Below are 56,519 nucleotides of genomic sequence, written 5' to 3'. Positions count from 1 at the left end.
ACGCTGACTTTGATGGTGACCAAATGGCTGTTCACGTACCGTTATCAGCAGAAGCACAGGCAGAAGCTCGTATTCTAATGCTTGCTGCTCAAAACATTTTGAACCCGAAAGATGGAAAACCGGTTGTAACACCTTCACAGGATATGGTATTAGGAAACTACTACCTAACGCTGGAGCGTGAAGATGCAATCGGAGAAGGAAGCATTTTTAAAGATGCGAGCGAAGCGTATATTGCATATCAAAACGGCTATGTTCATTTGCACACACGTGTAGGTGTAGATGCATCTAGTCTTCATAACAAGACTTTCACTGAAGAGCAAAACAGCCAAATAATGCTAACGACAGTTGGTAAGTTAATTTTTAATGAAATCTTACCAGAGTCATTCCCGTATATTAATGAGCCGTCCAAAGTAAATCTTGAGGAAAAAACCCCAGAGCATTACTTCGTGGAACGAGGAGTTAATATTAAAGAGGAAATTAAAAAGCGTGAGCTAGTTAAGCCGTTTAAGAAAGGCTTCTTAGGGGACATTATCGCTGAAGTATTTAAACGGTATAAAATTACAGAGACTTCAAAAATGCTTGACCGGATGAAGGATCTTGGATTCAGTTATTCCACAAAGGCTGGTATGACAGTTGGTATCTCAGATATCGTTGTATTAGCTGAAAAAGAGGAAATCTTAGACGAAGCACAAATTAGAGTAGATAAAGTACTAAAACAATTCCGTCGTGGTTTAATCACAGAGGAAGAACGCTATGATCGTGTAATCTCGATTTGGTCTAAAGCGAAAGATGTCATTCAAGATAAATTGATGGGATCATTAAGTAACCGAAACCCAATCTTTATGATGAGTGATTCTGGAGCGAGGGGTAACGCTTCTAACTTTACACAGCTTGCAGGTATGCGCGGACTTATGGCCGATCCGGGTGGAAGAATCATCGAGATCCCGATTAAATCAAGTTTCCGTGAAGGCTTAACAGTACTTGAGTACTTTATTTCAACTCACGGTGCTCGTAAAGGACTTGCGGATACGGCATTAAAAACTGCGGACTCTGGTTACTTAACAAGACGACTTGTTGACGTAGCACAGGATGTTATTATCCGTGAAGCAGACTGCGGAACTGATCGTGGCTTAAATGTTTCTGCGTTAGTCGATGGATCAGAAGTTATTGAACCGCTAATTGACCGATTAATTGGTCGGACCGCTTTCATGAATGTAAAACATCCGGAAACAGGAGAGCTGATTGTTGGAAAGAATGAACTGATTACAGAAGATCAAGCGAAAACTATTATTGAAGCAGATATTGAAGAGGTAACGATTCGAACTGCCTTTACATGTAATACGAAACATGGCGTTTGCCAAAAATGTTATGGCCGCAACCTGGCAACAGGTGCTAATGTGGAAGTGGGAGAAGCTGTAGGTATTATTGCTGCTCAATCAATTGGTGAGCCTGGTACACAGCTAACAATGCGTACATTCCATACCGGTGGGGTTGCAGGAGACGATATTACACAAGGTTTACCGCGTATTCAGGAGCTATTCGAAGCGCGTAATCCAAAAGGTCAAGCCGTTATTACGGAAATCGATGGTACTGTTCAAGAATTTAAAGAAGTTAAAGATAAACAAGAGGTTGTTATCCAAGGTGCTGTTGAGCAACGCTCGTATGCAGTTCCGTACAATGCTCGTATGAAGGTTACAATCGGAGATACGGTTGTAGCTGGGCAAGAGCTTACAGAAGGTTCGGTTGATCCAAAAGAACTCCTTCGCGTAAAAGGTGTAGATGGCGTTCAAGATTACTTGCTTCGCGAAGTACAGCGCGTTTACCGTATGCAAGGGGTAGAAATTGGTGACAAACACGTAGAAGTAATGGTTCGTCAAATGCTTCGCAAAGTCCGTGTTAATTCTGCGGGTGATACAGATGTGTTACCAGGATCCTTACTTGAATTACATCAATTCAAGGATGCCAACCACACTGTTCTTAACGATGGCGGAGAGCCTGCTACAGGCCGTCCGGTATTATTAGGTATAACGAAAGCATCTCTTGAGACAGATTCATTCCTTTCTGCCGCATCGTTCCAAGAAACAACTCGTGTTCTTACAGATGCAGCAATTAAAGGAAAACGCGATGAGCTGCTTGGCTTAAAAGAAAATGTTATTATCGGTAAACTTGTTCCAGCAGGTACTGGAATGCAACAATACCGCAGCATTAGAGCAGATATGGATCGTCCAGAAGAAGCGGAAGTTCAGGAAGAAACAGAAACTGTTCAATAATCGTAACTGTTAACGTGATGACTTTATTCCGATTTGAATAAGAGATTCGGAGTAAGCTGAAACAAGTAAAAAATCGGGAACACCAAAAAATATAACCATTTTTATATTGACATTAAAAAACGAGAATGGTACTATATTCAAGGTGCTCCCGTTATACTTGTTACTTTGGAGGATGACAAAATGTCTTATGAAAAAGTGACAAAGCTTAAGTCACGTATAATCGTTGGGAAAAAGCAGACACTGAAAGCCATAAAAAATGGCGAAGTAAGTGAAGTGTATATTGCTGAAGATGCTGACAAGCAATTAACACAAGAAGTAGTCAGTTTAGCAATTGAACAAGGTATACCATATCAGCATGTGGATTCCATGAAAAAACTTGGTGCCGCTTGTGGCATTAAAGTAGGCGCAGCAGCTGTGGCGCTTAGAAAATAACTATTTTAGTGTGTCAAATCACTAAAATCTTATTTTTTACCTAAATATGAACCACCTGGATGTGTGGTATTACAATCGGTGTTCAGGAAGATCTGATTGCTGATTTTAATTAAATAATTTATTTTGGAAGGGAGGACATCAATAATGCCTACTATTAACCAATTAGTCCGCAAAGGACGTGTAAGTAAAGTAAAGAAATCCGATTCACCAGCACTTAACAAAGGGTACAACAGTTTCAAAAAGAGACTTACGGACCAAAGCTCTCCACAAAAACGTGGTGTTTGTACACGTGTTGGTACACTAACTCCAAAGAAACCGAACTCTGCACTTCGTAAATATGCGCGTGTTCGTTTATCAAATAACATGGAAGTAACTGCATATATCCCAGGTATCGGACACAACCTACAAGAGCATAGTGTTGTATTAATTCGTGGTGGTCGTGTAAAAGACTTACCAGGGGTACGTTACCACATTGTTCGTGGTGCGCTAGATACTGCAGGAGTAGAAGGACGTATGCAAGGACGTTCTAAATACGGTACTAAAAAACCAAAAGAGAAAAAATAAGCTTTTAAAATATTATAGCTAGGAAAGGAGGATACTAGTATGCCTCGTAAAGGACCAGTGCCAAAACGTGATGTATTGCCAGATCCGCTTTATAATTCAAAATTAGTAACTCGTTTAATCAATCAAATTATGATTGATGGTAAACGAGGGAAAGCACAAAAAATTCTTTACAATGCGTTTGAACTAGTTTCTGAAAGAAGCGGTCAAAACGCAATGGAAGTTTTTGAGCAAGCTATGAAAAACGTAATGCCTGTACTTGAAGTTCGTGCCCGCCGTGTAGGTGGTTCTAACTACCAAGTACCAGTTGAGGTTCGCCCTGAACGTCGTCAAGCATTAGGATTGCGTTACATTGTTAACTACTCACGCCTTCGCGGTGAGAAAACGATGGAAGAACGTCTTGCGAATGAAATCTTGGATGCTTCTAACAATACAGGAGCTGCTGTTAAGAGACGTGAAGAAATGCATAAAATGGCAGAAGCGAACAAAGCATTCGCTCACTACCGTTGGTAATACAAATCTAACAAAAGCTTTTAAGAGGAAGGAGAAGAATACATGGCTAGAGAGTTCTCCTTGGAAAAGACGCGTAATATTGGGATTATGGCGCATATCGATGCAGGTAAAACCACTACTACTGAGCGTATTCTTTTCTATACAGGACGTATTCACAAGATTGGTGAAACACATGAAGGTGCCTCGCAGATGGACTGGATGGAACAAGAGCAGGAGCGTGGAATTACAATTACTTCCGCGGCTACAACTGCTTCTTGGAAAGAACACCGCATTAACATCATTGATACACCTGGACACGTAGACTTCACAGTAGAAGTTGAGCGTTCATTGCGTGTACTTGATGGAGCTGTTACAGTTCTTGATGCACAATCAGGTGTAGAACCACAAACTGAAACGGTATGGCGCCAAGCTACAACGTACGGTGTACCACGTATCGTTTTCATTAACAAAATGGATAAAACAGGTGCAGACTTCTTGTATTCTACTGGAACATTAAGAGAGCGCTTGGGTGCTAATGCACATCCGGTTCAGATGCCGATTGGCGCTGAAGATCAATTTAATGGAATTATTGACTTAATCAACATGGAAGCTCACTTCTATAAAGATGATTTGGGTACAGTTGATGAATCAAGTGAAATTCCAGCAGAATTACTAGAGCAAGCTGAAGAATTACGTGGTAACTTAATTGAAGCTGTTGCTGAAACAGATGAAGAGCTAATGATGAAATACCTTGAAGGAGAAGAAATCTCTAAAGAGGAATTAAAAGCTGCTATTCGTCAAGCAACATTGAGTGTTGAGTTTTACCCAGTATTCTGCGGTTCAGCATTTAAAAACAAAGGTGTTCAGTTAATGCTTGATGGTGTAATTGACTATCTTCCAGCTCCAACAGACGTACCTCCGATTGAAGGTATTATACCTGGAACTGAAGAAGAGGTAACTCGCCCATCATCTGATGACGCACCATTCTCAGCTTTAGCGTTTAAAGTTATGACAGATCCATTCGTTGGTAAGTTGACTTTCTTCCGCGTATACTCTGGAACATTAGATTCAGGCTCTTACGTGAAAAACTCTGTAAAGGATAAACGTGAACGTGTAGGACGTATTCTGCAAATGCACGCGAACTCCCGTGAAGAGATCTCTACTGCATATGCGGGTGAAATTGCTGCAGCAGTTGGGTTGAAAGATACATCTACTGGAGATACACTTTGTGATGAAAAAGATCTAGTTATTCTAGAATCTATGGAATTCCCAGAACCAGTTATCTCTGTCGCTATTGAACCTAAAACAAAAGCTGACCAAGATAAAATGGGTACTGCATTAGCTAAATTAGCTGAAGAGGATCCAACATTCAGAACTGAAACGAACCCAGAAACTGGTCAAACAATTATCTCTGGTATGGGTGAGCTTCACCTGGATATTATTGTAGACCGCTTGAAGCGTGAGTTTAAAGTAGAAGCAAACGTTGGTGCGCCACAGGTTGCATACCGTGAAACGTTCCGTACAGCTGCTGAAGTTGAAGGTAAATTCGTACGTCAGTCTGGTGGACGCGGTCAGTTCGGTCACGTTTGGATCAAATTCGAGCCAAATGAAACAGGCGCTGGATTTGAATTTGAAAACAAAATTGTCGGTGGGGTTGTACCACGTGAATACATTCCTGCAGTTGAGCAAGGTGTATCAGAAGCTATGGATAATGGTGTCCTAGCTGGATATCCACTAATCGACGTGAAAGCAACACTATTTGATGGAAGCTATCATGATGTTGACTCAAACGAGATGGCATTTAAAGTAGCTGCATCAATGGCATTAAAAGCTGCGAAAAACAAATGTAACCCAGTACTTCTTGAACCAATGATGCGTGTAGAAATCGTAATTCCAGAAGAATACATGGGAGACATTATGGGTGATGTTACATCACGTCGCGGACGTATTGAAGGTATGGAAGCACGCGGAAACGCACAGCTTGTTAAAGGTTTCGTACCATTAGCAGAAATGTTCGGTTACGCAACTGCCCTACGTTCAAACACTCAAGGTCGCGGAACATATACAATGACATTCGACCATTATGAAGAAGTGCCGAAAAGCATTTCTGAGGAAATTATCGAGAAAAACACAGGCAAATAATTGATTTTTTTCTCAATCTAACGTATAACAATTAGTATAAAGGCTAAGGGATAACTTGAAGTTATTACTTCTTAGTTGATTATATAAACTTAAAAAAACTTTTATTTATTTAAAGGAGGAACTATAAATGGCTAAAGAAAAATTCGATCGCTCCAAAAGTCACGTTAACGTTGGTACATTAGGACACGTTGACCATGGTAAAACTACATTAACAGCTGCTATCACAACTGTACTTGCAAAACACGGTGGTGGAGAAGCACGTGGTTATGACCAAATTGATGGTGCACCAGAAGAAAGAGAACGTGGTATCACAATCTCAACTTCTCACGTAGAATATGAAACTGAAACTCGTCACTATGCACACGTTGACTGCCCAGGTCACGCTGACTATGTTAAAAACATGATCACTGGTGCTGCACAAATGGACGGAGCTATCCTAGTAGTATCTGCTGCTGATGGTCCAATGCCACAAACTCGTGAGCATATCCTTCTATCTCGTAACGTTGGGGTACCTGCTTTCGTAGTATTCCTTAACAAAACAGATATGGTAGATGATGAAGAGCTTCTTGAATTAGTAGAAATGGAAGTTCGCGATCTATTAACTGAGTACGATTTCCCTGGTGATGATGTACCAGTAATCAAAGGTTCTGCACTTAAAGCCCTTGAAGGCGATGCAAGCTATGAAGAAAAAATTCTTGAGTTAATGGCTGCTGTTGATGAGTATATCCCAACTCCAGAACGTGACAAAGAAAAACCTTTCATGATGCCTGTTGAGGATGTATTCTCAATCACTGGTCGTGGAACAGTTGCAACTGGTCGTGTTGAGCGTGGAGAAGTTAAAGTTGGAGATGAAGTTGAAATCATCGGTCTTGCTGAAGAAGCAAGCAAAACAACTGTAACTGGTGTTGAAATGTTCCGTAAGCTTCTTGACTACGCTGAAGCTGGTGACAACATTGGTGCACTACTACGTGGTGTAGCTCGTGATGACATCAACCGTGGTCAAGTACTAGCAAAGCCTGGTACAATTACACCACACACAAACTTCAAAGCTGAAGTTTATGTATTGTCAAAAGAAGAAGGTGGACGTCATACTCCATTCTTCTCAAACTATCGCCCACAGTTCTACTTCCGTACAACTGACGTAACTGGAGTTATCGAACTTCCAGAGGGCGTTGAAATGGTAATGCCTGGTGATAACATTGAAATGACAGTTGAACTTATCTCACCAATCGCTATTGAAGACGGTACTCGTTTCTCAATTCGTGAAGGTGGACGTACTGTAGGTTCAGGTGTTGTATCATCTATCCAAAAATAATAAGTGTTTCTATAAAACAGGTAACGTGACGACGTTACCTGTTTTTTTGCATTTAACACGTTTGTTTACCATGCTATCGGAACATTATACGCAAATACATAGACTTCGAACTAATGTACATTGAGAGATTGTGCGTATACACCCTTCGGAAACACACTACGCGCACCTTAGGGTGACCCGGCGTTTCTTGAATTATCGTTCTGCTAAGTCTCACTCTGGCCACGTTTCCCACAGGAGTCTTCGTGTGTTTCCTCCGCTAGTAATGGTTCACTGGCTAATACTAACATGGTTTATCAAAATAATATGTCGTTCTAGCCAGTCCGGGTGAGTGAAGGGCGATCGTTACTCAGATTAAACAAATAATCATTAGTTCCGATTTCCTTTCAAATACCAATCAAGTTTATCCAAGTATTCATTCTCTTAGTATGCTATCTGTCAATGAAACGCTAAAAAACTTCTGTATATCTAAAAAAAATTCTAGAATAACTTGCAATCATTAGGGCACGTATGTATAATAAATAAATGCGCAAAGCACTATATAAAATTAGTGGTTGCAAAGACTAGACATTTTTAGTATACTAATAATGTTGGTCACAAGGCGATGATGTGAAAGGTTGTTGGCACACCCGGCCCCTTTGCCATGGCGGGATGCTAAGAAATTTTCACGGAGAATGTCTATAATAATATGGGCGAAAAGGAGGGAAAATAATGGCAAAAGAGAAAATCAGAATTCGTTTAAAAGCATATGATCACCGTATTTTAGATCAATCTGCTGAAAAAATCGTAGATACTGCGAAACGTTCAGGTGCCAAAGTATCTGGTCCGATTCCATTACCTACAGAGAAATCAATTTATACAGTATTACGTGCGGTGCACAAGTATAAAGATTCTCGTGAACAATTCGAAATGCGTACTCATAAACGCTTGATCGATATTGTTGAGCCAACACCAAAAACAGTTGATGCATTAATGCGTCTTGACTTGCCATCTGGTGTGGACATTGAAATTAAATTATAAAAATGTGTTTAATATAGGAGGTGTAACGGATGACGAAAGGAATCTTAGGTCGTAAAATCGGCATGACTCAGCTTTTTTCTGAAAACGGAGAACTAGTTCCAGTAACAGTAATACAGGCTGAGCCCAATGTAGTTTTGCAAAAAAGAACATTAGAAAATGATGGTTATGAAGCAATACAAATCGGTTTTGCTGATAAAAAGGAATCACGTACGAATAAAGCGGAAAAAGGTCATGCTGAAAAAGCAAGCACAGCCCCTAAGCGCTACGTTCGTGAAATCCGTAACGCAAATCTTGACGAATATGAAATTGGTCAAGAAATCAGTGTAGAAGCTTTCCAAGCTGGAGACAAAATTGATGTAACTGGAACTTCCAAAGGTAAAGGATTCCAAGGTTCAATCAAACGTCACGGACAAAGTCGCGGACCAATGGGCCACGGATCTCATTTCCATAGATCTTCAGGTTCAATGGGTGCAGCAGCTTATCCAGCTCGAGTATTTAAAGGTAAAAAATTACCAGGACAAATGGGTTCTGAGCAAATCACAATCCAAAACCTTGAAGTAGTAAGTGTAGATACAGAACGTAATCTACTATTAATTAAAGGTAACGTACCTGGTGCGAAAAAATCATATGTGAAAATCACAAGTGCATTAAAAGGTAACTAATCACACATACGAAGGGAGGATATGTCATGCCTAAAGTAGCACTTTTAAAACAAGATGGAAGTAATGCTGGAGAAATCGAATTAAACGATTCCGTTTTCGGTATTGAGCCAAACACACATGTATTACATGAAGCAGTAGTAATGCAGCGCGCATCTATGCGTCAAGGTACTCACGCGGTAAAAAACCGTTCTGAAGTACGCGGCGGAGGTCGTAAACCATGGCGTCAAAAAGGAACTGGTCGTGCTCGTCAAGGATCTATTCGCTCACCACAATGGGTTGGCGGTGGAACTGTATTCGGACCAACTCCACGCAGCTACAGCTATAAATTACCAAAGAAAGTACGTCGTTTAGCACTTAAATCTGCATTGTCTTCTAAAGTAAAAGAAGATAGCTTAGTTGTTTTGGATAGCATTGCTATTGATGCACCAAAAACAAAAGAAGTTATTAAAATGTTAGATGCGCTAAGCGTTAATGCAAAAGCATTGATCGTGACTGCTGAAAGAGACGAAACAGTAATTCGTTCTGCTAACAACCTTCAAACTGTAAAGGTATTGACTGTTGATGAAATCAATGTACTCGACTTGCTTGCGCATGACAAGCTGATCATTACTAAGGATGCAGCTGAAAAAGCAGGGGAGGTGCTTGCATAATGAAAGACGTACGCGATATAATTAAACGCCCTGTCATTACAGAGAATTCCGCTGATTTAATGGCAGAGAAAAAATATACGTTTGAAGTATCCCCGAAAGCAAACAAAACTGAAATCAAAGATGCTGTTGAAGTTATCTTTGGTGTAAAGGTAGAAAAAGTTAACACAATGAATGTTAAAGGTAAGTTCAAGCGAATGGGTCGTTACGGTGGGTACCGCTCAGATCGCAAGAAAGCTATCGTTCAGCTTACAGAAGACAGCAAAGAACTGGACTTCTTTGAAGCATAATCTAAAAATATCGTGAAGGAGGGAAAAAGATGGCGATTAAAAAATTCAGACCAACCTCAAATGGTAGACGTAATATGTCAGTGCTAGATTTCGCAGAGATTACTACGGATACTCCGGAAAAATCCTTGTTAGCACCGCTAAGCAAACGTGGTGGTCGTAACAATCAAGGTAAATTAACTGTTCGTCATCAAGGTGGCGGTCATAAGCGTCAATACCGTATTATCGATTTTAAACGCGACAAAGATGGTATACCAGGACGCGTTGCTACAATCGAATATGATCCAAACCGTACAGCTAATATTGCTCTTATCCATTACGCAGATGGAGAAAAGCGTTATATCTTAGCTCCAAAAGGACTTAAAGTAGATCAAGTAATTGAATCAGGTGCAGATGCAGATATCAAAGTTGGTAATGCACTTCCACTTGTAAACATCCCAGTAGGTACAATCATTCACAACATTGAGTTGAAGCCAGGACGCGGTGGACAAATCGCTCGTTCAGCTGGAGCAGAAGCTCAGATTCTTGGACGTGAAGAAAAATATACACTTGTACGTTTAGCTTCAGGCGAAGTTCGTTTAATCCTTTCTACTTGCCGTGCATCGATTGGTCAAGTTGGAAATATTGAACATGAACTAGTTCGTGTTGGTAAAGCAGGTCGTTCACGCTGGAAAGGCGTTCGCCCAACTGTTCGTGGATCTGTAATGAACCCTAACGATCACCCACACGGTGGTGGTGAAGGACGCGCACCTATCGGACGTAAATCACCAATGTCACCATGGGGCAAACCGACACTTGGTTACAAAACGCGTAAACGTAACAAACCATCTGATAAGTATATTGTTCGTAAACGTAAAAAATAAACGTAAAGTAAGGACGGGAGCTAAAGCCCGTCTGCAACTCTGGAAGGAGGTTTATTCATGGGTCGTAGCTTGAAAAAAGGACCTTTTGCAGATGACCATCTAATGAAGAAGATTGATAGCCTAAACGAAGGTGACAAGAAACAGGTTGTAAAGACTTGGTCTCGTCGTTCTACAATTTTCCCTACATTCATTGGTCACACAATTGCTGTTTATGACGGACGTAAACATGTACCAGTTTATATTACAGAAGATATGGTCGGACATAAATTAGGTGAATTCGCGCCAACTCGTACGTATAGAGGACACGCTGCCGACGATAAGAAAACAAGACGCTAATAAGAGAGGAGGTACTAAGGCATGCAAGCTAAAGCCGTTGCGAAATCAGTTCGTATTGCTCCTCGTAAGGTTCGTTTAGTAGTAGATCTAATTCGAGGAAAAAATGTTGGCGAAGCAATTGCGATTCTACGCCACACACAACGCGGTGCTTCTCCAGTAGTAGAGAAAGTTCTAAAGTCTGCTGTAGCAAACGCAGAACATAACTATGAAATGGATGCAGATAATCTAGTGATTTCTGAAGCATTCGTAAATGAAGGTGCTACATTGAAACGTTTCCGTCCACGTGCACAAGGACGCGCAAGTAAAATTAACAAACGCACAAGCCACATTACAGTAGTGGTAACTGAAAAGAAGGAGGGATAGTCAGTGGGTCAAAAAGTAAATCCAACAGGTCTTCGCGTAGGTATCATTAAAGACTGGGAGTCAAAATGGTATGCTGGTAAAGACTATGCAGACTTACTACATGAAGATATTAAAATCAGAGAATATCTTGAAAACCGTTTAAGCACAGCTGCTGTTTCTTCTATCGAAATCGAACGTGCAGCAAACCGTGTTAACATTACAATTCATACTGGTAAACCAGGAATGGTAATTGGTAAAGGCGGTTCAGAAGTTGAAGCTCTACGTAAATCATTAAACAGCTTGACTGGTAAAAGAGTTCATATCAATATCGTTGAAATCAAGAAAGTGGATCTTAACGCTAAATTGGTAGCTGACAACATTGCTCGTCAATTAGAAAACCGTATTTCATTCCGTCGTGCTCAAAAACAAGCAATTCAACGTGCAATGCGCGGAGGAGCTAAAGGAATTAAAACACAAGTTTCCGGACGTCTTGGCGGAGCAGATATCGCTCGTGCGGAACATTACAATGAAGGAACAGTACCACTACACACTTTGCGTGCTGATATTGATTATGGTACAGCAGAAGCTGATACTACTTATGGTAAATTAGGTGTTAAAGTGTGGATTTATCGTGGAGAAGTCCTTCCAACTAAAAACAAATAAATAAGGGAGGGTGCTCATTACTATGTTAATGCCTAAACGTGTTAAATATCGTAGACAACATCGTGGTAAAATGAGAGGCCAAGCAAAAGGCGGTACAACAGTCGCTTTTGGTGAGTTTGGTTTACAAGCAACAGAGGCTTCTTGGATTACAAGCCGTCAAATCGAGGCAGCTCGTATTGCAATGACTCGTTACATGAAACGTGGTGGTAAAGTTTGGATTAAAATTTTCCCAGACAAACCATACACTGCAAAACCGCTTGAAGTTCGAATGGGTTCCGGTAAAGGTGCTCCTGAAGGATGGGTAGCAGTAGTTAAGCCAGGAAAAATTATGTTTGAAATCGCAGGTGTGTCAGAAGAGGTTGCTCGTGAAGCACTTAGACTTGCTTCTCATAAACTGCCGATTAAAACTAAATTTGTAAAACGTGAAGAAATTGGTGGTGAAAGCAATGAAGGCTAATGAAATAAGAGATCTAACCACTGCCGAAATTGAACAAAAAGTTAAATCATTAAAAGAAGAACTATTTAATTTGCGTTTCCAACTTGCTACAGGTCAGTTGGAAAACACTGCACGTATCCGTGAAGTGCGTAAAGCAATTGCACGTATGAAAACTGTAGTACGTCAACGTGAATTAAGCGTAAATAACTGATTCTACAGAGAGGAGGTTAGCCTCAATGACTGAGCGTAATAATCGTAAAGTTTACACAGGACGTGTTGTTTCCGACAAAATGGATAAAACAATCACTGTTCTAGTTGAAACATACAAATTCCATAAATTATATGGGAAACGTGTTAAGTATTCAAAGAAATTTAAGGCACATGATGAAAACAACCTTGCAAAAACAGGGGATGTAGTTCGAATCATGGAGACTCGTCCACTATCAGCTACGAAACGTTTTCGTCTAGTTGAAGTAACAGAGGAAGCCGTTATTATATAATTAGAGGTCGCGTATAAAGATCCGAAGGGAGGTCACAGTGTTATGATTCAACAAGAAACTCGTTTAAAAGTTGCAGATAACTCTGGTGCTCGTGAAGTATTAACCATCAAAGTATTGGGTGGATCAGGACGTAAAACTGCTAATATTGGTGATGTAATTGTTTGTTCTGTAAAACAAGCAACACCAGGCGGCGTTGTCAAAAAAGGCGAGGTTGTAAAAGCAGTTGTTGTACGTAGTAAATCTGGTGCACGTCGTAAAGATGGATCTTATATCCGTTTTGATGAAAATGCTGCCGTAATTATCCGTGATGATAAAAGTCCAAGAGGAACTCGTATTTTTGGACCAGTTGCACGTGAATTGCGTGATGCTAAATTCATGAAAATCGTATCTCTAGCTCCAGAAGTTTTATAATTGTTGTTTATGTGAAGGAAAAAGACCGCGAAGTTCGAAGCAGATAAGCTCTATTGACTGGATGACAGGCATAAGAAAGTTCGTTGCCGAATTGATCTTAAAAGAAACTCGATTTCTTCTGAAATAGTAAAGCATATTGCCAGAATTTCGATGTGTCATTTTTACAGAACGGTATACAACATCGATAAGTAAGAATTACCTTGTCAAGGAGGTGCGTTAAAGCATGCATGTAAAAAAAGGTGATAAAGTAAAAGTATTATCCGGTAAAGACCGCGGTAAAACAGGTACTATCTTAGAAGCATTTCCGAAGAAAGAGCGTGTGCTTGTAGAAGGTGTTAATATGATTCAAAAACACGCAAAACCTTCTCAAGACAATCCGCAAGGCGGAATTCTTAACATAGAAGCTCCTATTCATGTTTCTAATGTAATGCCGATTGATCCAAAATCCGGTGAACCAACTCGTGTTGGATATGAAGTGCGAGACGACAAAAAAGTCCGCATTGCAAAAAAATCCGGTGAAGCATTAGATAAATAATTTGTGCTGAAAGGAGGGCGCCACTATGAACGAATTAAAACAAAAATATCAAGGTGAAATTACACCATCTTTAATGAATAAGTTTGAATATAAATCAGTAATGCAAGTACCAAAAGTTGAAAAAATCGTGATTAACATGGGTGTTGGTGATGCAGTTCAAAACTCAAAAGCATTAGACAGTGCAGTTGAAGAGCTTACATTGCTATCAGGCCAAAAACCATTAATCACTCGTGCGAAAAAGTCTATCGCTGGATTCCGTCTACGTGAAGGAATGCCAATCGGGGCGAAAGTAACCCTTCGCGGTGAGCGCATGTACGAATTCCTTCAAAAGCTAATTGCGGTATCACTACCACGTGTACGTGACTTCCGTGGTGTTTCTAAAAAAGCTTTTGATGGTCGTGGAAACTACACATTAGGTGTAAAAGAACAATTGATTTTCCCTGAAATCAATTACGATAAGGTAAGCAAAGTTAGAGGTATGGATATTGTTATTGTTACAACATCCAATACTGACGAAGAAGCTCGTGAACTATTAACTCAGCTGGGCATGCCTTTCCAAAAATAAGCGTACTGCTAATACAAGGAGGGAAATTTGTGGCTAAAAAATCGATGATTGCGAAACAAAAACGCCCGCAAAAATTTAAAGTACAAGAGTACACACGCTGTGAACGTTGTGGTCGTCCGCATTCTGTAATTCGTAAATTTAAACTTTGCCGTATTTGTTTCCGTGAACTTGCCTATAAAGGTCAAATTCCTGGTGTCAAAAAAGCAAGCTGGTAAACCCCGATTCGGGAAGGAGGTAATTAGTAATGGTTATGACAGATCCAATCGCAGATATGCTTACTCGTATTAGAAATGCAAACATGGTAAAACATGAAAAATTAGAGCTTCCTGCTTCTAAAATGAAAAAAGAGATCGCTGATATCCTGAAACGTGAAGGTTTTGTTAAAGATTATGAATTCGTTGAAGATAACAAGCAAGGTGTTCTACGTATTTTCATGAAATACGGTGCAAATGAAGAGCGAGTAATCACAGGTATCAAACGTATCAGTAAACCAGGACTACGTGTATATGCTAAATCTACAGAAGTGCCACGCGTACTTAACGGTTTAGGTATTGCTATCGTTTCAACATCTAAAGGTGTGCTATCTGATAAAGAAGCACGTTCACAAGCTGTTGGTGGCGAAGTTCTAGCATACGTCTGGTAATTATTATTTTTTAATGAGGAGGTGCATGGAATGTCTCGTATAGGACTTAAACCGATTGAAATTCCACAAGGTGTAGAAGTTAAACTTGACGGTGTTACAATCACTGTTAAAGGGCCTAAAGGTGAATTAACAAGAGATCTACACCAAGATATGAAAATTAACATTGAAGAGAATGTAATTACAGTTGAACGTCCAAGTGACCATAAAGATCATCGTGCATTGCACGGAACAACTCGCAGCTTAATCAGCAACATGGTTGAAGGTGTGAGCAAAGGTTTCGAAAAATCACTTGAAATTATTGGTGTCGGATATCGTGCACAAAAACAAGGAAACAAACTTGTTATTAACGCTGGGTATTCACATCCAATTGAAATCGATCCAATTGAAGGAATCGAAATTGATGTTCCTAAAAATACAGAACTAACTGTAAAAGGTATCGACAAGGAATTAGTTGGTGCTATTGCAGCTAACATCAGAGCAATCCGCTCACCAGAGCCTTATAAAGGTAAAGGTATTCGCTATGCTGGTGAATATGTACGCCGTAAAGAGGGTAAAACTGCTAAGTAAGATTAGTTAAAAGTTAGGCGAGAAAGGAGTGACCTAGATGATCACAAAACCTGACAAAAATATTGTACGTAAAAAGAGACATGGTCGCGTTCGTAAAAACCTTTTCGGTACTGCTGAGCGTCCTCGTCTAAACGTATATCGTTCAAATAAAAATATTTATGCACAATTAATAGATGATATTGGTGGTGTAACGGTTGCGAGTGCTTCAACAGCTGATAAAGAGCTTAACATTGGAGCAGGGTCAAACGTTGAAACTGCTAAGAAAGTCGGAGAAGCACTTGCGAAGCGTGCTCAGGATAAAGGTTACAAATCTGTTGTATTCGATCGTGGAGGATACCTATATCATGGACGTGTGAAAGCATTAGCTGATGCTGCTAGAGAAGCAGGACTTGAATTTTAGTTGATAAGGAGGGGACCATTGGAATGAGAATTAACATTGATCCGAACAAATTAGATCTTGAAGAACGCGTTGTGACGGTCAACCGTGTTGCTAAAGTTGTTAAAGGTGGACGTCGTTTCCGCTTTGCAGCACTTGTCGTAGTTGGTGACAAGAATGGCCATGTTGGTTTCGGTACAGGTAAAGCACAAGAAGTACCTGAAGCTATCAAAAAAGCTGTTGATGATGCAAAGAAAAACTTAATTAGAGTACCAATCGTTGGAACAACTATTCCTCATGAAATTCATGGACGATTTGGTTCTGGTAACGTACTAATGAAGCCAGCTACAGAAGGTACTGGAGTTATCTCTGGCGGACCGGTTCGTGCTGTCTTAGAATTAGCTGGTGTCGGTGATATTTTAACTAAGTCACTTGGTTCAAATACACCAATTAATATGATTCGTGCAACATTAAATGGCTTAACAAACTTAAAAACAGCTGAGGACGTAGCGAAATTACGTGGAAAGTCTGTAGAAGAACTGTTAGGATAAGGAGGGAATCACTATGTCTAAAAAATTAGAAATCACCCTCACACGCAGTGTCATTGGTGGAACTGCTGTACAAAGAAACACTGTTCAAGCATTGGGATTGAAGAAAATTCGTCAAACCGTTGTACTTGAAGATACTCCAGCCGTACGTGGTATGGTAAATCGAGTGTCCCACTTGTTGGCAGTTAAAGAAATTTAATTTTACATTAGCGTAAGAGGAGGTGCTCGCATGAAACTTCATGAATTGAAGGCGGCAGAAGGAACTCGCAAAGAGAGAAACCGTGTTGGTCGTGGAACTGCTTCTGGTAACGGAAAAACTTCAGGTCGTGGACACAAAGGCCAAAAAGCTCGTTCAGGCGGCGGTGTACGTCCAGGATTTGAAGGTGGACAAATGCCTTTGTTCCAACGTTTACCTAAACGTGGATTCACTAACATCAACCGTAAAGATTACTCAATCGTAAACTTAGATACATTAAATCGTTTTGAAGAAGGCACTGAAATCACACCAGAGCTATTACTTGAAGAAGGTGTCGTAAGTAAGCTGAATGCTGGTATTAAAGTACTAGCAGGTGGCACTATCGAAAAGAAACTGACAGTAAAAGCTCACAAGTTCTCAGCTTCAGCTAAAGAAGCAATCGAGGCAGCGGGCGGTCAAACTGAGGTGATCTAATGTTTCGTACAATCTCCAATTTTATGCGCGTAGCTGATATTAGACGGAAAATAATTTTCACATTATTAATGTTGATTGTCTTCCGTCTAGGCACTTTTATACCTGTTCCATTTACGGATAGAGCAGCTATAGACTTTATGAACCAACAAAATGTATTTGGGTTTCTAAACACCTTTGGTGGCGGAGCCCTTCAAAATTTCTCCATTTTTGCAATGGGAATTATGCCATACATTACAGCATCCATCATCATGCAGTTATTGCAAATGGATGTTGTGCCTAAGTTCACCGAGTGGAAAAAGCAGGGTGAAATGGGACGTAAAAAGATTGCACAGGTTACTCGCTATGGAACGATTGTGCTTGCATTTATTCAAGCTATTGCAATGTCAGTTGGGTTTAATGCGATGGCAGGTGGTTTACTGATTGTAGACCCTAACTTTATGAAGTTTCTTGTCATTGCTATCACACTGACAGGTGGAACAGCATTTTTAATGTGGCTGGGTGAGCAAATAACTGCCAATGGTGTCGGCAATGGGATTTCAATCCTGATCTTTGCAGGAATCGTGGCAGCAGTACCAAATGGTGTAGGTCAACTATTCAGTCAGTATTTTGTTAATCCTGGCGATGAGTTGTTTATCAATATCATTATTGTACTATTAATTGCCTTGGTTGTTGTTGCAGTTACCGTTGGGGTTATATTTGTAAACCAAGCATTACGTAAAATACCAATCCAATATGCAAAAAAACTTGTAAATCGATCACCAGTTGGAGGGCAATCAACGCATTTGCCGATTAAAGTGAATGCTTCAGGAGTTATTCCTGTTATCTTTGCAATTGCATTTATGATGGCTCCAACAACGATTGCTGGATTCTTTGAAGGCAATCAAGTAGCATCGACTATTACGTATATATTTGATTATACGCAGCCAGTTGGTATGGTAGTATACGTAGCATTAATTATTGCCTTCACTTATTTCTATACCTTTGTTCAAGTTAACCCTGAACAGATGGCTGAAAACCTACAAAAACAAGGTGGGTATATTCCAGGGATTCGTCCTGGGAAAAATACAGAAACATATCTGACACGTGTTTTGTATCGCTTAACATTTGTTGGAGCTATTTTCTTAGCAGCTGTTTCTGTGCTACCTATTATATTAGGTAGTCTTGCAAATCTGCCTACCGCAGTACAAATCGGTGGCACAAGCTTACTAATCGTTGTAGGGGTTGCATTACAGACAATGAAGCAATTAGAAAGCCAGCTAGTGAAGCGTCACTACAAAGGATTTATTAAGTAATTTCCTGCTGCCAATGAGAGCGAGGGGAAAATGTTGAATTTAATTTTAATGGGATTACCTGGTGCTGGTAAAGGTACACAGGCAGAGAAAATAAAAGAGAAATATAACATCCCTCATATTTCAACTGGGGATATGTTCCGTTTAGCGATCAAAGAGGGTACTGAACTTGGTTTGAAAGCTAAAGGATTTATGGATCAAGGTGAACTTGTTCCAGATGAAGTAACCATTGGAATTGTAAAAGAACGTTTAAGTAAAGCAGATTGTGAAAATGGTTTTCTATTGGATGGATTTCCAAGAACGATTGCACAAGCGGAAGCTTTACAAGAACTTCTAACAGAATTAAATCGAAAAATCAACTACGTATTACATGTAGATGTACCAGAAGAAAAATTGGTAGAGCGTTTAACAGGACGGAGAATTTGTCCTACTTGCGGAACAACATACCATGTTGTATACAACCCGCCAAAAGTAGAAGGTGTATGTGACAAAGATGGTTCTACATTAATTCAACGGGAAGACGATCAACCAGAGACAGTTAAGAAACGTTTATCCGTTAATATAAAGCAAACACAACCGTTACTTGATTTTTATCAAGATAGGGGATATCTTGTGACAGTAGATGGAGATCGTGACATCGATGAAGTCTTCCAGGATATTCAAGCAATTCTTGAAAAATAAGTCATTTAGGTAACTTTTGACACAGAATAGATGCAAATCTTTTCTTGAAAAGTTATAATATATGACGAAAGTATTCAGGGAATATACATGTATTACTTTATATAAACTTGCACAGGATGATAAATAGTTACGCCTGTCCTGTGTGAATTTTAAACTATAGCCTAAGTGATGGTGATCGCTGTTGTGCGGAACAATTCAGGTTCTCTGCTCGGTCAGATAGTTCGTATTAAGCAAGGACGTGAAGCAGGCCAATACGCAATAATCATTGAAGTTATAGATGATCAGTTTGTCCTGTTAGCTGATGGGGAGAAGCGTAAAACGAATAGACCAAAGAAGAAGAATCTGCATCACATTGAGATGGTGGATTATATTTCCCCAGAAGTCCAAAACAGCCTTCTAGAAACTGGTCGCGTCACAAATGGGAAATTGCGATTTGCCATAACTACATTTAAGATTCAGGTTGTGACTGATTTAAAGAAGGGAGATCTACACGATGGCGAAAGATGATGTAATTGAAGTAGAAGGTACTGTAACGGAAACATTGCCAAACGCAATGTTTAATGTTGAGCTTGAAAATGGCCATACGGTCTTAGCGCATGTATCTGGTAAAATCCGTATGCATTTCATCCGTATCTTACCGGGTGATAAGGTAACGGTTGAACTTTCTCCGTATGATTTAACCAGAGGACGAATTACGTACCGTTATAAATAAACGAGCTCCGATATAAAAGGAGGTAAAGATGATGAAAGTAAGAGCATCTGTAAAACCAATTTGTGAAAAATGCAAAGTCATCAAACGCAAAGGTAAAGTAATGGTGATTTGCGAAAATCCGAAGCATAAACAAAAACAAGGCTAAAAATAGGAGGTGCAAGTGTAGATGGCACGTATTGCAGGTATTGATATTCCACGTGACAAACGTGTAGTAATTTCATTAACGTACATTTATGGAATTGGAAAAGTTACCGCACAGAAAGTCCTCAAAGAAGCAGGCGTTTCTGAAGACACTCGTGTACGTGATTTAACAGAAGACGAGTTAGGAAGAATCCGTCAAGCGATTGATGCATTCACAACTGAAGGTGACCTTCGTCGTGAAATCTCCCTTAACATCAAACGTCTAATTGAAATCGGCTCTTATAGAGGTTTACGTCACCGTCGTGGTTTACCAGTTCGTGGACAGAAAACGAAAAACAACTCACGCACACGTAAAGGCCCACGTAAGACAATGGCTAACAAGAAAAAATAAAGTAAGGAGGTAAGCTAATCAATGGCACGTAATACAAATACACGTAAACGTCGTGTGAAAAAAAATATTGAAACAGGTGTAGCACATATCCGTTCTACATTTAACAATACGATCGTTACCATTACAGACACAAGAGGCAATGCTATTGGCTGGAGCTCTGCAGGTGCATTAGGCTTTAAAGGTTCTAAAAAGTCAACACCATTCGCAGCTCAAATGGCTGCTGAAACTGCAGCTAAATCAGCAGTCGAAAACGGCATGAAAACTTTGGAAGTAACAGTAAAAGGACCAGGTGCTGGACGTGAAGCAGCTATTCGTTCACTTCAAGCAGCAGGTCTGGAAGTTACAGCAATCGTGGATGTAACTCCTGTTCCTCACAATGGTTGCCGCCCACCAAAACGTCGCCGAGTTTAATTATACCGTATAGAATTTGTCACCCTGTCTATAATGGGTTATGATAGCTTAAAAATATGAAGCAATAATCTAAAAGCATCCGAGACAGAATCGTACGAAAGAAATACAGGTAGCGCAGAAACGCCAACTGCCTTAATTGGGGAATTTCGGTTAGACACTAAGTCTAGCCGGGGTTTCGACGTTTTAAAGGAGGGTTTTATTGAATGATCGAAATTGAAAAGCCGAAGATTGAAACGCTTGAAATTAGCGAGGATGCTACATTTGGAAAGTTTGTAGTAGAGCCGCTTGAACGTGGATATGGTGCTACTCTTGGAAACTCCTTGCGTCGTATCTTATTATCCTCACTACCAGGTGCTGCTGTTACATCTGTTCAAATTGATGGAGCACTGCATGAGTTTTCAACGATTGATGGTGTTGTTGAGGATGTAACAACAATAATTTTGAATCTAAAAAAACTCGCTCTAAAAATCTATTCTGATGAAATGAAAACATTGGAAATTGATGTTCAAGGAGAGGGGAAAGTTACAGCTGCTGATCTAACTTATGATAGTGATGTAGAAGTAATGAACCCTGATTTGCATATTGCTACGCTAAACAGCAAAGGCAGCTTGCATATGAAGCTAACTGCTGAGCGTGGACGTGGTTATCGCCAAGCTGATGATAATAAAAATGATGAGCAACCAATCGGTGTAATTCCGATTGATTCCATTTTCACACCAGTTTCACGTGTTACGTATCAAGTTGAAAACACACGTGTCGGCCAAGTAGCAAACTATGATAAATTAACACTGGATGTTTCGACTGATGGAAGCATTCGTCCTGAAGAAGCAGTTTCTTTAGGCGCTAAAATTATTTCAGAACACCTTAATATCTTTGTAGGTTTAACAGATGAAGCGCAAAACGCTGAAATTATGGTGGAAAAAGAAGAAGATCAAAAAGAGAAAGTCATGGAAATGACAATCGAAGAACTTGATCTATCTGTTAGATCTTATAATTGCCTAAAACGTGCTGGTATTAATACTGTTCAAGAGCTTGCTAACAAGTCTGAAGAGGATATGATGAAAGTGCGTAATTTGGGTCGTAAATCTTTGGAAGAAGTAAAAGTTAAATTAGCGGACCTAGGTTTAGGTTTACGCAATGATGACTGATTTATACAGTCACCTTTAGAGTTTCAGAAAAGGGAGGGATAGTCCGTGGCTAGAAAGTTAGGACGTACAACAGACAATCGTATGGCACTACTTCGTAACCTTGCATCTGATTTAATTATTCATGAGCGGATTGAAACAACAGAAGCAAAAGCGAAAGAGCTTAAATCGATCGTAGAAAAAATGATTACACTTGGGAAACGCGGTGATCTTCACGCACGTCGTCAGGCTGCAGCGTTCTTATATAACAAAGAAGCTAATGAAGAAAACAGTGTTCTTCAAAAACTTTTTGATGACGTTGCTGCTCGTTATGAAGACAGACAAGGTGGATACACTCGTGTTCTTAAACTGGGTGAACGCCAAGGTGATGGAGCTAAAATGGCAATCATTGAATTGGTTTAATCAAGCAAAATGCGGCAAGGGCAGGACTCAATCTCTCTCGAGGTTAATCCAAGCCCTTTTTTTGTAGGAAAAGTAAAGCGGGCTCGTTCAGAGACGCAGGACATAAGCAGGAGACCGCAGAGCGCATGGTTTTGGCGCTCGGAGTGTCTAATGCTTATGACCCGTAGTCTCTAGCCCACGCGATACTAGACAGGAAAAGTGCAGCGGGCTCGTTCAGAGACTACGCGATACTAGACATGGAACGCTATAGTAACTATTCAGAGACGTACTCATAACCCAGGTAGCGTACTGTGCAGATTTTAGCCCTTGGAGTGTAATTTGCTTTTCTTTACTAGGTTTTCGTAGCTGTCTTAGTAAAGAAATGCAAACGGGCTCCCACAGAGCCCATGTGGTGTTGGAATGGGAATGCCACGGATACTATGGATTTTATAAGTTAATCAATAAATATACATAAAACCAGGGCTATAGCAAGGTAGAGGAGGATTTTAGATGAGAAAAAAGTTAATAGAGTTTAGAAATGTATCATTTAGATATGGAGATGAGGGGCCCTGGGTGTTAAAAAACTGCTCTTTTGAAATCTATGAAAATGAGTGGGTAGCAATTATCGGACACAATGGTTCAGGGAAATCAACAATAGCTAAGTTGTTAAACGGTTTGCTGTTTCCTCAAGAGGGGGAAATTATTATTGATGGCGAGTTAGTGAATGAGGAGTCCATCTGGAATATTCGTAAGGAAGTAGGAATGGTTTTTCAGAACCCAGACAACCAATTTGTTGGAGCGACCGTACAGGATGATGTTGCCTTTGGAATGGAAAACCGCGGAGTTCCCCGTGAAGAAATGAAAAGGCGGATCATAGACACATTAGCAGCTGTTGGTATGCAGGACTATCGTTTAACAGAACCGCATCGTCTGTCTGGTGGTCAGAAACAGCGTGTAGCGATTGCAAGTGTATTAGCAATTGCTCCAAAGGTTCTTATTCTAGATGAAGCAACCGCAATGCTTGACCCAAGCGGCCGTCAGGAGATTATGCAAACTGTGGCAAGTATTCAAGGCCGGGAAAAGTTATCATTAATAACAATAACACATGATCTGCAAGAGGTGGCTCAAGCGGATCGTGTTATTGTAATGAATACCGGGGAAATTTGGAAAGAGCAGTCACCTAGAGAGATATTTTCGCAAAAAGAAGCTCTAAGAGAAATTGGACTGGATGTTCCGTTTGTTGCTATTCTAGCAGATGAATTGAAACAAGCAGGAGTAGCCATTTCTGCTGAACCGCTAAATCATGAAGAATTGTTGGAGGACCTATGGACATTACATTCGAGAACGTAACCTATATCTATCAACAAAACACACCTTTTGCACATAAAGCGATTGAGGATCTATCCTTTCATATAAAATCAGGTTCATTTGTTGCTATCATTGGACATACTGGTTCGGGAAAATCAACATTAATTCAGCACCTCAATGGGCTTGCAATTCCAACAGAGGGCAAAGTATCGATTGGCAGCTATCACTTATCAAAGGAAGAGAAGCCAAAGGATATGAAGGAATTGCGCAGTAGGGTTGGCGTTGTATTCCAATATCCGGAGCATCAATTATTTGAAGAAACCGTTGCAAAAGATATTGCATTTGGCCCACAAAATTTCGGTGTAGCAGAAACAGAGATTAAAAAGCGCATTAACGAAATTACCCCAGCAGTTGGACTTGATGAAACACTTCTAGAACGATCTCCTTTCGACCTCAGTGGCGGCCAAATGCGCCGGGTTGCGATTGCTGGAGTGCTCGCCGTGAAGCCTGATGTCCTTGTGCTTGATGAACCAACAGCAGGGCTTGATCCAAGGGGCCAAAAAGAAATTATGGACATGTTTTATAAACTCCATCAGAACCAAGGCTTAACAACGATACTTGTCACGCATAGCATGGAGGATGCTTTAAAATATGCTGACCATGTACTTATTTTAAATAAAGGGACAAAGTATATGGAAGGTTCTCCTGAGGAAGTTTTCAGCCAAAAGGAAGCACTTCAGCGTGTACAACTTGATGTCCCGGAAGTGGTTCAATTTTTGGATGAATTCCAAGAGAAGTTTGGAATATCGATCCCATTTAAAAAGCAACCGATAAAAGAGCTTGCAGAAGCGATTCAGCAGCAAATTAGGGGAGCTGAATCAACATGAATAACGCATTAATTATTGGCCAATATGTTCCAGGAGACTCAATCGTACACAGACTTGACCCGAGAACAAAGATAACAATCATTTTCTTTTTTGTTTTTATCGTATTTTTTGCAAATAATGTAGCGGGATATAGCTTATTAACCATTTTTGCCCTAACATGTATGTTTACTTCGAAGGTGCCAATAAGGTTTATTATGAAAGGTCTGACACCGGTTTGGTTTTTGATTGTATTTACATTTATTTTGCACTTATTTGTTACAAAGGAAGGAACAGTAATTCTTGATTTCTGGGTTTTTGAATTTTATTCAGGTGGCGTGATTCAGGGGTTTGCAATTTCAATTCGGTTTTTCTTGCTTATACTTGTTACCTCTTTACTAACGTTAACAACGACACCAATTGAAATCACGGACGCTATTGAAGATATGCTGCATCCGCTGAAGCGATTTAAGTTTCCTGTTCATGAATTAGCATTAATGATGTCTATCTCCTTACGATTTATTCCAACATTGATGCAAGAGACAGATAAGATTTCCAAGGCACAGGCTTCTCGTGGTGTTGATTTCCGCACAGGGCCGATCAGAGAACGAATTAAAGCGATTGTCCCTCTCCTTGTCCCGCTTTTTGTTAGTGCATTTAAGCGAGCTGAAGAGCTGGCAATGGCTATGGAAGCTCGTGGCTATCAAGGTGGGGAAGGCCGAAGCAAGCTTCGGGAATTAAAAATTGAAAAACGTGATATTTTTGTTCTTATTTTATTTATTCTCGTAGTGGCAGGTTTAATCCTAGCACGTATGTATGGGTAAGAGAAAGGCTGGATGGCGATGCCAAGGTTAAAATGTAAGATTAAATATGATGGCTCCGGATTTTCAGGGTTTCAGAGACAACCCCAAAATCGGACCGTACAGGGGTCTATCGAAGGCGTTTTGAAAAAGATGCATAAAGGGTCAGAAATCCATCTGCAAGCGTCAGGTCGCACTGATACGGGCGTACATGCCATTGGCCAGGTAATTCACTTTGATTCACCATACACCATACCAGAGGAAAACTGGAAACGTGCAATGAATACACTGCTCCCCGATGATATATATATCGATGAGGTAGAAGAGGTCTCTGAAGACTTTCATGCAAGGTATAGTGCAAAGGAGAAGGAATATCACTACTTCGTATGGAATGCGAAAGAACCAAATGTATTCAAACGAAATTATTCCTACAATTTTCCGTATGAATTAGACATGGAAAAAATGCAGGAAGGCTGTACCTACTTAATGGGCACGCATGATTTCACAACCTTCTCATCAGCAAAATCAACAGCAAAGGGCAGTAAAATTCGTACACTTTATCAGGCTGCATGCCAAAAAAATGGTGATGAGATCGAGTTTGTTTTCAAAGGAAGCGGCTTCTTGTATAACATGGTCCGAATTATGGTAAGTGTGTTATTAGATATCGGACAAGGAAGGCGGCAGCCAACAGACATTATTGACTTATTAGAGAAAAAAGACCGCCAATTGGCAGGAAAAACAATCTCGCCACAAGGACTCTATTTGTGGAATGTAACCTATAAAAAATAATTTGTTGATTATCGTTCTTTTTTGCAAAATAAATCGCGCGTAAGCTTGACAAATCTGTGTGATTTGGTATATTATGATTTATGGCATTTTATTTCTAAACCATGATTAGCCCCGGAATCTAATTATGTTAAGAATATAAAAATCGAATTAAAATTAAATCAAATAAAATGATTAAATATATGGAGGGAACTTATCATGCGCACAACTTTCATGGCGAATGAATCTAATATTGAACGCAAATGGCTCGTTGTGGATGCGGAAGGCCAACGTCTTGGTCGTCTGTCAAGTGAAGTTGCTGCAATCCTTCGCGGAAAGCATAAACCAACTTACACACCACATGCAGATACTGGTGACAATGTTATCATTATCAATGCCGAGAAAATCGAATTAACTGGAAACAAAATCAATGACAAAATGTACTACCGTCATTCAAACCACCCAGGTGGATTAAAAGAGCGTAACGCTGATGAAATGCGTACAAAATACCCTGAGCAAATGCTAGAGCTTGCTATTAAAGGTATGTTACCAAAAGGGCCACTAGGTCGTAAAATGGCTAAAAAATTGCACGTATTCAAAGGTGCAGAGCATAATCATCAAGCACAAAAACCAGAAGTTTATGAGCTTCGTGGGTAATTAAAAGGGAGGTAAAACAATTGGCACAAGTACAATACTATGGAACAGGTCGTCGTAAAAAATCAACTGCCCGTGTACGTTTAGTACCAGGTACAGGTAATGTAACAATCAATGGTCGTGACGCAAAAGACTATTTCCCATATGAAACACAACTTTTGATTCTTAACCAGCCATTGGCTGCAACAGAAACTCAAGGAACATATGATGTTTTAGTAAACGTTCATGGTGGAGGATTCACTGGTCAAGCTGGTGCTATCCGTCACGGTATCGCTCGCGCATTATTAGAAGCAGATCCAGAATACCGTTCTACTCTAAAACGCGAAGGTTACCTAACTCGTGACGCTCGTATGAAAGAACGTAAGAAATACGGTCTTAAAGGCGCACGTCGTGCACCTCAGTTCTCAAAACGTTAATAGGTTTGTTGATATACCAACGTTTCCAAAGGTTTTTGGGTGCAAGTTGGTGCAAATTAACGTTAATCTTACAAAGCACTTAACAGATTTAAAGCATCGGCATCCTGCTGGTGCTTTTTTTCTGGCATTAATTCCAGATAATAATTTTGTGTTGTTTGGATATTTATGTGTCCTAATCGTTTTGATACATATGCAATATCAATATCTTGGGCAAACAAAAATGATGCATGTGTATCTCTCAAACCGTGAAACGTTGTTTTTTTAATGTCAAGTTTCTCTAGTAGTTCAGTCAACTGTTCAGATTGTTTAAATCCCCCAAAACTAAAAATATAACCATTCTCTTTAACAGGAATCCTACGAATAAGCTCATACACTTCTTTGTTTATAGAAACATCACGTTTTGCATTTTGTGTCTTTAATGAAGTATCGTCAGAGGTAGGGCTGATGGAATGTCTAACTTTTATTCCGTATTCATAAAGACTCTCTGGTCGTATTGCTAGTAGTTCTCCACGTCGCATACCTGTTTCTAATGCTAGTAATACAAGGACGTTGAATTCATCTTCTGGATGCAGTAAAACGTAAGTGCGGAGCTTTTTAAAATCTGTAATAGACAAAGCCCTGTTTCGTTTTGGTGGATTCACACCCCGTGTCTTTACTAATGGTGCAAAATCATTCACAATGTAGCCACGAGCATATGCATCACGTAGAGATGTTTTAATTTTAAGAAGTACTTCATGTGTTGTTTTTCGTGAATGTGTTTTCGCATATTCGTCAATCTTCTTCTGAACAACAATATCATTCAAATCTTTTAATTGGATATCCTGAAATAAATTTCTAATAATGCCTGAAGTACGAACATAATTCTGGAATGTCGTTTCTTTAACATCATTGACCTTTACAAGGTAAATCCAATTCTCAAAGAAGTCAGCAAATGTTGTTGTTCTTTGGGCAAGTTCTTTACCTTCCCCTTTGGCTAATTCCATTTCTAAAGCCCAGAGATTTGCTTCTTTCTTTGTTGGAAAGGTTTGCGAAATCCTTTTATGTTGACCGTGTTTGTACAATGAAACTTGTGCTCTGTATGATTTTCCTCTTTTTACTATACTAGCCATACTATCATCCCTCTCATAAAAATAGCAGATAGACGCTAGTTGAATACATCTATATTGTATTTCTAAACTAGCATCTTATCAACTGACAGCATTTTAAACGGAGTGTTCTTCGATAAAGTGCACTAAGGATTTCATGGTGTATCGTTCATGCTTGCCGATCATGAAGCGTTCTAGTTCATCGTGTGGTCGGATGTATTTATCAAATGATTTTGGGTCTATCCCTAAGAAATCTGATGCTTGTTCTCTAGTTAATAGATATGGATAGTTCTTTGCGTTCTTAACGATGCTCATTTAGCCCCATCTCCTTTTCATTATTTTTATTCATATTCGTCTAACCCTTTCATTGCACTCTCAGCACTATCTTTTATGCTTGCTAAAAGAGCCTCAGGCGTATAGTTGTGTTTTTGATAATCTGAATCACTAGTCCTTCTGTTGATTGTGCTTTCACCTTGTAGAACAGAGTCAACAATTTCAATCACATTCTTTATACTTTCTCTTACTTTTGGCTTATTCATGTAAATATCATCCTTCCCAAGGCTTACCTTCTAATAGATAAAGTGCCTTGTATTTATTCACCCAAGAAATATGGTCATCATTGGGTTCGAATTCTTCGTAGAAATGTTTATAGAAATAATCTATTAATTCCAGTGCTGTGCCATCGCCCCATATCTGCTCAACCTTCCACAATGTCGGAAGAAGTCCAGACCCTTTAATTAAATGGTCTATTGACTGCTCTAATAAGTTGTTTCGTGGTGAAGGTGACTCAAAGTGAAAATCTTTCTGGTCCAACAAATCGAGCATTAATTTCGTAAGTTTATGTGGACGATTCGAGTTAACGTAAAAGAACATGTATCGATCAATTATGGAACTCACAATTAAATTTTTGAGTTGTTCATCCGTATTACATTGTTTTATCGCTTCCGTTAATTGATGCGCATAATCACCAGAATACTCTGCTTCGACGCGCGTCCAGTCATCTACTTCTTTAGCTACATGGCGCATATGTTTCATGATAGTTGTTCCTCTTTTTTGTCATAAATGCGTAAATGCACTTTTGTATTTCTGCTTTTTGCTCCGATATACAATGTTTGTGCCTGAAAGTCTTTCGATACGTCGGACACTTTCGAGTTGTTTCTTTTGTATGGCTTTTCTTTGTTGTCATCAATAACCTTTTGTAGATAACTTTTATTAGTACTTCCCATAGCGCAATTCAGTCCTTTTTTCTTCAATTGAACGTTTTAATTTAGCAATATCAATACCTTCATTAAGAAAGTCGCAACACATGTCAATTCGTGAAAGTCTAAAGGAATACTCATCAGCATTAATCGTCTTAAAAAAGGTGTGTAAATGAATAGGCTCATTAAATTCTGCTTCATATCGTTTCCGATACTCATGCCATGCGTATGCACTGAATTTTACAATTACGCCCATTTTTGTAAATGCTTCATGATAAGCAATACAAAAGTAAAATGGTGCATTGTTAAATGAATATCCTACTGTATATCCTTCTGGTAATTTAACATCTGCTTCATCGAAATTGTCGAATAGTTTATGCATCTTAGATTTCACCAAGAATGTACTTATTAAATTTTTTGCTACCCAGTCACGCCATTCATCAAAGTCAAACACGCCTGTTGCTTGTAATACAAGTGTGAATTGGTCAATATCGGGTTTAATCATGTTCTGTTCACTCCTTTACGTTCGGAAAACTTTAGAGAAAGTTTTTTAAGTGTAAAAGCCCATTATGACGGTCTTGATGGGTGTTTTTGCTACCTACCGGAGCTGGCGTGATTACCAAGACGCCAGCTTTCCTAAAGGCGTAAAGCACGAAGCGGAACCTTCCCCGCCTAAACGGCGGGTCCCCTTCCGCTCTCTGTGCCGTCTCCCTTAAGGAAAAGCTAAGTACTGTCATTCAAAAAGCTACAGTAAGGAACCGTCAACAAGCGTGGATTGTCAGCACTTGCAAGCCCTGGATAACTGTAAATTCCTTGACCAGCAGTAAACTCGACTGGTGGTATATCCACACCAGATGAAAATAAAGTTCTATAGGTTTGCTCATCGCTATCACCTAAAGCAATCTTCAAGACGAGCTGTTCTCTAATCGCTGTTGGCATTGTTTGAGCATTCATTTGTTGTGTCGCTACCCATAAGATACACCCTAGTTGACGACCCATGAATGCAACGTCAGACAGTATGCTATCGACTTCATCACGTTCCTTTTTCGCCAAAGTCCTCCATGATTCTCTCAATGCTCCGAACTCATCTATAAGCAGAATTAAAGCTGGTAGACCAGCGTCCTTATACGTTTTGTTGCGATTCGATATGAAATAATCTTGCAACTCATCTTGCCGTTCTTTCATTCGTTCATGAAATTGTTTAATCAATTCAATTGCATTTGTCTTGTCGGCTGTTCGCTTATCACCAATGGTACGTTTAGCCATTTGGTATACATCTGTACGCTTTGGATCAATAATGAATAACTCATGATTGACACTTTTCGCTAATACTTGTTCAACTAGAATTTGAATAAGCAGGGACTTACCGCTACCTGTTTGTCCACTTAATCCCATATGGTGAAACGGTACAGTTGCACGCTCATCCAAGCGTAATGCGTAATCGTCTGCTGTCTTGTTTGACCATTCAATCAAGTCACTTGCTGATTTAATCTCAAGTTGTTTTTGTGAATCTACAGCATAAAATTCATAACTGTACCAATTACGGTCTCTAGACAAATACTGGCGTTCACTCAAATATCCATTTAACGCTGAATCAATTCTCATGTCTTCTAATTTCTTGTCGAATTTAATGGAGTTTTGAATGAACACTTTTCCTGATTTTCTAGCGCGATTATCATCAAATACAATTTTGATGTTCGGTAATCTAACTAAACGATTATCAAACTCACGTTCATCTTCAAATCTTGCATCTTTGATATGCCTTCTCAATCGTTTTATCATCGAATAGTAATGAACGGAAAAAAGTGGTCCAAACCATAGTTTATTGCGAAATGACCAAGCAACAAATAAGCCGATTACCATCAAACCAACAGGAACCAAGAAGATATGTGACTCAACATGTGGAAGCTGTAATATCGCTATTTGTTCTGCAATCAATGGATACAGTTTGTAAAAGAAAAACCATAAAACGAGAAATAATCCGATGATTAGAAACGAAATAAACCCACGTTGCATTCGGTATGTCTTCTTCATGTAATTCACATCCTAATATTGTGATTCCGCCCCTTATTAGGGGCGGTCACATGCATTGAAATGGTAATGAAAGAAAGGGAACTAATTGTCCCTTGTCCTTTACTTAGGCTGAGTAATTTCCACATCATCTGCTTTAACGCTGAGCTCTGATTGGAACGTTCCGTATACACTTGCGGTTGGATTCACAAACGTGATACGACTGAACTTCTTATAATCCTTTGGTTGTTGAGGTACTTTAACGTCAATTTTTTCTCCAGCATTAAGATCTGGTTCAACATCTTTGCCTGGGTATTCTGTCCTGTCTGTGGCTATCACACATTTATATTTCGTACCTAGCTGTTTTGTGATTTTTCCATCGTCGTATTCATTCCATGCTTCATGAGCCATCACACGCACATCTTTGTCCTTGAAAAATGCTTCGCAGTCGAATTTGTTGAATCCTCTTAGTTTTTTCATCGTATTTTTTACTCTCCTTCATTGGTACACTTTATTTTTGAAAGAAACCTGCAGAATTATCTCTCAGGTTTAACACTACTAAAGGACGGCATGGATAAGGAGGGGGTAATAGATTCCACCCCCTTTTTACATATAGGTTGTGGTTTATACTAATGTTAGAATATTAATAAAGGAGAGGGTCGCATATGAAAAATACGGATATGGTGGCTATGGAAGAAGTGTTGAGATTAGTACATTTAGAAATAGGTTATGACAAGGATGATTTCTCACGAGAAGTATTACGGTTATTAGATGAAAATGGAAATAATCATCATATAATAAATGCAGATAAGATGCGTGAATATATCAAGAACTATATTGATCGAAAATATAAAGAAATAAACAATGCTTTTCCAATCACAGATATAGAAAGAGATACAATTATAAAAATAGAAGGTTCTACACAGGGAACAAGATATAAGAAAGACGATATTATTAAAATGTTAAAGGATGTGCGTGTAAATGAATTATTAATGAATCGCCTTAAAAAAAGGGCAATTTATTATAAAGACTCATATATACCACTAGGACTAGCAAAATTTCAAATAGCAAAGTCCAACGGAATAATTTCCAGTAAAGACCAACTGTTATTCTTTGAGTTATTTAAAAGCGATTCACTTGATATGATTAAAGAAAAAATAGCTATTATGCAAAAAGCTGTAGAAGTAATTGAAATGATAGAAGAGGCTGTTGAAGAAGAAAATCACAAAATGAGTGTGCAATATTCCATTCAATATCAGACAGAAATTGAAGAGATAGAGAAAGAAGAATTGAAAAAAATTAACGAGCTAGAAGAAATAATAAATAATGAAAATGAACTTATAGAAAATTACAATTTTAAAGAAGTTGAAGCAAGTCGCTCTCCCGAAAGTTTTTATTACTATAAAGATGTAACGGAAGAGTAACAAGTATTACACGTTTCTCCTTTTCAGCTCCCCTAATTGTAATCTCCTAATGCGTCTGTAGAGTATGGACACATTATCGATTATGTAAAGGGTCTTCGTTCTTCGGATATAATGGCAAAGCCAAGTGGATAAGAGTGCGTAATAAAGCAATTAACGCTTTAAACGTACTCTAATTTATTGGGCTTTACTCATCATATCTACAAATCACTTGATGCTATCGCTACTTACGCCACTTGACAAAAATCGATGCGGAGATTGATTGAATGGTGACCAAAAAGGTCAAAAATTATTAGAAAAGTTGATCAATATGGAAACCATTTTAGAGATTGTACGTATCGAACAAATTATGTGAAGCTGAGGAGGGTGTAAATTACATGGTAAAATGTCCGAAAGATGGAGCAAAGATTGCAACTCGTTTTATAGGTCGTGATGATCGTGAAGTATTCTTTGTTATGTGTTTAAATACGAAAAATAACGTCATTGCGGTTCATCGCTGTCATGTTGGTTTGTTGAATTCCTCGATTGTACATTCACGAGAGGTGTTTAAATCAGCAATACTCAATAATGCAGCAAGTGTCATTGTTGCGCATCAGCATCCAAGTGGTGATATTACACCATCAATAGAAGATATAAACGTTACAAAAAGATTAGTAGAAGCAGGAAAGCTTCTAGGGATTGAGGTGCTTGACCATTTAGTAGTAAACGGTGATGATAGTTTCACTAGCTTGAAAGAAAGAGGTTACATCTAAGGGAGAGAAACAACTCCCTTTTTCTTCAAGCATCTACATAGAACAGGTATTGAATAAAAAGTAAGAGCTAATTTATGGTAGAATGTAATTATAGGTATAAAGTATGCAAATTAAGACTTTAAGAGATTAAAATATTATAAATAGATAACGTATCAGTATAAACTTCAGGAGGAATTTTCATTGAATCAAGAGAGACTAAATAACTTAAAGAAAAACTTATGGAATACTGCAGATGAATTACGGGCAAATTCAGGTTTAAAAGCTTCATCTTACTCAATTCCCGTACTTGGACTAATCTTTTTAAAGTTCGCAGATGCAAAATACGAACAATATGAATCTGAAATTATGCAAGAGTATGAAGCGTTAAAAGGTGGAAGACGTGAAAAAAGAATTGAAGAGATAGCAATTGAAAAATGCGGGTTTTATTTACCAGAACAATCGCGTTTTTCATATTTACTTAATTTAAACGAAGAGGAAGATATAGCCAATAAAGTTAAGGATGCAATGGAAGGTATAGAAGAATATTCTCCAGAATTTGTAGGCGTATTACCAAAAGATAATTATCATAATTTAAATGCTGAAGATAACAACAAAATTTTAAACAGACTACTGAGAAACTTTAATGACATTCCAACAGATTCCCAAAATGATATCTTTGGCGAAGTCTATGAATATTTTCTAGGAGAATTTGCATTAGCTGAAGGCCAAGGTGGAGGAGAGTTCTACACACCTAGAAGTGTTGTACGTTATATGGTTGAAGTTTTGCAACCAATGGAAGGAAAGGTGTTAGACCCTGCTTGTGGTTCTGGTGGTATGTTTGTTCAAACAGCTCATTATGCCCAAGAACATAAAGTAAAGAATGGCGGAACACCTTTAAACTTAAGAGCGTATGGAGTAGAACGCACAGGTGAAACAGTTAAACTAGCAAAAATGAACTTATTTTTAAATAATATCCGTGGGGAAGTAACAGAGGCAAATTCATATTATGCCGATCCATATGATTCATTTGGTAATTTTGATTACGTATTAGCGAATCCGCCATTTAATGTTGACAATGTTGAATTGGATTTAGTAAAGGATCAACAAAGGTTTAATACATATGGTGTACCTCAAACTAAAGGTAAAAAGCCAAAAGTACCAAATGGAAATTACTTATGGATTAATCAATTTGCCACTGCATTAAATGAAACAGGAAAAGCATCACTCGTTATGGCGAACTCCGCTTCAGATGCAGGACATAGTGAAAAGGAAATCCGCAAAGCATTAATAGAAGATGGTATTGTTTCTCAAATGGTTGCACTTCCATCAAATATGTTTAGTACTGTAACTTTACCAGCTACATTATGGTTCTTTGATAAACAAAAGAAAAAGAAAGATGAAATACTATTTATTGATGCACGCAATATATTTACTCAAGTCGATCGCGCATTAAGAGAGTTTTCTGACGAGCAAATAAAGAACCTAGCCATTATTAACCGTTTATATGAAGAAGATAGTGAAAGTTTTTATTCACTGATTAAGGAATATGAGATGAATAGCGATAATGCAGACTCAGAAGAAGATAAGAAATATTTCCAGAAACAAATTGATTGGTTGCTAGAACGTTTTCCTGATGGAAAATATCAAGATGTCATCGGTTTATGTAAAGTGGCTCAGCTTGATGGTGAAGATGGAATTATCGATCAAGATTATTCACTAAATCCTGGAAGGTATGTAGGTGTTGTCATTGAAGATGATGGCATGGCAGCGGATGAGTATAAGGAAAAACTATCAGATTTAAATGATGAATTCAAACAATTAAATGAAGAAGCAAAAGACTTGGAAGAACAGATTGAAAAGAATTTGGATAGTTTGGTGATTGAGTATGAGTGAGTGGAAAACAATCAAGTTAAAAGACTTTGTTACTTTAAAAAGGGGATACGACTTACCCCATGATAAAAGCAGGGAAGGAAATTATCCAGTTATTGCTTCTACTAATATTCGTAGCTATCATAACGAATATAAAGTTGATCCCCCCGTAGTAACGGTGGGACGATCGGGTTCCATAGGCAAGGTGCAAATTGTGAACAAAAAGGCTTGGCCATTGAACACAACTTTATATGTAAAAGATTCTAAAGGAAATAATACTAATTTTATATATTACTTTTTGCAGACAATGGGTTTAGAGCAGTTTAATTCTGGAGCAGGAGTTCCAACATTAAACAGAAATCATATCGGCTTGTTAAAAATAAAAATCCCTGATATAAAGAAACAGGAAAAAATAGCAAATGTCCTTTCTACATACGATAAACTAATTGAAAATAACAATCGTAGAATTGAAGTTTTAGAACAAGCTGCGGAAGAGATTTATAAAGAATGGTTTGTGCGAATGAGATTTCCAGGATATGAAAACACGAAGTTTGTTAAAGGAATACCTGAAGGATGGGAAGTAAAAAAAATAGGCGATATATTTAATGTTTCTTCCAGCAAAAGAGTATACAGTTCCGATTATGTAGAATCTGGAATTCCATTCTACCGATCTAAAGAGGTTATAAAACTATCAAATGGTGAAGCAGTATCAGAACTATTACATATATCGGATAATAAGTACGAGGAATTTAAAAAGAAATTCGGTGTACCTCAAAGAAATGATATTTTAATTACATCTGTTGGAACAATAGGCATCCCACTGCTTATTACTGACGATAATCCATTTTATTTTAAGGATGGGAACCTAACATGGATTCAGAGTAGTTCAAACCCAGTACTCTCATATTATTTATATTATTGGCTAAATTCTGATATGGGGTATCGGAGCTTACAGATGTATACAATAGGTACATCACAAAGTGCTTTAACAATAACTAATTTGAAGAGGTTAAAATTGTTATTACCAAATGAAACTGTGTTACATAAATTTAATGATATTTTTAGAGATTTAAATATGAAAAAGGATTATTTAAATCAACAAAATCAAAATCTCATCAAACAACGTGATTTACTTCTACCACGTTTGATGAACGGTTCAATTGAAGTGAAATGAAATAAAGGAGGGGTAATATGAGGAAGGTAATTACTGAAGATATGATTGAACAGGCATGTATTCAGGAGTTATCAAAAAATGAGTATTATAATTTTATTAATGCAAATATCAATGCAAATAAAGTGTTCTCTTCATTAAATGTATTAGAAAGTGAAGATGATGGAACAGGGCGTTCTCACATACAGGAAACAATTCTCCCAAAGGTGTTTTTTGCGAGTTTGCAAAATCTAAATCCACATATACCAACACGTTTATTGAAAGATATTGTACAAGACTTCAGACGCCCGTTTACAGATAAAGAACTTGAGGTCGTTAACTATGAACGGTATAGACAGCTAAAAAATGGGATCCATGTAGAATTCGAAAAAGATGGTAAGAAACAATATGAAACAGTTCGTATCACTGATTTTAATACTGCATCTAATAATAAGTTTACACTTGTTTCTCAAATGTGGATTAAAGGAGAAACGCAACATCGCAGACCAGACTTACTTTTATTTGTGAATGGATTGCCAATAGTTTTTATTGAACTGAAGAATTCAGATGTTAAATTAAAAACGGCATATGATAAAAATTTACAGGACTATATTCGTGATATTCCTCAATTATTTCATTTTAATCAATTATGCGTTCTATCAAATGCATCTGAAACGAGAATAGGCAGTTTTACAGCCAATTACAATCACTTTTTCGAATGGTTACGTTCAACAGAAGACGACATGATAAATCGTCAGCAAATACGTTCTGACGGAACAAGTATTCAGTATTTGTTAGAGAATCTTTTGAAACATGAAACGTTACTCGACTATGTAGAGAATTTTATTTTATTTGAAAATAAAAGAATGAAAATATTGGCTAAAAACCATCAATTTTTAGGTGTTAATAATGGAGTTGAATCATTTAAAAAACGTGAAGAATTAAACGGTAAACTAGGTGTGTTTTGGCATACTCAAGGAAGTGGTAAATCTTATTCAATGGCAATGTTTATTAATAAGATTAACAGAAAAACAACCGGAAATTTCACATTTCTAATGGTTACAGATCGGCAAGATTTAGATGATCAGCTGTATAAAAACTTTTTAAGAACAGAGACAGTTACAGAAGAAGAATCGGCTAATCCTAAAAATGGTGAAGCCTTAAGAAATGATTTACAAACGAACAAGCCATTCTTATTTACACTCATACAGAAATTCCGCTATGACAAAGGGAAGAACTATCCCGTATTATCTGAGCGGGATGATATTGTAGTCATTGTGGATGAGGCACACCGTACACAGTACAAATCATTAGCACAAAATATGAGAACAGCTTTACCCAATGCGCAATATATTGCTTTTACAGGAACGCCATTGTTAGGTTCAAAGCGTCTTACGAATCAATGGTTTGGAGATTATGTGAGTGAATATAATTTTGCTCAGTCAATTGAAGATGGATCAACAGTACCTTTATATTATTCAAGAAGAGTTCCTGAGGTATGGTTAACGAATGACTTTTTAGAAGATGACTATTTAGAAATTATTGAAGATGAAAACCTTACTCCTGAAGAGGAGGAAAAGCTATCTAACCATTATTCAAAAACGAATGAGGTATTAAAACGTGATGACCGTTTAAATATTGTTGCAAAAGATATTGTTGAACATTTTCCTAACAGAGGATATTTAGGTAAAGCAATGGTTATATCCGTAGACAAATTCACTACTGTGCGTATGTATGACAAAGTGAAGTATTACTGGAATGAGAAGCTGAAAGAATTATATGAAAAACGTTCCAATGCCACTTCAAGAGACGAACGAGAGCGGATTAATAATCAAATTAAATATATGAAGCAGGTAGAAATGGCTGTTGTCGTTAGTGAAGATGGCAATGATGACGAAAAATTTAAAAATGAGGGACTAGATTTTAAGAAGCACCGTGAACGTATGAAACACATTGATGAAAATGGGCATGACATTGAAGATAACTTTAAAGATCCTAACAATCCATTATCACTAGTTTTTGTTTGTGCGATGTGGTTAACGGGATTTGACGCACCAAATACTTCAACTATTTATTTAGATAAACCGATGAAAAGCCATACATTAATGCAAACAATTGCACGGATTAATAGGGTGTTTCCAGGAAAGAACTCTGGATTAATTGTGGATTATCTCAACTTATTTAAATACATGAAGCAAGCTCTTGGTGATTATGCAAATCCTGATAGTGATGACAACATGCCTGTAAAAAACATTGAGGAACAAATAAAATTATTAGAAGATGTCATTCAAGAAACAAGAGAGTTTTGTAATCAACTAAACATAAATTTAGATGCAATACTTCAAAGAAATGAGACGTTTGATCAGATAGATCTCTTTCAACAGTATACGAATGTCTTATTAGATAAAGATGAATATCATGAGGAATTTAAGATATATGTTAATTTGTGTAAAAACATATATGAAGCTTGTAAACCAGAAATATTTGAATTTGATTGGAAAAATAATTATCTATCTATTATTTTTTATCTAGGTGATATGATTAAAGCATCTGTTAGAGAAGAGAATATTGACAATGCAAAAATAGCGCTTAGTAGGACATTAGATTTAAGCGTACAATCTAAATATGTTAAAGAAGATGCAGGAGAAAATAAATACGAAGTTACAACAATGAAAACGTTAAATTTATCAGAAATAAATACAGATGATATTCGTAAAACAATCAACGAGTCTCCTTATAAAAACATAGAAATTCAAGAACTGAGATCATTTATTGAAGATAAATTGAACAAACTTTTAGAAGATAATAAGACGCGTACTAATTTTGTAGAACGATATAAAGAGTTAATTAATCGCTATAATGCTGGTAACTCAACAAATGAAGATTATTATGAGGACCTAGTTGATTTTGTAGATAATCTAAAACGAGAAGATGAACGCCATGTTAAAGAGGGTTTGACTGAAGAAGAGCTAGAGATATATGACTTATTAAAGAAAGACAAGTTAACGAAAAAAGAAGAAGCGAAAGTGAAGTTATCTGCAAAGAGATTATACAAGTCTATTAAAAATGAACAAAGTAAAACGAATGTCATTGATTGGTATAAAGACGAGCAACCAAGACAAGCTGTTAAAACTGAAATAGGAGTATTATTAGATGAAACATTACCAGATAGCTACGATAAAGATACGTTTAATTTAAAAACAGAAGTTATTATGACGCATTTAATGGAAGAAGCTATGATGGATAGTTCTGTTTTATAGTAAATAATAAATTGCCAAGAAATTAATGATTTTCAAGCATCAGCAGAAATGTTGATGCCTTTTTTATAGTACAGATAATATAGTTGAGGTGGGGATATACGGATGAGTGTAGAGATTGTAAAGCAATTGAGAAAAATAGCGATAACAAAACAAGTTAATTTCCTTTTAGGATCTGGGACATCAGTACCCGCTATTCCATTAATGGGTGCATTTCGTGATGGAAATGACAAGTCGGCTAATGAGCAGTTATTTGAACGTGTTCAGAAAGTTAGTAAAAAATTATTAATTAAAAATAAGTGTGAACTGGCAGAAAAAGATGTTTATACAGTTTTGGAAAACTATCAAAAATTTATAGAGAGCATTGTTTCTATACTTAATTTGTCTAATTCTCGACAGACACCAAAAAACGTGAATGTTTTTACAACCAATTATGATTTATATATTGAAAGAGCAACGGATCAGATTTTAAAAAAGTATAAGTTGGTGTTTAATGATGGAGCTACAGGATATTTTGATCGTTACTTAGACAGTTCCAATTTTAATAGAACAGTTTCATATAAAGGGTTAAATGATAATTACATCAATGAAATTCCGTCAATAACATTGATAAAGCCACACGGATCAATCAATTGGAAAAAACAAGATCAAAATATTGTAATTAAAAATGAGGTAGTTGAAGAATCAATTATAGTTAAACCAGACGGATATGAGGCATCAACTACTTTTGAAAACAATCATTTTCATGAAATGTTGCGTATTTTTCAAATGGAGTTAGATAAGCCACAATCAGTTTTATTTGTTATTGGTTTCTCTTTTCAGGATAAACATATTGCAAAAATGGTTAAACGAGCAGTACAAAATCCCGAATTAATAGTATACGTATTTGGATTTACTGATAGTGATAGGCAAACTTACTTAGACAATTTAAATTTTGAAAACGAAAGACCGAATTTTAGAATATTGACACCTAAAGATTTTGATGAAGCTTATATTAATAAGCATAGTGAAAATACAAACGATGAAAAGTGGTTTAGTTTTACTCTATCAAACCTAACGAATATATTGAATGGTATTAAATTGGAGGAATCCAAAGATGATAACGCATAGTAAAAAGTTAGGTGTGATTGTAGGGGTTGAGGGAGGTGTGTCACAGGTTGGTATGTACCATATGTCAAATGAAGCAGAGTTTATATGGTATGGAGATATTTTGACTGGACCTAAAATAGGTGCATTTCTGACTATTAATCAAAATGAAGTTAAAATTATTGCAACAGTTTCGACGGAGAAAATTATAGATCAACAGAATACGATTAAGAGTACTGAGTTCGATAATCGATATGCAAAGAATTCTATTAATCGTATCATCACTTTAAAAGTAAAAGGAGTAATTAATGAAGATAGTTTTGAAGTTACTAGTCAATACGTACCAATGATTGGGAATGAAGTAACTTTAACAACTCAGGAAGAGTTAAAAGTTATTTATGGCGTTGATAATATAGAGGAGACAATCTTGATTGGTGAATCAATTTTAGAAGGACAACCAATTCGGTTATCTATTAATAAGTTTTTTGCATCACATATAGGGGTTTTTGGTAATACTGGAAGTGGGAAATCCAATACACTACATAAATTGTACCTTGAATTACTAAGTACCAAGTATCGGGAACGTATCGTAGAGAAATCCCAGTTTTATGTAATGGACTTTAATGGTGAATATACTGGAGAAAATATGTTCGGAATAGATGAAGACAGTAAAAAGTGTTTTAAAGTAAATACAAGAAATCCAGTTGAGGGAAATAAAATTCCAGTAACGAAGGAGTATTTATTCGATGCTGATATATTGTCTGTTCTATTTGATGCAAAGCCAGGGACGCAAGTTCCATTTTTAAGAGAGGCAATGAATACGTATAACAAATGCATTTCAAATCCGCACTTTCATTTTGGTGAGTTTGTAACAGGTTTAATAAAAAGAATATTAACAACGGGTGGGACTGTAAATCAAAATAGTTTACAGGAATGGATTCAAGTGTCCCAAAATTATTATACAGATACATCCCAGTATGTTGTTCTTGAACAGCTAGAGTATATATCAAGTACACAATCTTATAGAACAAGAGAAAAGGATTATATTAACAGTGGAGCAATGAGTAATATCAAGGATGAAACTTGGCGAAAAGTAAACTTGCATATAATTTCAAATGGTTTGAATGAAGTGTTCCAGCAATTCGAAAATAATCCAACAAAGCAGCTAAAAATGTTTCTAGATTTTCAAAAAGTTTATAAGACAGCATGGGGAAAAGTTAACAGTGAGCATTTGAATCCTTTGTTTAATAGAATTAACACTTCATTTGATAGCCTTGAAAAAGTAGTATCAGTGGTTGAAAATATTAACGATGAATTCAGTGCTTTTAATATAATTTCATTAGTCAAAGCTAACCAGGAAATAACAAGACTAATTCCTATGCTCCTATCTAAAATGATTTATGATGAGCAAAAGAATCTTTTAATAGACAAGGGAATCACACATACAAAGCATTTGATTATAGATGAAGCTCATAATATATTGAATGATCAAAAGCGAAATACAAGTGATGATTGGCAAGATTACAGACTGTCTATTTTTGAGGAAATTATAAAAGAAGGTAGAAAGTTTGGATTTTATTTAACACTTTCTAGCCAAAGACCAGCTGACATCTCTCCAACAATACTTTCGCAAACACATAATTACTTAATCCACCGTTTAGTAAATGAAAATGATTTAAGGATGTTAGAGAATACTATGCCAACTCTTGATAAAAACTCATTTCAAATGATTCCTAGTCTTGGAAAAGGAGAGGTCATAATAACAGGGAATGCAATACAGGTTCCTGTTTTTGTGAAAATCCCTAAAGAGAAGTCAGTTCGTCCTAACAGTGATGATGTTTTGCTTACAGAATTGTGGGTTGATTAATTTAACCATTTAGTTATCTCGATTTTAGTGAATATAGAGAAATAAGAGAAATTGTGTATTCAACTAGCATCTATCGGTTCAAATTGGTTCAAGTAGTATCAATTTCACTCAATTTTCATCAATCCCTATCCATTTTAGAAATCACAAATCCTTGATATGAATGGATTAGGATTGATTAAGTATCCATGAAAACAGTCTCGATATTTCTCAAAACGTTAATAAACCTTATATACCAAGGGTTTTAGCCTGTTTGGAAGTCGATTCCAAGCAGGCTTTTTATTTTTAGTGATTGGAATTATTTGTATTAAATTCCATACCGTATCTTGAACTCTAATTAGGGATAATTTTTAATGTAAAAAATTTAACAAATGATTTATGTCTCTAATCTGCTAAGAACTCGTTAGATCCAATATTCAGCATGGTTTCTTATCAAAGAAATCATAATGTTCATAGACGGAGAAAGCCATTTATCTTTATGGTAAGCAAGAAATGTAGAAATAGCCGGATGTTCTGGTGCTACAAATTCTCCTTTTAGTTTATGACTTTCTAGTTCTTCCTTCACGGAAAAGTAAGGTACCATTGAAATACCTAAACCACTTCTTACACATTGCTTAATTGCTTCAATGCTTTGGAAGTCTAAACTTTCCTTCACGTCCATCTGTTTGAATATTAAATACGCATCAAACACGGATTTGTAACTGCATGATCGTTCAGTATAAAGAACTGTTCGATTGACATCTTTTTTCTCGGGTGGGCTAATTAACACCATTCTTTCCCTTATCAGTTTTTCACAATAAATTTCAGGTAGCGACCAATCTTCTTTTTCTAATACTAATGCTAAATCGATATCTCCATTTTGAAGCTGGGATGCAACAGTATAATTTTCTATTGATTTTAGCGAAAGATTAACCTTAGGATAAGAATTTTTATATTCTAAGAGAATAGGTGGTACACGACCGATCGTCAGCGATTCTGAAATGCCAATAATAAGGTCTCCTATTGGTTCATCATCTGTATTTAATGCCTGAGCATGTAATTCGATGATCTTAACCGCATAAGAAAGAAGTCGTTCCCCGTAATGAGTTAAAACGACTTTCTTGCCAAGCCGATCAAATAATGGTTTCCCTACTTCCTCCTCTAATTCTTGAATATGAGTTGTAACGGATGATTGTGCATAGCCAAGATGTTCAGCAGCCTTTTTAAATCCTCCTCTTTCTACAATTGTCTTAAGTGTTATCAGATGACGAAGCTCCATGTAGAATTATCTCCTTTTAAGTTCAATTTTAGTGAACTAATATATCGTTATTATCTATTTTACTAAACAAAAATGGTGGATTACAATAAAAATAGCACATACTTCTAATGTAGTTCACTTCCACTTTAGGGGAGAGATATGTCATACATGGATCAAACAACTTATACACAGGAGGTTACAAGAAATGTCAGACGTAAAATCGCTTTTTGAAACTGCTTTTTTAGGGAGTACAACATTGGATAATCGGGTTGGGGTTGCGCCGATGACTCGCATTAGTGCAACAGCTGAAGGACTGGCAACCAATCAAATGAGAGCATACTACACATCGTTTGCCCGCGGAGGCTTCAGCCTCATCATTACTGAAGGTATTTATACCGATGATAAATCTAGTCCGGGATATATTTACCAGCCAGGAATTATTAATAAGGAACAAACAGAGGCATGGAGGAAAGTGGTAGATTCTGTCCATCAAGCAGGCACGAAAATAGTTGCGCAAATTATGCATACTGGAGCCCTTGTTCATGGAAACCCTTTTGGTCATGCATCAATCGGTCCTTCTGCCGTTCAACCAAAAGGAGAAAAAAGTGAAACTTATGAAGGAACAGGACCTTACCCTATGCCAAAAGAAGCAACAAAAGAAGAAATTACTGAAGTGATAACTGGGTTTGTGAATGCGGCTAAACGTACTCAAGCAGCCGGATTTGATGGGATTGAAATTCATGGCGCGAATGGCTATTTACTTGATGAATTTCTAACTGATTACACCAATCAGCGTACAGATGAATATGGTGGTTCGACAGAGAACCGGGTCCGTTTATTGGTGGAAGTGTCTAAAGCCATCCGGGAAGCAGTCGGGCCGGACTTTACTGTTGGTATTCGGATTTCGCAAGCGAAAGTAAATGATCAGACACATAAGTGGGCAGGAAAAGAAAAGGATGCTGAAATCATTTTTGGAAGGTTAGGACAAGCCGGTCTTGACTTTATCCATGTTACGGAATATGAAGCATGGAAACCTGCATTCGATACGGGCGGGTTGTCACTTGCAGCTCTGGCGAAAAAGTATGGGAAACTACCTGTAATTGCTAACGGTCATTTAGAGAATCCCGAAAAAGCGAATAAAATCATTGCAAACGGAGAAGCCGATGTGGTCACTTTAGGCAAGGGGGCATTGGCCAACCATGAGTGGGTCACCAAGGTTAAAAATGGGAAAGCCTTAGCAACGTTTAACCCGGAAGAAGTGTTAAAACCGAATGCAAAAATCAAGGCTTTTGAAGTGTAACCTTTACGTTTGTGAAAATTCATGATCAGAGGAGGACATAAGATGACAAATGAAAAAGAAATGAACGGTCTTATCGCCCAGCGAATTGCAACAAATCCAGATCCGATGGAACGGTTTAATATCTCACAAGGCTTTCGTGTAGGAGATTTACTCATCATTTCAGGTCAGACGGCTGGTAATGAGCAAGGGGGAATAGTCGGAGTCAATGATTTTGACAAGCAAGCAGAACAAGCATTTCATAATTTGGCTACTGTGCTGCAAGCTGGAGGTTCGGACCTTGACCGTGTGATTAAAGTGACGATCTATCTTACGGATATGAGTCATTTTCCAAAAATCATTGAACTTCGAAAAAAATACTTTTCTACTCCTTATCCAGCAGACACAATTGTTGAAGTTAATGCATTAGCAGCACCGGAGTTTATGATTGAAATTGAGGCCATGGCGTTGGTCAATGGAAAAAAGGTGGATACCCGAGCGGAATTAGGTAGGTAAAACATTTCCAAGCTATCCTTTACGATAGTGGGTGTCATAAAAGTGCATACTTACGTTATATTATATCCTCTATATAATGAAGGTAACTCCAGGTGAAAAAAGATACAACCTGGATAATCGAGGAGGAAGCATGATGAGTGAAAAAACATTACGCATGTTAATGCCGCAATGGCAAGGTGGAAACAATGAAGCAGGTTATGCCTTAGGAGCCGAACTCTTGTCTTGGCTAGCTCCTGAAAGTGATGATCTATTAGTTGAAGTGCCGATTGAAACAAATCCCAAACTACTCAAAAAAGAAGACGGTATTGTGGCACGCCAAGCTTTGTTAAAACAATTGAAAGCGGCTCAAAATCTAATAGATACCCACGAACCTGATCGTATCGTCATGTTTGGTGGTGACTGCCTGGTTGGCCAAGCCCCTTATGCCTATCTCAATGAACGTTACGAAGGAGAACTAGGCGTTTTATGGATTGATTCACATGGAGATATCTCTTCTCCTAAAGAAATGGAAAATGCCAATACGATGGTTCTAGGCAATCTTTTAGGTGAAGGAGATAAGGAATTCGCAAGTAAAGTAAACGTTCCATTAAAACCTCAAAATGTCATGTTGGCTGGTATAAAACCGAAAGATTACGAATCAGAACGAATCGAACGATTAGGAATCCATGTTGCCGCCCCTGAAGAATTTGCCAATGAAAGCGGTACTGTTCTGAAATGGATTTCAGATAATCATATCAAACATTTAGTCATCCATCTGGATGTTGATATTCTAGATCCTAAGCTATTCCGTTCGCAAATTTTCGCGAGTCCAGAACCACTCTCAATCGATTGGGCAGAAGGTGAAATGAGCTTCACACAGGTGGCTAGATTGATTAATGATGTATCTAACGAAACAAATGTTGTTGGATTAGGGATCACAGAACATATGCCTTGGGAAGCCATTAACTTAAAGAAACTTCTTGCACAAATGCCTATTCTAGCTCAGAACTAAGTATAAGAAAGAGGGTTTTCATGAATGGAAAATGAACGAACAAGCAGAACATTACGTCTGATTATGCCCCAATGGCAAGGCGGCAATGGGAATAACCTTGATTACCACTTTGGTTCCCGTCTTTTGGCGTGGCTTGCACCTGAATCGGATGACGAAACGATTGAAGTACCCATTGATACAGGGTTAATGAATCACGAAAAAGAAGATGGTATTCTAGCCAAGCAGCAATTGATTAAACAAGCAAATGAAGCTTTTGATATACTTCAGAACAAGCAACCGGACCGAGTAGTCGTTTTAGGAGGAGAGTGTAGTGTGGAGCTAGTTCCATTTGCTTATCTTCTAGAAAAATACAAGGACGATGTGGCGATTTTATGGATTGATGCACATCCTGACATCAAAACACCTGAATACTTGCCAAATTATCAAGCGATGGTTTTAGCCACTTTGCTCGGAGAAGGGGATGATGACTTCGCTTCGCTCGTTCCTACAAGAATCAGTCCATCGAACGTTGTTTTTGCCGGTATAAATAAAGAAATTGAAAAAGAACCTCATGTTTATCAAAAATATAATTTTAATAATGTAAGCTCACGTGATTTTGAATCGTCTAGCGGAAAAATATTAGATTTGCTTAAGGCAACAGGCGTTTCACGCGTAGCGGTTCATTTTGATCTTGATGTGCTGGATCTTCAGGAATTCCGTTCCCAAGGTGGCGCTAAACCGGGAAGATACGAAAAAAATGTGCGTGAATGGCCAAAAGGATCATCCATAAAATCTGTGGGGCGGCTCATTCAAGATGTTTCAGAGGAGTTCGATGTAGTGGGGCTTGGGATTACAGAACATCTGCCTTGGGACGCTATTGCACTTTCTAATTTATTAAGTTCTCTTCCTTTATTAAGAAAATAAGAAATCAAAAAGACCTGATAATAAATCGGGTCTTTTGATGTTAAACTTATTGAGAAGGATGGTGATAAGATGAGCATGCATGAGTTCCATGGAAAAGTAAAAAACATAGAAGATACACCTTTTGGATATACAATGTCCCTCATTGGTGGTAAATGGAGAATGGTAATTTTGTACTTACTTGCAGAAAATCAAACAATCCGTTTTAACGAATTGCAAAGAATGATTGGTACCATTACGTATAAAACACTTAGTCGTCAATTAAAGGACTTAGAATCAAGTGGCCTTGTTATCCGAACAGAATACCCGCAAATACCACCAAAAGTAGAGTATTCTCTTTCAGATAAGGGATCTTCTCTAATCCCGATTTTAGAAGCAATGTGTGAATGGGGAATTGATAGTCAAATGTATTAATGAAAAAAATACATATTGTTTGGGGGTAATCTCATGATCCCCCGGCAACTAATCCTGCTTTACCAAACATATAGGAGATAATAACAATGGTTAGTTGTACATTTATAATTATTACTGGGTTATCATATATCTTTGTGCCGAATCATTCGTTTAACCAACATCCTAGCCTATAAGGTTTCAGATTCCCTTTAACGTACAAAATTTCATATTCTCTAATTATTCATGAGAGAAAAGATGCCAAAAACATTCATTTTGATATTGAAATCATACATTTTGTGATTCCGCATTTTTAAGCATGACATTTGACATTATAATATTATGAGATATATTGTAGACATTAAAAGTCTTGAAAAGGGGTGAAATTATATGAAATACTCGAAGGCAACGAACTATGCCCTTCACATTATGCTGCATCTTGCCGTTACTTCCCCCGATCAACGTGTGGGTGTGCAGCAGTTGGCAGAGCAGCAAGACCTTTCACCAACATACTTGTCCAAAATTTTGACGAAGTTAGTTAAGGCAGGGATGATTGAATCATCTTCTGGAGCTAATGGTGGATATAAGCTGAAACCAGACTGGGAAAACATTTCATTTCTTGATGTTATTGATGCTATTGAAGGAACGACGACCTTGTTCGGGGGTTGTTTGAATAATGATCCCGATTGTATGATTCAAGAGATAATGTTTTCAGCAGAAAAGAAAATGGAGGAAGAGTTAAGGCATCAAAAAATTTCTGAAGTTGCTAAAAAAACAACTGTCGTTCTCTGAAACACAGTTGTTTTTTTGATTTGAATCGTAGTTATTGACGATATTTTAAATCCATGATATAGTTTGTAACCTGGTGGACATTAGGGACTCATTATATCTATGATTAATTTAATTAGTACATCATTGTGCATTTCATGCTAAATAAAAGGAGGAACATTAAATGGCTAAAAAGTCTAAGATAGTGAAGGAAAGAAGCAAGAATTAGTGGCAAAATATGCTACGCTTCGTAAGGAATTAAAAGAAAATGAAGATTATGAAGCACTGAGGAAACTGCCGCGTGATTCATCGCCTACACGTTTGCACCATCGCTGTGAACTAACGGGAAGACCTAGAGGATATATAAAAAGATTTAAAATGTCTCGAATTGCCTTTCGGGAGCTTGCTCTTGAGGGACAACTACCTGGCGTACGGAAATCCAGCTCGTGAAAAATAAACAAGTAATACTTCCAATTGCAAGTATTATAAGCCTATAGTTGAAAGAATAAAGGAACAGTTAAAAGCAATCGTAAATTGTGTCAACTTAGAAGAGAAATAAATCAATGTCGGCATAAACATGAAATGCAAAGGTGTATTAAAGCAGTTATTTAATCGTTTAAGTAAGATGATTGACCAATGGATGAGTTATAGTTATAATTCAACTATTCAACAATACACTTGAATAGAAGGTGACTTTACATGATGAATGAAAGAAATTTAAGAGACTTATTATATCAAGAATTTGCAAGAATAGGTAAGAGTCTTTCCAGTCCGAAGCGATTAGAAATTTTGGATCTTTTATCTCAAGGTCCAAAGTCGGTGGAAGCATTATCGAAAGCAACGACTATGTCTGTAGCGAATGTATCCCAGCATTTACAAACGCTGAATAATGCGAGAATGGTAAAGTTTCGAAAGGACGGTAATTATGTGATTTATGAATTGGCAGATGACGTCATTGCTGACTTTATCAATTCTCTGCATAAATTGTCGGAAAAACAGTTTGTACAGGTTCAACAAATAAAACAGGAATTCTTAAATGCCAATACAGGTATGGATGGAATCTCGCTTGCAGAACTCAACGAGAGGATGAAGCAGGGAGAAGTTTTATTGTTGGATGTTAGACCTAAAGAGGAATATGAAAATGCCCATATTCCGGGTGCTGTTTCAATGCCGATGGAGGATTTAAAAGAAAAACTTGATTCTTTACCAACCAACCGTGAGGTGGTTGCGTATTGTAGAGGAACATACTGTTTATGGTCGGCAGAAGCAGTGGAACTATTAAGGAGTAAAGGTATCCATGCTTATCATTTAGAGAAAAGTGTTCAAGAGTGGAATGAATTCCAAGAGCATCTAAATTAAATGAGAATATTTAGCTTATAATACTTTGGCTGATAAAGTTATTTTTATTTGTTTTAAGGGAATTAGAGAAAGAAGGTAATATTATGATCAGTGAAACGAATGATTCCGTACAAGGTTATATAGATAATCCAGAAAAACAAAAACAATTATATAAGCGTACATTAATCATTATCGTTATTTCACAAATGTTTGGTGGCGCAGGATTAGCTGCCGGAATAACAGTTGGGGCATTGCTTGCAGAGCAAATGCTTGGTACGAATGCATTTGCAGGTGTTCCCGCTGCATTATTTACGTTAGGATCAGCAGGAGCTGCATTAGCAGTAGGAAGGCTTTCGAACCGTTTTGGAAGACGGATGGGGCTAGCAACAGGATTTATCGTAGGTGGACTTGGAGCAATAGGTGTTGTGCTTGCCACAGTCTTAAATAGTGTATTTTTATTATTCGTTTCTTTACTCGTATATGGTGCGGGTACGGCAACTAATTTACAAGCCCGTTATGCTGGTACCGATTTAGCGACGAACAAACAGCGGGGGACTGCTGTAAGTATAGCGATGGTCTCCACAACACTTGGTGCAGTTGCAGGTCCAAATTTAGTGGATGTGATGGGAAACCTTGCTGAAACGATTGGTGTTCCAGCACTCGCAGGACCATTTATTTTATCTGCAGCAGCATTTATATTGGCGGGTCTTGTGTTATTCATCTTTTTACGTCCTGATCCATTCATTATCGCATTAAAAATAAATGCGAATAAAAAGAATGCTGAACCTGATGCGATTCCAGAAAAGAATCAAATGAATAAAAAGGGAATTAAAGCTGGAGCTATCATTATGGTACTAAGTCAGATTGTGATGATTGCTATCATGACGATGACACCAATTCATATGGGACATCATGGGCACAGCTTAGGTGCTATCGGTCTTGTTATTGGCTTTCATATTGGTGCCATGTACTTTCCTTCACTCGTTACAGGAATTCTTGTTGATAAGATTGGTCGGCCTGCCATGGCAATAGCATCTGGAGTTATATTGCTTGCCTCGGGTGTCGTAGCAGCGATTGCTCCAGGAGATTCATTATTTTTCATGATACTTGCTCTAGTATTGCTTGGTATAGGATGGAATTTTGGCTTGATCAGTGGGACAGCTTTAATTGTTGATTCAACAGAACCTTCAACGCGTGCGAAAACCCAAGGTACAGTAGATGTATTTATTGCTTTAGCAGGATCAAGCGGCGGAGCCATGTCAGGGATGGTTGTTGCTGGTTCAAGCTATGAAATGTTATCACTTGCTGGGGGGATTTTATCCTTAGTACTGATTCCCGTAGTGATTTGGTTTATTGGTGGCAGTAAAGGTAAAATAAATAAGGAGGCTCGTAACGTTTAGTTTACAGAGAATTAGCCGTCATACCTTTTAGGGAGGTGGTAATCACGTAAAAAACGATTCGAATAAAATCAGTAACACGAGTGCAACTCTAGGGAGATCGCGTGCTTTAAAAATGCATGTCGGTGACTTAGTATCATAAAACAAACTTTGATAAAAATAGGAGGGTTATTTATGAATCAAATTAAAGTGTATACAACAACGACTTGTCCATATTGTGTGATGATGAAAAACTTCTTACAAGAAAAAGGACTTCCTTTTGAAGAAGTAAATGTCCAAGAGGATCCGGTTGCAGCCGACCGTTTAGTTAAAACGACAGGTGAAATGGGAGTTCCACAAACTGAAATAAATGGTCAATGGGTATTAGGATTTGATCCAGATAAAGTAATGCAATTGGTGAAGTAAAAAGGTTTACTTTCCAGTAGGCATCGCAAATCTATATTATTTTTCAAATGGAAGTTTTGACAAACCATACGAATCAGTCTATTGTTTGTCATCTATTCAAGTAATCAATTGAATGGTAATTAATTATAAATGGAGGCTATTACAATGGAAACTACACCAAAAGCTTATTTACAAATTACGTTAAAAGTGGAACCTGCTAATCGAGAAGAAGCAGGAAAGGTTTATTCAACTTATAAAGAACCTTTCTTGAAAAATATTTCTGGAGCTGTTTCTAAAAACCTTTTAATTCGTGATGAAGATGTGCAGGTATTGCATGGTTTTAACAGTGTGGAAGAAGCAGAAGCTTATCTAAAAAGCGATCTGTTTAATAATGACGTTGTTGAAGGATTAAAACCTTTATTAGAGGCTGAACCAGAAGTTAGAATTTATAGCGTTAATTAAAGGAAAAGGACGGTTATAAGTCCATCGTAATTAATTTTGCAAGACAGGAAAATAACTAGCAAAGATGAAGAGAAGTCCTGAAAGAAAAGAGGGGAGCGTTAGTTCCTCCTCTTTTCTCTATTTATTAATATTTAAGAGCCAATTAGTTTCTTTAGAATAAATGAATTATAAAGAAATATCGACATTAGAAGAATGGAATTATATAGTAGCTTAGGAGGCGTTCAGTATGGATAAAATAGAATTAATGGTAAGTGCATCAGGGAAAGGTACAGCAACTACAGCCAGCATTGGGAATCATAAAATTATTATTGATGCAGATAAAAATATCGGACCAAATCCACTAGAAACTTTATTATCAGCACTAGCAGCGTGTGAAAATGGAACGGCTAATGTCGTTGCAAAAGAAATGAACTTTGACCTTCAGGGCATTACTTTTAAAATTACAGGAGAACTTGATTCGCGTGGATTCATGGGTGATTCCAATGTTCGTACATACTTTGAGAAGGTTGAAGTGGTAGCGACTGTAAAAACAACAGAATCTGAAGAACGATTGAAGGAATTACAACATGTAGTGGAATCACGCTGTCCATTATATGGATTATTTAAAGCGGCAAATGTTCAAATGACTGAGCATTGGTTAAAAGCTGACTAATAATGAGGCTAGTCTATAGCTTGTTTATATCGACATTTATACAGTATGCACGCTGGAAAAGGGAGGAAAGAATGTGAACAATCCTGTAGTCATTATTGGTGCTGGTTTAAGCGGCCTTCGAACTGCATCGCTGCTTACTGCACGGGGAATCAAATGTATAGTAATAGAAGCTAGAGATAGGATTGGTGGCAGGGTCTTAAGCATTTCTGATACAAAGAAACCAGGTCTAGGCAGATTTGACCTTGGGCCGACATGGTTCTGGCCACAATATGAGAGCACTATTGCTAACCTTGTTAAAGAATTAGATTTAGGAACCTTTGTCCAGTACACCCAAGGGGCGGTGCTTTTAGAGCGATCCCAAAATAAGCGACCTGAGCGTTATAGCTTACTGGAAAATCCGAGTGCAAGGTCGATTCGATTCATCGGAGGGGTGCAGACTCTTATCGATGCTATCGCAGAGACGATTCCTAAAGAATTAATAAAATTAAATACGAAAGTGACGGCTATTCGACAAGATGAAGCGGATATCACAGTGGAGGCAGCACTTGCTGATGGAAAGAGGAAAAAATTTACTGCAGATGCTGTAATCTTAGCATTACCGCCCCGAATTGTGGCGAGCCATATTGAATTCTCTCCTCCACTTCCTCCCAATCTTATGAATGACCTCGTAAACAAACCTACATGGATGGCTGGACAAGCGAAGGCAGTTGCAATCTATGAACGTCCCTTCTGGAGAGAATTAGGACTCTCTGGATTTGTATCAAGTTGGCTAGGACCTTTGCAAGAAATCCATGATGCTTCTCCTGAAACAGGTTCTGGTGCTTTATTTGGCTTTTTTGGAATTCCTGCGACAATACGCCAGGAACTAGGTGAGGATAATATTTCGCAATTGGTTATTGACCAATTGGAAAGACTCTTTGGACCTGAGGCTCAAAATGTAAGTACCATCCTTTACAAGGATTGGGCCAAAGATTCGGATACAGCTGTTGAGGAAGATCTGGAGCCGCTAAGAGACTTTCCCAGTTACGGTCAACTACCAGAGGCAGGGATTTGGGAAAAGAAAATTATTTTCGCTGGAACAGAGGCAAATTCGCAATTTGGCGGACATCTCGAAGGTGCACTCTTAGCAGCTGAACAGGCAGCTGATGAAATAACTAATATTAAATAACAAGCAGCATTTGAAAACGACCATCTACCTAGGTAGGTGGTCGTTTAACATATTCCCATTGCATTTGTATGTATGTTTAATAAAAGAGGGAAATTGCGAGGGTAGCTATAAGTGCTCCCGGTTTTATTGGTCCTCACTCAGGGTAAAGTGAAATGGAGGGATATATAGAGATTTTGATCATTTTAATATGAAAAATGAACTATCAATCCAGGAAAATATTGACATATATGTGAAAATCTTCAGTTAACTCTTGAATCTTTAATACCTTATAGGGTATTATTGGATTGAAGTCCTAAAAGGAGGTTGTGATCATGTCAGGTAATAAACAGTATACTGTCGCAATTGTAGGTGCTGGTTCAGGAGGAATTTCCGTGGCGGCACGATTAGTTCGGGAAGCAGCTCATTTAAGAGGGAAAATTGTCTTGATTGATCCTGCTGAAAAACATTATTATCAGCCGCTTTGGACGTTAGTTGGAGCTGGAGCAGCCAAGAAGGAATACACAGAAAGGGACCAAAGCTCCTTGATACCCAAAGGGGTTGATTGGTTGAAGGAGAGTGTTATAGCCTTTGAGCCTGATAATAATCAACTAACGACAGATGATGGGACAACAATTTCTTATCAATATCTTGTAGTCGCGGCCGGTATTCAAATCAATTGGCATAAAGTAGTTGGATTAAAAGAAGCGATCGGTAAGGATGGCGTATGCTCCAACTATTCTTATGATTATGTGTCATCCACCTGGGAAAGTTTGCAAAATTTCAAAGGCGGAAATGCTATTTTTACACAGCCGAATACACCGATTAAATGTGGTGGTGCACCACAGAAGATTATGTACTTGGCTGATGATTATTTTCGAAAGTCCGGTGTGAGAGAGAAGTCCAATGTTATCTTTGCTTCAGCTTCAGGAGGAATATTCGCCGTGAAGAAGTATGCAGACGCGTTAAATCAAGTCGTTGAACGTAAAAACATTACAGCAAAATATAAGAAGAATTTGGTTGTAATCGATGCTGACAATAAAAATGCTGTATTTGAAGATGTAGATTCCGGAGAAAGAGAAACGGTCCATTACGACATGATCCATGTAACACCACCGATGGGACCCCCTGATTTTATTGCTGAAAGTCAATTAGCGGATGAGGCTGGCTGGATTGATGTGGATCCTTACACCCTTCAACACAAGCGCTATGACAATGTGTTTAGTTTGGGGGATTGCTCCAATTTGCCGACCTCCAAGACTGGGGCCGCCATTCGTAAACAAGCGCCTGTAACGGTATATAATCTGCTTAATCTTATGAGAAATAAAGAGATGACACAACAATATGATGGTTATACATCCTGTCCTTTAGTTACCGGTTATAATAGCCTTGTTTTGGCCGAATTTGATTATGATAACAATCCAATGGAGTCATTTCCTTTTGATCAATCCAAAGAAAGATACAGTATGTTCCTGATGAAGAAGAACTTTCTGCCTGTAATGTATTGGGATGGAATGCTGAAAGGTGTTATGTGATTCGATGAAAAGGAGGGTTATACAATGACCGAAACAGCAGAGGGAAAAGGATTCGCAGAGGTAATGGATTCATTGAATAATGAAGCTAATATGGAGTCTCTGCTCTATCTGGTAAACAAACTGCCTGATTTGGCGAAAACAGTAAAAACAGCAGACGAGGCATTGACTTTCGCGCAAAGTACTTTAAATGATAAAGAAACGATGAATCAACTGTTTGAGGAAGCCGAAACGAAACTAGAAGCAAGTAATTTGAATACAGACACGTTAGATGCATTGTTCCGGGTCCTTCATTTACTGCCCGAGGTAGTACCATTATTGGAAAAGTTAGTTGATATCAGTGAGTTTGTAAAGGAAGCAGCAAAGGACAGCGATTCGATAGAAATGTTATTGGATGAAGTCTCACCGATCACGAACTCATTTAACCTTACAGTGGATGTTCTGAAGGAAACGAACCATCGCGTACAAGCAGATGACCAGTTACCACATGTGTCTATTTTTAAACTCTTAAATCTGTTGAAGGATCCATCTGTAAGGAAAGGGTATAAATATGTGCAAACCTTACTAAATGTATTATCGGAAGAAAATAAAAAGGAGGCATAAACCATGTTTTTTAGATCATT

71 protein-coding genes and 2 pseudogenes (2 of these 73 only partly in view) are annotated in these 56,519 nt (G+C 37.9%); 65 read left to right on the top strand and 8 right to left on the bottom strand.

Going from position 1 to position 56,519, the window contains the following annotated elements:
• From rpoC to rpsI, 42 genes are all read left to right on the top strand, one after another.
• Nucleotides 1-2,270, top strand: partial view of a DNA-directed RNA polymerase subunit beta' gene (rpoC, locus tag NSQ77_RS09765; RefSeq protein WP_339230656.1) — the 3' portion only. The gene continues 1,339 nt to the left of window position 1, outside the view; 2,270 of the gene's 3,609 nt are visible here — the last part of the coding sequence; the start codon falls outside the window, past its left edge; it ends in the stop codon at nt 2,268-2,270.
• A 180-nt stretch (nt 2,271-2,450) separates the two neighbouring features.
• Entirely contained in the window at nt 2,451-2,702 is a 252-nt protein-coding gene (locus tag NSQ77_RS09760; protein WP_339230655.1) for a 50S ribosomal protein L7ae-like protein, read from the top strand.
• A 144-nt stretch (nt 2,703-2,846) separates the two neighbouring features.
• On the top strand, nt 2,847-3,266 hold the full coding sequence (gene rpsL, locus NSQ77_RS09755; RefSeq protein ID WP_339230653.1) for a 30S ribosomal protein S12: 420 nt from the start codon (nt 2,847-2,849) through the stop codon (nt 3,264-3,266).
• Nucleotides 3,267-3,305: 39 nt separating this feature from the next.
• Nucleotides 3,306-3,776 carry a 30S ribosomal protein S7 gene (gene rpsG / locus NSQ77_RS09750; protein ID WP_339230652.1) on the top strand — a complete coding sequence of 157 codons (471 nt, stop codon included), beginning with the start codon at nt 3,306-3,308 and terminating at the stop codon, nt 3,774-3,776.
• Nucleotides 3,777-3,818: 42 nt separating this feature from the next.
• Nucleotides 3,819-5,897 (top strand): elongation factor G, encoded by a 2,079-nt coding sequence (gene fusA / locus NSQ77_RS09745; protein WP_339230651.1) that lies wholly within the window; start codon nt 3,819-3,821, stop codon nt 5,895-5,897.
• Nucleotides 5,898-6,024: 127 nt separating this feature from the next.
• Nucleotides 6,025-7,212: an elongation factor Tu gene (tuf, locus tag NSQ77_RS09740; protein WP_339230650.1), complete on the top strand. Its 1,188-nt coding sequence runs from the start codon at nt 6,025-6,027 to the stop codon at nt 7,210-7,212.
• A gap of 708 nt (nt 7,213-7,920) precedes the next feature.
• A complete protein-coding gene (gene rpsJ, locus NSQ77_RS09735) occupies nt 7,921-8,229 on the top strand; it encodes a 30S ribosomal protein S10 (protein ID WP_095313553.1) in 309 nt (102 codons plus the stop codon).
• Between the two features lie 29 nt (nt 8,230-8,258).
• A complete protein-coding gene (gene rplC, locus NSQ77_RS09730; RefSeq protein WP_339230648.1) occupies nt 8,259-8,891 on the top strand; it encodes a 50S ribosomal protein L3 in 633 nt (210 codons plus the stop codon).
• A 26-nt stretch (nt 8,892-8,917) separates the two neighbouring features.
• Entirely contained in the window at nt 8,918-9,541 is a 624-nt protein-coding gene (gene rplD / locus NSQ77_RS09725) for a 50S ribosomal protein L4 (protein ID WP_339230646.1), read from the top strand.
• Nucleotides 9,541-9,828 (top strand): 50S ribosomal protein L23, encoded by a 288-nt coding sequence (rplW, locus tag NSQ77_RS09720; RefSeq protein ID WP_149474231.1) that lies wholly within the window; start codon nt 9,541-9,543, stop codon nt 9,826-9,828. The genes rplD and rplW overlap by 1 nt, the downstream gene beginning before the upstream one ends.
• Before the next feature lie 29 nt (nt 9,829-9,857).
• Nucleotides 9,858-10,688, top strand: a complete 831-nt coding sequence (gene rplB / locus NSQ77_RS09715; protein WP_339230645.1) for a 50S ribosomal protein L2 — start codon at nt 9,858-9,860, stop codon at nt 10,686-10,688.
• A gap of 57 nt (nt 10,689-10,745) precedes the next feature.
• Nucleotides 10,746-11,024, top strand: coding sequence for a 30S ribosomal protein S19 (rpsS, locus tag NSQ77_RS09710; protein WP_339230643.1), 279 nt, complete (start codon nt 10,746-10,748; stop codon nt 11,022-11,024).
• A gap of 21 nt (nt 11,025-11,045) precedes the next feature.
• Entirely contained in the window at nt 11,046-11,387 is a 342-nt protein-coding gene (gene rplV / locus NSQ77_RS09705; RefSeq protein ID WP_095313544.1) for a 50S ribosomal protein L22, read from the top strand.
• A 3-nt stretch (nt 11,388-11,390) separates the two neighbouring features.
• Entirely contained in the window at nt 11,391-12,029 is a 639-nt protein-coding gene (gene rpsC / locus NSQ77_RS09700) for a 30S ribosomal protein S3 (protein WP_095313542.1), read from the top strand.
• Nucleotides 12,030-12,051: 22 nt separating this feature from the next.
• Nucleotides 12,052-12,486 (top strand): 50S ribosomal protein L16, encoded by a 435-nt coding sequence (rplP, locus tag NSQ77_RS09695; protein WP_026680240.1) that lies wholly within the window; start codon nt 12,052-12,054, stop codon nt 12,484-12,486.
• A complete protein-coding gene (gene rpmC / locus NSQ77_RS09690; protein ID WP_087975050.1) occupies nt 12,476-12,676 on the top strand; it encodes a 50S ribosomal protein L29 in 201 nt (66 codons plus the stop codon). The genes rplP and rpmC overlap by 11 nt, the downstream gene beginning before the upstream one ends.
• A gap of 25 nt (nt 12,677-12,701) precedes the next feature.
• Nucleotides 12,702-12,965 (top strand): 30S ribosomal protein S17, encoded by a 264-nt coding sequence (gene rpsQ / locus NSQ77_RS09685; RefSeq protein ID WP_095313540.1) that lies wholly within the window; start codon nt 12,702-12,704, stop codon nt 12,963-12,965.
• Between the two features lie 42 nt (nt 12,966-13,007).
• Nucleotides 13,008-13,376 (top strand): 50S ribosomal protein L14, encoded by a 369-nt coding sequence (gene rplN / locus NSQ77_RS09680; protein WP_339230639.1) that lies wholly within the window; start codon nt 13,008-13,010, stop codon nt 13,374-13,376.
• 223 nt (nt 13,377-13,599) lie between these two features.
• Entirely contained in the window at nt 13,600-13,911 is a 312-nt protein-coding gene (gene rplX, locus NSQ77_RS09675) for a 50S ribosomal protein L24 (protein WP_339230638.1), read from the top strand.
• Nucleotides 13,912-13,936: 25 nt separating this feature from the next.
• Nucleotides 13,937-14,476, top strand: coding sequence for a 50S ribosomal protein L5 (rplE, locus tag NSQ77_RS09670; RefSeq protein WP_339230636.1), 540 nt, complete (start codon nt 13,937-13,939; stop codon nt 14,474-14,476).
• Nucleotides 14,477-14,505: 29 nt separating this feature from the next.
• On the top strand, nt 14,506-14,691 hold the full coding sequence (gene rpsN / locus NSQ77_RS09665) for a 30S ribosomal protein S14 (RefSeq protein ID WP_011064535.1): 186 nt from the start codon (nt 14,506-14,508) through the stop codon (nt 14,689-14,691).
• 29 nt (nt 14,692-14,720) lie between these two features.
• Entirely contained in the window at nt 14,721-15,119 is a 399-nt protein-coding gene (gene rpsH, locus NSQ77_RS09660) for a 30S ribosomal protein S8 (RefSeq protein WP_339230635.1), read from the top strand.
• 30 nt (nt 15,120-15,149) lie between these two features.
• Nucleotides 15,150-15,686 carry a 50S ribosomal protein L6 gene (gene rplF, locus NSQ77_RS09655; RefSeq protein ID WP_339230633.1) on the top strand — a complete coding sequence of 179 codons (537 nt, stop codon included), beginning with the start codon at nt 15,150-15,152 and terminating at the stop codon, nt 15,684-15,686.
• Between the two features lie 37 nt (nt 15,687-15,723).
• Entirely contained in the window at nt 15,724-16,086 is a 363-nt protein-coding gene (gene rplR, locus NSQ77_RS09650; RefSeq protein WP_339230632.1) for a 50S ribosomal protein L18, read from the top strand.
• A gap of 23 nt (nt 16,087-16,109) precedes the next feature.
• Nucleotides 16,110-16,613 carry a 30S ribosomal protein S5 gene (gene rpsE, locus NSQ77_RS09645; RefSeq protein WP_149474240.1) on the top strand — a complete coding sequence of 168 codons (504 nt, stop codon included), beginning with the start codon at nt 16,110-16,112 and terminating at the stop codon, nt 16,611-16,613.
• A gap of 13 nt (nt 16,614-16,626) precedes the next feature.
• Complete coding sequence (rpmD, locus tag NSQ77_RS09640; protein ID WP_339230629.1) at nt 16,627-16,809, top strand: 50S ribosomal protein L30; 183 nt, start codon at nt 16,627-16,629, stop codon at nt 16,807-16,809.
• A gap of 30 nt (nt 16,810-16,839) precedes the next feature.
• Entirely contained in the window at nt 16,840-17,280 is a 441-nt protein-coding gene (rplO, locus tag NSQ77_RS09635; protein WP_339230627.1) for a 50S ribosomal protein L15, read from the top strand.
• A complete protein-coding gene (gene secY / locus NSQ77_RS09630) occupies nt 17,280-18,572 on the top strand; it encodes a preprotein translocase subunit SecY (protein ID WP_339230625.1) in 1,293 nt (430 codons plus the stop codon). Before rplO ends, secY begins: the two co-directional genes overlap by 1 nt.
• 33 nt (nt 18,573-18,605) lie before the next feature.
• Entirely contained in the window at nt 18,606-19,250 is a 645-nt protein-coding gene (locus NSQ77_RS09625; protein WP_339230623.1) for an adenylate kinase, read from the top strand.
• A 168-nt stretch (nt 19,251-19,418) separates the two neighbouring features.
• A complete protein-coding gene (locus NSQ77_RS09620) occupies nt 19,419-19,757 on the top strand; it encodes a KOW domain-containing RNA-binding protein (RefSeq protein WP_339230621.1) in 339 nt (112 codons plus the stop codon).
• On the top strand, nt 19,744-19,962 hold the full coding sequence (infA, locus tag NSQ77_RS09615) for a translation initiation factor IF-1 (protein ID WP_010095735.1): 219 nt from the start codon (nt 19,744-19,746) through the stop codon (nt 19,960-19,962). The genes NSQ77_RS09620 and infA overlap by 14 nt, the downstream gene beginning before the upstream one ends.
• A 31-nt stretch (nt 19,963-19,993) precedes the next feature.
• Nucleotides 19,994-20,107 carry a 50S ribosomal protein L36 gene (rpmJ, locus tag NSQ77_RS09610; protein ID WP_010095733.1) on the top strand — a complete coding sequence of 38 codons (114 nt, stop codon included), beginning with the start codon at nt 19,994-19,996 and terminating at the stop codon, nt 20,105-20,107.
• 21 nt (nt 20,108-20,128) lie between these two features.
• A complete protein-coding gene (rpsM, locus tag NSQ77_RS09605; protein ID WP_339230619.1) occupies nt 20,129-20,494 on the top strand; it encodes a 30S ribosomal protein S13 in 366 nt (121 codons plus the stop codon).
• A gap of 21 nt (nt 20,495-20,515) precedes the next feature.
• Nucleotides 20,516-20,905, top strand: a complete 390-nt coding sequence (rpsK, locus tag NSQ77_RS09600; protein WP_339230617.1) for a 30S ribosomal protein S11 — start codon at nt 20,516-20,518, stop codon at nt 20,903-20,905.
• A gap of 203 nt (nt 20,906-21,108) precedes the next feature.
• Nucleotides 21,109-22,053 (top strand): DNA-directed RNA polymerase subunit alpha, encoded by a 945-nt coding sequence (locus NSQ77_RS09595; protein WP_149474247.1) that lies wholly within the window; start codon nt 21,109-21,111, stop codon nt 22,051-22,053.
• A gap of 45 nt (nt 22,054-22,098) precedes the next feature.
• A complete protein-coding gene (rplQ, locus tag NSQ77_RS09590; protein WP_339230615.1) occupies nt 22,099-22,452 on the top strand; it encodes a 50S ribosomal protein L17 in 354 nt (117 codons plus the stop codon).
• 489 nt (nt 22,453-22,941) lie between these two features.
• Nucleotides 22,942-23,781 carry an energy-coupling factor ABC transporter ATP-binding protein gene (locus NSQ77_RS09585; RefSeq protein ID WP_339230613.1) on the top strand — a complete coding sequence of 280 codons (840 nt, stop codon included), beginning with the start codon at nt 22,942-22,944 and terminating at the stop codon, nt 23,779-23,781.
• Nucleotides 23,757-24,626 carry an energy-coupling factor ABC transporter ATP-binding protein gene (locus NSQ77_RS09580; protein WP_339230611.1) on the top strand — a complete coding sequence of 290 codons (870 nt, stop codon included), beginning with the start codon at nt 23,757-23,759 and terminating at the stop codon, nt 24,624-24,626. The genes NSQ77_RS09585 and NSQ77_RS09580 overlap by 25 nt, the downstream gene beginning before the upstream one ends.
• Nucleotides 24,623-25,426, top strand: coding sequence for an energy-coupling factor transporter transmembrane protein EcfT (locus NSQ77_RS09575; protein WP_339230609.1), 804 nt, complete (start codon nt 24,623-24,625; stop codon nt 25,424-25,426). The genes NSQ77_RS09580 and NSQ77_RS09575 overlap by 4 nt, the downstream gene beginning before the upstream one ends.
• 18 nt (nt 25,427-25,444) lie before the next feature.
• Nucleotides 25,445-26,191 (top strand): tRNA pseudouridine(38-40) synthase TruA, encoded by a 747-nt coding sequence (gene truA / locus NSQ77_RS09570; protein ID WP_339230607.1) that lies wholly within the window; start codon nt 25,445-25,447, stop codon nt 26,189-26,191.
• A 195-nt stretch (nt 26,192-26,386) separates the two neighbouring features.
• Nucleotides 26,387-26,824, top strand: a complete 438-nt coding sequence (gene rplM, locus NSQ77_RS09565) for a 50S ribosomal protein L13 (RefSeq protein ID WP_095313500.1) — start codon at nt 26,387-26,389, stop codon at nt 26,822-26,824.
• A gap of 20 nt (nt 26,825-26,844) precedes the next feature.
• Nucleotides 26,845-27,237 carry a 30S ribosomal protein S9 gene (gene rpsI, locus NSQ77_RS09560; RefSeq protein ID WP_095313499.1) on the top strand — a complete coding sequence of 131 codons (393 nt, stop codon included), beginning with the start codon at nt 26,845-26,847 and terminating at the stop codon, nt 27,235-27,237.
• Nucleotides 27,238-27,305: 68 nt separating this feature from the next.
• Here the strand turns inward: rpsI and NSQ77_RS09555 are convergent, their stop codons facing one another.
• From NSQ77_RS09555 to NSQ77_RS09525, 7 genes are all read right to left on the bottom strand, one after another.
• Nucleotides 27,306-28,346: a site-specific integrase gene (locus tag NSQ77_RS09555; protein WP_339230603.1), complete on the bottom strand. Its 1,041-nt coding sequence runs from the start codon at nt 28,344-28,346 to the stop codon at nt 27,306-27,308.
• A gap of 93 nt (nt 28,347-28,439) precedes the next feature.
• Nucleotides 28,440-28,637, bottom strand: a complete 198-nt coding sequence (locus tag NSQ77_RS09550; RefSeq protein WP_339230601.1) for a DNA-binding protein — start codon at nt 28,635-28,637, stop codon at nt 28,440-28,442.
• A 26-nt stretch (nt 28,638-28,663) separates the two neighbouring features.
• A complete protein-coding gene (locus NSQ77_RS09545) occupies nt 28,664-28,861 on the bottom strand; it encodes a hypothetical protein (RefSeq protein ID WP_339230600.1) in 198 nt (65 codons plus the stop codon).
• Nucleotides 28,862-28,868: 7 nt separating this feature from the next.
• A complete protein-coding gene (locus NSQ77_RS09540; RefSeq protein WP_339230598.1) occupies nt 28,869-29,357 on the bottom strand; it encodes a hypothetical protein in 489 nt (162 codons plus the stop codon).
• Nucleotides 29,358-29,534: 177 nt separating this feature from the next.
• Nucleotides 29,535-30,026 carry a hypothetical protein gene (locus NSQ77_RS09535; RefSeq protein WP_339230596.1) on the bottom strand — a complete coding sequence of 164 codons (492 nt, stop codon included), beginning with the start codon at nt 30,024-30,026 and terminating at the stop codon, nt 29,535-29,537.
• 218 nt (nt 30,027-30,244) lie between these two features.
• Nucleotides 30,245-31,555, bottom strand: coding sequence for a DUF87 domain-containing protein (locus NSQ77_RS09530; protein ID WP_339230595.1), 1,311 nt, complete (start codon nt 31,553-31,555; stop codon nt 30,245-30,247).
• Between the two features lie 99 nt (nt 31,556-31,654).
• Complete coding sequence (locus tag NSQ77_RS09525; RefSeq protein ID WP_339230593.1) at nt 31,655-32,011, bottom strand: hypothetical protein; 357 nt, start codon at nt 32,009-32,011, stop codon at nt 31,655-31,657.
• Between the two features lie 185 nt (nt 32,012-32,196).
• On the opposite strand from NSQ77_RS09525, the gene NSQ77_RS09520 reads away from it, so the two are divergent.
• From NSQ77_RS09520 to NSQ77_RS09490, 7 genes and pseudogenes are all read left to right on the top strand, one after another.
• Nucleotides 32,197-32,955, top strand: a complete 759-nt coding sequence (locus tag NSQ77_RS09520) for a hypothetical protein (RefSeq protein WP_339230592.1) — start codon at nt 32,197-32,199, stop codon at nt 32,953-32,955.
• A gap of 307 nt (nt 32,956-33,262) precedes the next feature.
• A pseudogene (locus NSQ77_RS09515) lies at nt 33,263-33,704 on the top strand (JAB domain-containing protein).
• 180 nt (nt 33,705-33,884) lie between these two features.
• Entirely contained in the window at nt 33,885-35,576 is a 1,692-nt protein-coding gene (locus NSQ77_RS09510) for a class I SAM-dependent DNA methyltransferase (RefSeq protein ID WP_339230590.1), read from the top strand.
• Nucleotides 35,569-36,726 carry a restriction endonuclease subunit S gene (locus tag NSQ77_RS09505; protein WP_339230588.1) on the top strand — a complete coding sequence of 386 codons (1,158 nt, stop codon included), beginning with the start codon at nt 35,569-35,571 and terminating at the stop codon, nt 36,724-36,726. The genes NSQ77_RS09510 and NSQ77_RS09505 overlap by 8 nt, the downstream gene beginning before the upstream one ends.
• Before the next feature lie 17 nt (nt 36,727-36,743).
• Nucleotides 36,744-39,962 carry a type I restriction endonuclease subunit R gene (locus NSQ77_RS09500; protein ID WP_339230586.1) on the top strand — a complete coding sequence of 1,073 codons (3,219 nt, stop codon included), beginning with the start codon at nt 36,744-36,746 and terminating at the stop codon, nt 39,960-39,962.
• Nucleotides 39,963-40,064: 102 nt separating this feature from the next.
• A complete protein-coding gene (locus tag NSQ77_RS09495; RefSeq protein WP_339230585.1) occupies nt 40,065-41,069 on the top strand; it encodes an SIR2 family protein in 1,005 nt (334 codons plus the stop codon).
• Nucleotides 41,056-42,912, top strand: coding sequence for an ATP-binding protein (locus NSQ77_RS09490; protein ID WP_339230583.1), 1,857 nt, complete (start codon nt 41,056-41,058; stop codon nt 42,910-42,912). Before NSQ77_RS09495 ends, NSQ77_RS09490 begins: the two co-directional genes overlap by 14 nt.
• Before the next feature lie 400 nt (nt 42,913-43,312).
• Here NSQ77_RS09490 and NSQ77_RS09485 read toward each other — a convergent pair whose 3' ends face one another.
• Nucleotides 43,313-44,167, bottom strand: a complete 855-nt coding sequence (locus NSQ77_RS09485; RefSeq protein ID WP_339230581.1) for a LysR family transcriptional regulator — start codon at nt 44,165-44,167, stop codon at nt 43,313-43,315.
• Nucleotides 44,168-44,351: 184 nt separating this feature from the next.
• Between NSQ77_RS09485 and NSQ77_RS09480 the strand changes: the two genes are divergently transcribed.
• The 16 genes and pseudogenes from NSQ77_RS09480 to NSQ77_RS09405 all read left to right on the top strand — a co-directional run.
• Complete coding sequence (locus tag NSQ77_RS09480; protein WP_339230579.1) at nt 44,352-45,446, top strand: NADH:flavin oxidoreductase; 1,095 nt, start codon at nt 44,352-44,354, stop codon at nt 45,444-45,446.
• Nucleotides 45,447-45,488: 42 nt separating this feature from the next.
• On the top strand, nt 45,489-45,938 hold the full coding sequence (locus NSQ77_RS09475) for a RidA family protein (RefSeq protein ID WP_339230577.1): 450 nt from the start codon (nt 45,489-45,491) through the stop codon (nt 45,936-45,938).
• Nucleotides 45,939-46,071: 133 nt separating this feature from the next.
• Nucleotides 46,072-46,929 carry an arginase family protein gene (locus NSQ77_RS09470; RefSeq protein ID WP_339230575.1) on the top strand — a complete coding sequence of 286 codons (858 nt, stop codon included), beginning with the start codon at nt 46,072-46,074 and terminating at the stop codon, nt 46,927-46,929.
• Nucleotides 46,930-46,953: 24 nt separating this feature from the next.
• Entirely contained in the window at nt 46,954-47,832 is an 879-nt protein-coding gene (locus NSQ77_RS09465) for an arginase family protein (protein WP_339230573.1), read from the top strand.
• Between the two features lie 69 nt (nt 47,833-47,901).
• Complete coding sequence (locus tag NSQ77_RS09460) at nt 47,902-48,243, top strand: helix-turn-helix domain-containing protein (RefSeq protein WP_339230571.1); 342 nt, start codon at nt 47,902-47,904, stop codon at nt 48,241-48,243.
• A 366-nt stretch (nt 48,244-48,609) separates the two neighbouring features.
• Nucleotides 48,610-49,011 carry an Rrf2 family transcriptional regulator gene (locus NSQ77_RS09455; RefSeq protein WP_339230570.1) on the top strand — a complete coding sequence of 134 codons (402 nt, stop codon included), beginning with the start codon at nt 48,610-48,612 and terminating at the stop codon, nt 49,009-49,011.
• A gap of 160 nt (nt 49,012-49,171) precedes the next feature.
• Nucleotides 49,172-49,437 (top strand): annotated as a pseudogene (rpsN, locus tag NSQ77_RS09450) (30S ribosomal protein S14).
• A gap of 252 nt (nt 49,438-49,689) precedes the next feature.
• Entirely contained in the window at nt 49,690-50,346 is a 657-nt protein-coding gene (locus tag NSQ77_RS09445; RefSeq protein WP_339230978.1) for a metalloregulator ArsR/SmtB family transcription factor, read from the top strand.
• Nucleotides 50,347-50,429: 83 nt separating this feature from the next.
• Nucleotides 50,430-51,725 carry an MFS transporter gene (locus NSQ77_RS09440; RefSeq protein ID WP_339230568.1) on the top strand — a complete coding sequence of 432 codons (1,296 nt, stop codon included), beginning with the start codon at nt 50,430-50,432 and terminating at the stop codon, nt 51,723-51,725.
• Nucleotides 51,726-51,896: 171 nt separating this feature from the next.
• Nucleotides 51,897-52,127, top strand: a complete 231-nt coding sequence (locus NSQ77_RS09435; protein ID WP_339230566.1) for a glutaredoxin family protein — start codon at nt 51,897-51,899, stop codon at nt 52,125-52,127.
• Nucleotides 52,128-52,271: 144 nt separating this feature from the next.
• Nucleotides 52,272-52,568 (top strand): hypothetical protein, encoded by a 297-nt coding sequence (locus tag NSQ77_RS09430; RefSeq protein WP_339230564.1) that lies wholly within the window; start codon nt 52,272-52,274, stop codon nt 52,566-52,568.
• Nucleotides 52,569-52,794: 226 nt separating this feature from the next.
• Complete coding sequence (locus NSQ77_RS09425) at nt 52,795-53,220, top strand: OsmC family protein (protein WP_339230562.1); 426 nt, start codon at nt 52,795-52,797, stop codon at nt 53,218-53,220.
• Between the two features lie 73 nt (nt 53,221-53,293).
• A complete protein-coding gene (locus tag NSQ77_RS09420; protein WP_339230560.1) occupies nt 53,294-54,388 on the top strand; it encodes an FAD-dependent oxidoreductase in 1,095 nt (364 codons plus the stop codon).
• Between the two features lie 311 nt (nt 54,389-54,699).
• Nucleotides 54,700-55,899: an FAD/NAD(P)-binding oxidoreductase gene (locus NSQ77_RS09415; protein WP_339230558.1), complete on the top strand. Its 1,200-nt coding sequence runs from the start codon at nt 54,700-54,702 to the stop codon at nt 55,897-55,899.
• Nucleotides 55,900-55,923: 24 nt separating this feature from the next.
• Entirely contained in the window at nt 55,924-56,499 is a 576-nt protein-coding gene (locus tag NSQ77_RS09410) for a hypothetical protein (protein WP_339230556.1), read from the top strand.
• A gap of 3 nt (nt 56,500-56,502) precedes the next feature.
• Nucleotides 56,503-56,519, top strand: the beginning of a protein-coding gene (locus tag NSQ77_RS09405) for a rhodanese-like domain-containing protein (protein WP_339230554.1). 1,393 nt of this gene lie beyond the right edge of the window; the window shows 17 of its 1,410 coding nt (coding positions 1-17); the start codon lies at nt 56,503-56,505; the stop codon falls past the right edge of the window.

Source organism: Oceanobacillus sp. FSL K6-2867, assembly GCF_037963145.1.
Classification (GTDB): Bacteria; Bacillota; Bacilli; order Bacillales; family Amphibacillaceae; genus Oceanobacillus.
The sequence above is the reverse complement of the archived record's forward strand: the minus strand, read 5'-3'. Positions and strand labels throughout refer to the sequence as shown.

Excerpts from the sequence above, each read along its gene's own strand:
- NSQ77_RS09585 (WP_339230613.1), top strand. The coding sequence starts at position 22,942 with ATGAGAAAAAAGTTAATAGAGTTTAGAAATGTATCATTTAGATATGGA.
- NSQ77_RS09525 (WP_339230593.1), bottom strand. The coding sequence starts at position 32,011 with ATGAAAAAACTAAGAGGATTCAACAAATTCGACTGCGAAGCATTTTTC.
- rplB (WP_339230645.1), top strand. The coding sequence starts at position 9,858 with ATGGCGATTAAAAAATTCAGACCAACCTCAAATGGTAGACGTAATATG.
- NSQ77_RS09495 (WP_339230585.1), top strand. The coding sequence starts at position 40,065 with ATGAGTGTAGAGATTGTAAAGCAATTGAGAAAAATAGCGATAACAAAA.
- rpmC (WP_087975050.1), top strand. The coding sequence starts at position 12,476 with ATGAAGGCTAATGAAATAAGAGATCTAACCACTGCCGAAATTGAACAA.
- NSQ77_RS09460 (WP_339230571.1), top strand. The coding sequence starts at position 47,902 with ATGAGCATGCATGAGTTCCATGGAAAAGTAAAAAACATAGAAGATACA.
- NSQ77_RS09545 (WP_339230600.1), bottom strand. The coding sequence starts at position 28,861 with ATGAATAAGCCAAAAGTAAGAGAAAGTATAAAGAATGTGATTGAAATT.
- rpmJ (WP_010095733.1), top strand. The coding sequence starts at position 19,994 with ATGAAAGTAAGAGCATCTGTAAAACCAATTTGTGAAAAATGCAAAGTC.
- rplO (WP_339230627.1), top strand. The coding sequence starts at position 16,840 with ATGAAACTTCATGAATTGAAGGCGGCAGAAGGAACTCGCAAAGAGAGA.
- NSQ77_RS09535 (WP_339230596.1), bottom strand. The coding sequence starts at position 30,026 with ATGATTAAACCCGATATTGACCAATTCACACTTGTATTACAAGCAACA.
- fusA (WP_339230651.1), top strand. The coding sequence starts at position 3,819 with ATGGCTAGAGAGTTCTCCTTGGAAAAGACGCGTAATATTGGGATTATG.
- rpsM (WP_339230619.1), top strand. The coding sequence starts at position 20,129 with ATGGCACGTATTGCAGGTATTGATATTCCACGTGACAAACGTGTAGTA.
- tuf (WP_339230650.1), top strand. The coding sequence starts at position 6,025 with ATGGCTAAAGAAAAATTCGATCGCTCCAAAAGTCACGTTAACGTTGGT.
- NSQ77_RS09465 (WP_339230573.1), top strand. The coding sequence starts at position 46,954 with ATGGAAAATGAACGAACAAGCAGAACATTACGTCTGATTATGCCCCAA.
- NSQ77_RS09490 (WP_339230583.1), top strand. The coding sequence starts at position 41,056 with ATGATAACGCATAGTAAAAAGTTAGGTGTGATTGTAGGGGTTGAGGGA.
- NSQ77_RS09540 (WP_339230598.1), bottom strand. The coding sequence starts at position 29,357 with ATGAAACATATGCGCCATGTAGCTAAAGAAGTAGATGACTGGACGCGC.
- NSQ77_RS09530 (WP_339230595.1), bottom strand. The coding sequence starts at position 31,555 with ATGAAGAAGACATACCGAATGCAACGTGGGTTTATTTCGTTTCTAATC.
- NSQ77_RS09470 (WP_339230575.1), top strand. The coding sequence starts at position 46,072 with ATGAGTGAAAAAACATTACGCATGTTAATGCCGCAATGGCAAGGTGGA.
- rpsE (WP_149474240.1), top strand. The coding sequence starts at position 16,110 with ATGAGAATTAACATTGATCCGAACAAATTAGATCTTGAAGAACGCGTT.
- rplV (WP_095313544.1), top strand. The coding sequence starts at position 11,046 with ATGCAAGCTAAAGCCGTTGCGAAATCAGTTCGTATTGCTCCTCGTAAG.
- NSQ77_RS09575 (WP_339230609.1), top strand. The coding sequence starts at position 24,623 with ATGAATAACGCATTAATTATTGGCCAATATGTTCCAGGAGACTCAATC.
- secY (WP_339230625.1), top strand. The coding sequence starts at position 17,280 with ATGTTTCGTACAATCTCCAATTTTATGCGCGTAGCTGATATTAGACGG.
- rplF (WP_339230633.1), top strand. The coding sequence starts at position 15,150 with ATGTCTCGTATAGGACTTAAACCGATTGAAATTCCACAAGGTGTAGAA.
- rpsL (WP_339230653.1), top strand. The coding sequence starts at position 2,847 with ATGCCTACTATTAACCAATTAGTCCGCAAAGGACGTGTAAGTAAAGTA.
- NSQ77_RS09520 (WP_339230592.1), top strand. The coding sequence starts at position 32,197 with ATGAAAAATACGGATATGGTGGCTATGGAAGAAGTGTTGAGATTAGTA.
- NSQ77_RS09500 (WP_339230586.1), top strand. The coding sequence starts at position 36,744 with ATGAGGAAGGTAATTACTGAAGATATGATTGAACAGGCATGTATTCAG.
- rplM (WP_095313500.1), top strand. The coding sequence starts at position 26,387 with ATGCGCACAACTTTCATGGCGAATGAATCTAATATTGAACGCAAATGG.
- NSQ77_RS09430 (WP_339230564.1), top strand. The coding sequence starts at position 52,272 with ATGGAAACTACACCAAAAGCTTATTTACAAATTACGTTAAAAGTGGAA.
- rpsH (WP_339230635.1), top strand. The coding sequence starts at position 14,721 with ATGGTTATGACAGATCCAATCGCAGATATGCTTACTCGTATTAGAAAT.
- rplC (WP_339230648.1), top strand. The coding sequence starts at position 8,259 with ATGACGAAAGGAATCTTAGGTCGTAAAATCGGCATGACTCAGCTTTTT.
- rplD (WP_339230646.1), top strand. The coding sequence starts at position 8,918 with ATGCCTAAAGTAGCACTTTTAAAACAAGATGGAAGTAATGCTGGAGAA.
- NSQ77_RS09440 (WP_339230568.1), top strand. The coding sequence starts at position 50,430 with ATGATCAGTGAAACGAATGATTCCGTACAAGGTTATATAGATAATCCA.
- NSQ77_RS09435 (WP_339230566.1), top strand. The coding sequence starts at position 51,897 with ATGAATCAAATTAAAGTGTATACAACAACGACTTGTCCATATTGTGTG.
- NSQ77_RS09595 (WP_149474247.1), top strand. The coding sequence starts at position 21,109 with ATGATCGAAATTGAAAAGCCGAAGATTGAAACGCTTGAAATTAGCGAG.
- NSQ77_RS09455 (WP_339230570.1), top strand. The coding sequence starts at position 48,610 with ATGAAATACTCGAAGGCAACGAACTATGCCCTTCACATTATGCTGCAT.
- NSQ77_RS09410 (WP_339230556.1), top strand. The coding sequence starts at position 55,924 with ATGACCGAAACAGCAGAGGGAAAAGGATTCGCAGAGGTAATGGATTCA.
- NSQ77_RS09480 (WP_339230579.1), top strand. The coding sequence starts at position 44,352 with ATGTCAGACGTAAAATCGCTTTTTGAAACTGCTTTTTTAGGGAGTACA.
- rplR (WP_339230632.1), top strand. The coding sequence starts at position 15,724 with ATGATCACAAAACCTGACAAAAATATTGTACGTAAAAAGAGACATGGT.
- rpsG (WP_339230652.1), top strand. The coding sequence starts at position 3,306 with ATGCCTCGTAAAGGACCAGTGCCAAAACGTGATGTATTGCCAGATCCG.
- rplW (WP_149474231.1), top strand. The coding sequence starts at position 9,541 with ATGAAAGACGTACGCGATATAATTAAACGCCCTGTCATTACAGAGAAT.
- rplN (WP_339230639.1), top strand. The coding sequence starts at position 13,008 with ATGATTCAACAAGAAACTCGTTTAAAAGTTGCAGATAACTCTGGTGCT.
- NSQ77_RS09485 (WP_339230581.1), bottom strand. The coding sequence starts at position 44,167 with ATGGAGCTTCGTCATCTGATAACACTTAAGACAATTGTAGAAAGAGGA.
- rpsJ (WP_095313553.1), top strand. The coding sequence starts at position 7,921 with ATGGCAAAAGAGAAAATCAGAATTCGTTTAAAAGCATATGATCACCGT.
- NSQ77_RS09415 (WP_339230558.1), top strand. The coding sequence starts at position 54,700 with ATGTCAGGTAATAAACAGTATACTGTCGCAATTGTAGGTGCTGGTTCA.
- NSQ77_RS09620 (WP_339230621.1), top strand. The coding sequence starts at position 19,419 with ATGGTGATCGCTGTTGTGCGGAACAATTCAGGTTCTCTGCTCGGTCAG.
- rpmD (WP_339230629.1), top strand. The coding sequence starts at position 16,627 with ATGTCTAAAAAATTAGAAATCACCCTCACACGCAGTGTCATTGGTGGA.
- NSQ77_RS09550 (WP_339230601.1), bottom strand. The coding sequence starts at position 28,637 with ATGAGCATCGTTAAGAACGCAAAGAACTATCCATATCTATTAACTAGA.
- rpsK (WP_339230617.1), top strand. The coding sequence starts at position 20,516 with ATGGCACGTAATACAAATACACGTAAACGTCGTGTGAAAAAAAATATT.
- rpsQ (WP_095313540.1), top strand. The coding sequence starts at position 12,702 with ATGACTGAGCGTAATAATCGTAAAGTTTACACAGGACGTGTTGTTTCC.
- NSQ77_RS09475 (WP_339230577.1), top strand. The coding sequence starts at position 45,489 with ATGACAAATGAAAAAGAAATGAACGGTCTTATCGCCCAGCGAATTGCA.
- rplE (WP_339230636.1), top strand. The coding sequence starts at position 13,937 with ATGAACGAATTAAAACAAAAATATCAAGGTGAAATTACACCATCTTTA.
- NSQ77_RS09445 (WP_339230978.1), top strand. The coding sequence starts at position 49,690 with ATGAATGAAAGAAATTTAAGAGACTTATTATATCAAGAATTTGCAAGA.
- rpsS (WP_339230643.1), top strand. The coding sequence starts at position 10,746 with ATGGGTCGTAGCTTGAAAAAAGGACCTTTTGCAGATGACCATCTAATG.
- NSQ77_RS09555 (WP_339230603.1), bottom strand. The coding sequence starts at position 28,346 with ATGGCTAGTATAGTAAAAAGAGGAAAATCATACAGAGCACAAGTTTCA.
- NSQ77_RS09425 (WP_339230562.1), top strand. The coding sequence starts at position 52,795 with ATGGATAAAATAGAATTAATGGTAAGTGCATCAGGGAAAGGTACAGCA.
- rplP (WP_026680240.1), top strand. The coding sequence starts at position 12,052 with ATGTTAATGCCTAAACGTGTTAAATATCGTAGACAACATCGTGGTAAA.
- NSQ77_RS09760 (WP_339230655.1), top strand. The coding sequence starts at position 2,451 with ATGTCTTATGAAAAAGTGACAAAGCTTAAGTCACGTATAATCGTTGGG.
- truA (WP_339230607.1), top strand. The coding sequence starts at position 25,445 with ATGCCAAGGTTAAAATGTAAGATTAAATATGATGGCTCCGGATTTTCA.
- NSQ77_RS09505 (WP_339230588.1), top strand. The coding sequence starts at position 35,569 with ATGAGTGAGTGGAAAACAATCAAGTTAAAAGACTTTGTTACTTTAAAA.
- NSQ77_RS09580 (WP_339230611.1), top strand. The coding sequence starts at position 23,757 with ATGGACATTACATTCGAGAACGTAACCTATATCTATCAACAAAACACA.
- infA (WP_010095735.1), top strand. The coding sequence starts at position 19,744 with ATGGCGAAAGATGATGTAATTGAAGTAGAAGGTACTGTAACGGAAACA.
- rplX (WP_339230638.1), top strand. The coding sequence starts at position 13,600 with ATGCATGTAAAAAAAGGTGATAAAGTAAAAGTATTATCCGGTAAAGAC.